A 57,022-nucleotide genomic window follows, 5' to 3' on the forward strand; every position below is an offset into this window, starting at 1 on the left:
CTTACAAATCAGCCTGTGCATCTGCCCGGTATATTTTGCTTCGTTCCTGCAGAACGGGTAGGATTCATCGCCGTAAATTCCCGCGTTGCCCGGCACTCACTCACGGGCAAAGGCACAGAGGAAAATCCCCCATTTTGCAGGACGTTACGTCCGCATTGGGGAGACGACGATTGATGGTCAGGACAAACAGGAATGCTATGAAATCTAAAAAGAAAACCCCAGGTGAGATGCGCGCTGCGAAGCGCCGCTGGCTGAATTCTCACGATGCTGGTTACCAGAAGGCGATGGGTAATCGTCACGTACAGATGATTGCGATCGGCGGTGCTATCGGTACCGGTTTGTTCCTGGGCGCAGGTGGCCGTTTGCAGGCTGCTGGCCCCGCGTTAGCCATCATCTATCTGGTGTGTGGCATCTTCTCCTTCTTTATTCTGCGTGCGCTGGGCGAACTGGTATTACACCGTCCCAGCAGCGGCAGCTTCGTCTCCTACGCCCGTGAATTCCTGGGCGAAAAAGCCTCCTATGTGGCGGGCTGGATGTACTTCGTCAACTGGGCGATGACCGGCATCGTTGATATCACTGCCGTCGCGCTCTACATGCACTACTGGGGCGCGTTTGGTGATGTGCCACAGTGGGTCTTCGCCCTGGGCGCGCTGGCGATTGTCGGCACCATGAACATGATCGGCGTTAAGTGGTTTGCCGAGATGGAGTTCTGGTTCGCGCTGGTAAAAGTGCTGGCGATTGTCATCTTCCTGGTGGTGGGCGTGGTATTCCTTGGCACCGGCAAACCGCTGGATGGCAACAGCACAGGCTTCCATCTGATCACCGATAACGGTGGCCTGTTCCCGCACGGTTTACTGCCTGCGCTGGTGCTGATTCAGGGCGTGGTGTTCGCCTTTGCCTCTATCGAACTGGTGGGTACGGCGGCCGGCGAATGTAAAGACCCGAAAACCATGCTGCCGAAAGCGATCAACAGCGTGATCTGGCGTATCGGTCTCTTCTATGTTGGCTCTGTGGTACTGCTGGTGCTGCTGCTGCCATGGAACGCTTACCAGGCGGGCCAGAGTCCGTTCGTGACCTTCTTCTCGAAGCTGGGCGTGCCTTACGTTGGCAGTATCATGAATATCGTCGTACTGAGTGCGGCGCTTTCCAGCCTGAACTCCGGCCTCTACTCGACCGGGCGTATCCTGCGCTCCATGTCGATGGGGGGCTCTGCACCGAAATTCATGTCGAAAATGAGCAGTCAGCAGGTTCCTTATGCTGGTATTCTGGTGACCATCGCCGTCTATGTGATTGGTGTGGTGCTTAACTACTATGTGCCTTCTCAGGTGTTTGAGATCGTCCTGAACGTTGCTTCGCTGGGCATCATCTCCTCCTGGGCCTTTATCGTGGTTTGCCAGCTGCGTCTGCGCAAAGCGATCAAAGAGGGCAAGGCGGATGATGTCAGCTTCAAGCTGCCAGGCGCACCGTTCACCTCGTGGCTGACGCTGCTGTTCCTGTTCAGCGTGCTGGTGCTGATGGCGTTTGACTACCCGAACGGGACGTACACCATCGCCTCCATTCCGCTGATTGCGGTATTGCTGGTGCTGGGATGGTTTGGCGTGCGTAAGCGCGTTCACGCCGTCGCTCAGACCGAACAGGATCATCACGAAGAAGAGCCTCAGCCGACCCGACTGGCTGACGACACCTCTCGCTGATAAGTTCTGCAGCAATCAGGCCAGCCTCCGGGCTGGCTTTTTTTTGCCCGCAAATCGATACGTTACGACGCGAATTAGGATAGTTTTCCCGCAAGCACCCCTCTATGATGAAAGGCTCCCTTTATGCGGTAGCGGAGTCATCATGTCGTTCAAGATCAACATCATCAAAGATAAACTCCTGTCTGAAAACTGGTTTGTGCTTCGTAACTATACCTATGAAATCACCGATCGCCGTGGCGAGGTTATCCGCCATAAGCGTGAAGTCTACGATCGCGGAAACGGGGCAACCATCCTGCTCTACAACCGTGAAAAGAACAGCGTGGTCCTGACGCGCCAGTTCCGTATTGCGACTTACGTCAACGGTAACGACGACGGCATGTTAATCGAAGCCTGTGCGGGCTTGCTGGACGACGACTCCCCGGAAGATTGCATCCGCAAGGAGGCGATTGAAGAGACCGGTTATGCGGTAGGCGAGGTGGAAAAACTTTATGCCTGCTATATGTCGCCGGGCGGCGTGACTGAGCTTATCCACTTTTTCGCAGCAGTTTATAATGAATCGTTGCGCGACAATGCTGGTGGTGGCGTCGAAGATGAGTCAATCGACGTGCTGGAATTAAGCTTTCCGGATGCGCTGGCGATGGTCGCTGAGGGTCGAATTCGTGACGGCAAAACCATCATGCTGCTTCAGCATGCACAGATTGCGGGCTGGCTGACGCCATAAAACCGTGTTAATAAGCCTGTTGCCGCGTGACAGCGTTGAGAGAGAGTGGTGAGAGTTAATCCACTTTATGCACGCTTTTTAAGCAGTTAACTGCGCTTTTTGCACAGGTTCACAGATTGCGAACCCTGGCAGGCCCGTTGATGCGCTATTCTCTCCACTCTGGCTATTCGGGGATCGATCTTCTTAATGTCGTATTGGATGAAATCGTTTTGGCTGTTGCCGTCTCTGTGGGTTGCCTCTGTTCAGGCGGAACCGTTGCAAAAGTCATTCAACGACTGGCAAATCACCTGCAACAATGAAGCCTTTTGCGTGGCGCGGAATATTCCGGGGGACAAAGGGCTGGTGATGACGATTTCGCGCCATGCGGGCGTCAACGATCGCCCTTTGCTGCGCATCGACTACGGCAGCGCCTACAGTGGTGCGCTGCCGGGTGGCCCGCTACAGGATAACCTGCTGCTCGATCAACGCCGGCTTAAACCCGACCTCAAACACTGGACGGTAGAGCCGCATCATCTCGCCACCAGCAATGCTATCGCCATTGATGAATTTTTTAATCTGGTGATGGAGGCCAAAAACCTGCAGCTCACCTACGACCCCAATGCGCTGATCTCCCTGCGCGGCATGAAGGCCGCGCTGTTGCTGATGGATGACACTCAGGGACGGGTCAACAGCATGAGCGCGTGGATCAAACGTGGCGACAGGGCCAGCTGGGATGTTCCGCCACCACCAGCACTGCCGCCGCTGCCGCCTGCGGTCAGGTCACCCGCTGCACTGACGCGCGATGAGACCAGCGGCTTAATTGACTACGGCACCTGGCGGGTTAATACCGACTCCTGCTCACTCGATCCGCTGCGCCGTGAAGTCAGCGTGGCTCCACTCACCGGCCAGCGTGCGCTGCTGCTGGTGAGTTGTGAAATGGGGGCGTATAACGTGATCGATCTGGCGTTTGAAGTGACGCGCAGTCCGCCCTATGTGGCGCGTGGCATCACCCTGACTCTGCCGTTTACCCCGCCAGGCGCCAGCGATCGCCAGCTTGAGCTGATTAACGCCGAATATGACGCGGCCAGCGGCCAGCTCTACACGTTTGGTAAGGGCCGTGGATTGGGCGACTGCGGCAGGGCGACACGCTGGCAGTTTGATGGCACGCGTTTTGTGTTAGCGGAATATGCGGAAGAGTCGACCTGTGACGCCTGGCACAGCAGTGATGACTGGCCAACCCTGTGGGTCAGCCAGTCTGACGGTGGTGTACAGCAGCGTTAACGAATGACCTGCACCATCATCGGTGAGCCAAGCTGGTTGCCGACCAGCTCGGCCAGCATATCATTCACACCGTCACTCATCGGCGTAAAGCGGGTCAGCGGCGAGCGCGTCACCACCACAAAAACCCCCACATTATGCTGCGGCACCATCGCCATATAGGTGATGAATCCGCCGCCGCCGCCGGTTTTCTGAATGATGCCGGGACGACCATTTTTCGGTCCCATGTAAACCCAGCCCATGCCCAGCGCATCCGCTTTCCCTGGCACATCCATACCTTCAACTTTATTGAGCTGGTCGCGGCGATAGATCAGCGTCTGCAGGCGATCGATCTGTGGTGTACGATGGTTAACCGACGAGTTAAGGAACTGCTGCATCCAGCGGCCCATATCATCCGGCGTTGAGTAAACCCCTCCGCTGCCAATCGCGGCCAGCGTGTTATTACACGGACTGGCCCCTTTTTCAGCCACCATCAGGCGTCCGCACTGTTCAGGCGATGGCGTAAACGTGGTGTCCTTCATGCCGAGCGGGCGGGTAATCAGCTGCTGAAACAGCGCCGGATAGGGTGTTCCGCTGGCACGTGACAGTGCATCGCCCAGCAGATCGTAGCCCAGGTTAGAGTAGGCGGCACTGCTGCCAGGTGCCGCTTTGAGGTTCGCCCGTGACAGCCATGCCCAGCGTTCGCTCTTCGTTGGCCAGACAAATACCGGACGTTGCGCTTTGCCGCCGGGCTGCTCGCGCGGCAGTCCGCTGGTATGGGTCGAGAGATTAATCAGGCGAATCGGCTGGCCATTGTAAGTGGGTACTCGTGCACCCGGAGGCGCATATTTACTCAAGGGGTCGTCAAGGCGAATCTGTCCGCGCTCAGCCATTTTTACCATCACTTCACTGGTCATCAGCTTACTCAGCGAGGCGATCCGAATCAGCGAATCTTTCTGCGGACGAACATTGTTGCCGGGACGGGTTTCACCGAAGCTGGCGAACACCCGCTGATTGCCATCAATCGCCACCAGCGCCATACCGGTTGCGCCGCTGCCATAAAAGATATGTTCCGCATAGCGATCAACAATCTGTGAGGCCAGCAGCGGATCGGGCGCAACCTGCGCCATGCTTTTTAATGGAAGCAGTGAAACCATCAGGGCCAGTAAATAGGGTGTACGCATGTTCAACGGAAGTGGCTTCGCTATAAAAATCGGAGAAAATCTGCCTTCACTCATCAGGATGCATCAGGTCGCAGCCGCGTTATCCCGGCATTATGACAGCAGGAAAAGACGGTCAGCCCGTACACAGGCAGCATTAAGTATGACGGCTCTATAGTAATCAGTTTGCGCGGAGCGGGAAGAGGGGAATGGATATTTTTTTAACGGTGGGGCTGCAAAATAAAATGGCCCTTCCCGATGAAGCCGGGAAGGGCAAATGCATTAAACCGGCTTGAGTAATGCTTCAGCGTGGCTGACGATGTTCTCTACCGTGAAGCCAAACTCCGGGAACAGCTGACTGGCTGGCGCGGATTCACCAAAGGTGGTCATGCCCACAATCGCGCCGTCCAGACCGACATACTTAAACCAGTAATCCGCAATACCGGCTTCAACCGCCACACGCGCTTTCACGCCGCTCGGCAATACGGATTCGCGGTAAGCGGCATCCTGTGCATCAAACAGGTCCGTAGAGGGCAGTGAAACCACCCGCACCTTGTGACCGCCTGACGTGAGCTTATCGGCTGCACCCAGGGTGATCTCAATCTCTGAACCGGTTGCGATAAGAATCACCTCTGGCGTGCCGTCACAATCCTTCAGCACGTAGCCGCCGCGTTTGATGTTTTCAATCTGCTCCGGTGTGCGTTCCGGCTGCATCAGGTTCTGACGTGACAGGATCAGTGCAGTCGGCCCATGATGTCGCTCGACAGCGGCTTTCCACGCCACCGCGGTTTCTACCTGATCGCATGGACGCCATACGCTCATGTTTGGCGTCAGACGCAGGCTGGCGATCTGCTCAACTGGCTGGTGCGTCGGGCCATCTTCGCCCAGACCGATGGAGTCATGGGTGTAGACCAGAATCTGGCGTGCCTTCATCAGCGCTGCCATACGCGCGGCATTACGCGCATATTCGACAAACATCAGGAAGGTTGCGGTGTAAGGCACGAAGCCGCCGTGATGTGCGATACCGTTACCAATTGCCGTCATACCAAATTCACGCACGCCGTAGTGGATGTAGTTACCCGCCGGATCCTCTTTGATCGATTTGGAGCCTGACCAGATCGTGAGATTACTCGGTGCCAGGTCAGCGGAACCGCCAAGGAATTCCGGCAGCATTTTGCCGTAGGCTTCCAGTGAGTTCTGAGACGCTTTACGGCTCGCAATTTTCTGCGGATTAGCCTGCAGCTCCTGGATGAAGCGAGTCGCTTCTGTTTCCCATGTGGCGGGCATCTCGCCATTCATCCGGCGCTCATACTCTTTCGCCAGCTCAGGGTGGGCCTCTTTATAAGCTGCAAACTTCGCATCCCAGGCTTTTTCGCGTTCAGCACCCGCCGCTTTGGCATCCCACTGCTGGTAGATTTCAGCCGGGATTTCAAATGCCGGATAGTTCCAGCCAAGCTGTTTGCGGGTCAGCGCCACTTCGGCCTCGCCCAGCGCTGCGCCATGCGACTCCTCTTTACCGGCTTTGTTCGGCGAACCGAAACCGATAATGGTGCGGCAGATAATCAGTGAAGGCTTATCCGTGACGCTCTGCGCTTCTTTAATCGCCTCGCGGATAGCATCAGCGTCATGGCCGTCGATGTCGCCGATCACATGCCAGTTGTAGGACTCAAAGCGTTTATGCGTATCGTCGGTAAACCAGCCACTGGTTTCGCCATCAATCGAGATGCCGTTGTGGTCATAGAAGCCGATCAGTTTACCCAGACCCAGGGTGCCCGCCAGAGAACACACTTCGTGCGAGATCCCTTCCATCAGACAGCCGTCGCCCATGAATACATAGGTATGGTGGTCGACAATTTCATGGTCCGGACGGTTAAACTGTGCAGCCAGCGTGCGCTCAGCAATCGCCAGGCCTACGGCATTAGCCAGACCCTGACCCAGTGGGCCGGTGGTGGTTTCAACGCCTGGCGTATAACCAATCTCCGGGTGGCCTGGGGTTTTAGAGTGCAGCTGACGGAAATTTTTTAACTCTTCAATCGGCAGGTCATAACCACTGAGGTGCAGCAGGCTATAAAGCAGCATGGAGCCGTGACCGTTGGAGAGGATGAAGCGGTCACGATCAAGCCAGGCGGGATTGGTCGGATTATGCTGGAGGAAGTCGCGCCACAACACTTCGGCGATATCGGCCATACCCATCGGCGCACCGGGGTGGCCTGAATTTGCCTTCTGAACCGCATCCATGCTCAGTGCACGAATCGCGTTTGCCAACTCTCTGCGTGAGGACATAAAGTTCTCCCTTGTTATGCATCAGGGCGGGAAAGTCCCGCCCGACTAAAATAAAGACTACAGGCGTGCGGCGAGCACATCTTCCAGCTTCTGCTGGTCAACCGCGAACTGGCGGATGCCGTCAGAGAGTTTTTCGACTGCCATTGGATCCTGGTTATGTTCCCAGCGGAACTCCGCTTCGGAGAGCGGTGATGGCTGATGGAAGCCTTCGGTAGAGGGTTCCAGCTTGCGCTCCAGCGGCGCGTCGCTGTTCTGCAGCTCTTCCAGCAGGTTCGGCGACAGCGTCAGGCGATCGCAGCCGGCCAGCGCGATAATCTGCTCCACTTTACGGAAGCTGGCACCCATGATGATGGTGCTGTAACGGTGCTTTTTGTAGTAGTCATAAATACGACGCACAGATTTTACGCCTGGATCTTCATCCGCCACGTAGGGTTCCAGTGGCTTGCGTGAGTTATACCAGTCGTAGATACGGCCAACGAACGGGGAGATCAAAAACACGCCCGCTTCGGCACAGGCACGCGCCTGTGCAAAGGAGAACAGCAGCGTCAGGTTACAGTGGATGCCGTTCTTCTCCAGCTCTTCCGCGGCACGGATGCCTTCCCAGGTCGAGGCCAGCTTGATCAGCACGCGTGAGCGATCGATGCCGTGCTCTTCATACATCCGAATCAGTTTTTCTGCTTTGGTGACACACATGCCACGATCGAAGGAGAGGCGCGCATCCACTTCGGTCGAAACACGGCCCGGTATGCTTTTCAGGATTTCCATACCGAGGTTAATCGCCACTTTGTCGCTGGCATTGATAATCTGCGTCTCTTTGCTGCCGCCCTGTTTTTTCGCGTACTCAATCGCGTCATCCATCAGGTGCTTATACCCTTCAAGACCGGACGCTTTCAGAATGAGTGAAGGGTTGGTAGTGGCGTCTTCCGGGTGGTAATGACGAATCGATTCGATATCACCACTGTCCGCCACCACGGTGGTGAACTGTTTTAGGGCTTCTAGCTGGTTCATCTCTAAACTCCTTGAAAAGAAAAAATAAAAGCGAACAGGGTGCACCTCAGGCCTCGCAGCCGGTCTGGGTCATGTTCTGCTACCGGTAACGCGAACCCATAACACTGCAACAGAGACTTTCTGATGAAAATGCGGTTTCTCTGATTGTTGCGCTGCGAGGCGGTGCGAAGGAGCCGTCATGCGGTGTAACCCGAGGGGTGCGCCATATTCCATCCTTAAGCATAGCAGTCAGGACGAATGACGCAGGTAACACTGTAGCAATCTGTGCCCTGTGAAACGGAACGGGCCGATCGGGAGAAAGGTAAGCGCAGCGCGGGTTGCGGGCCGCGCTGCAACGGGATAAGCGATCAGACGGGGAGGTTAAGCCAGTTTTTTACCGGCAGGAAATCGCGATAGAGGGCAGCTTCAGGGGAGTCGGGGTCAGGCTGATAATCATATTCCCAGCGCACCAGCGGTGGCATCGACATCAGAATCGATTCCGTACGGCCACCGGTCTGCAAACCAAACAGCGTGCCGCGGTCCCAAACCAGATTGAATTCCACATAGCGACCACGGCGGTAGAGCTGGAACTGGCGCTCACGGTCGCCCCACGGGTGATCTTTACGGCGCGCGACAATCGGCCGATAGGCATCAATAAAGCCACGGCCTACCGCCTGCATAAAGCTGAAGCTCTGCTCAAAGTCGGGCGTGTTGAGATCGTCAAAAAAGAGGCCGCCAATGCCGCGTTGCTCATCGCGGTGTTTCAGATAGAAATAGTCGTCGCACCACTTTTTATAGCGCGGATAAACGTCGTCGCCAAAAGGCTGACAGAGATTGGCTGCGGTCTGATGCCAGTGAAGCGCATCTTCTTCAAAGCCATAAAATGGCGTCAGGTCAAAACCGCCGCCAAACCACCAGACCGGATCGGCCCCTGGTTTCTCTGCGATAAAAAAGCGCACGTTGGCGTGGCTGGTCGGCACATAAGGGTTATTCGGGTGGATCACCAGCGACACGCCCATCGCTTCAAAGCTGCGACCGGCCAGCTCAGGCCGGTGCGCGGTCGCCGATGCCGGCATCTGATCGCCATGCACATGCGAAAAGTTAACGCCCGCCTGCTCAAACACGGTGCCGTTGCGCAGGACGCGGCTCTGACCGCCGCCGCCGCCAGGGCGCTGCCAGCTATCTTCAGCGAACCGTGCGCCGCCATCTTCAGCCGCCAGCTGGTTACAAATCTCATCCTGCAATGCGAGCAGGAACGCTTTTACGCGGGAAATATCAGCCATCTTTTCGCTTATCGTTTATCAAAGTCTGACGCGATTATACGCAAAAGCGCGCCGCTTGCATGAGCGCGGCGCAAACCGGCCAGACGAATCAGGCATTGCGGCGGTCAAACTCATCGAAGTAGTTGATGATGCCGCTGGCAATAGCCGAAGCAATTTTCTGGCGAAATGCGGTGGTGCCGAGCAACTGCTCTTCACGTGGATTGGTAATAAAAGAGGTTTCGACCAGCACCGAGGGAATCGACGGTGACTTGAGCACCGCGAAGGCCGCCTGCTCGGTGTGTTGGCTGTGCAGATGGTGCACCGGACGGATCTGATCCAGCACATGCTTGCCCAGTGTCAGGCTGTTCTTGATGGTGTCGGTCTGCACCAGGTCGAACAGAATCTGCTGCAGATAGTGATCCTGCTGCTGTGCCTTTACGCCGCCCAGTTTGTCCGCATCGTTCTCCCGCTGTGAGAGATAACGTGCCATCGAGCTGCTGGCTCCACGGTTAGAGAGCGCAAACACCGAGGCGCCACTGGCATCGGGGCTGGTAAAGCCGTCGGCATGGATTGACATAAAGAGATCGGCACCGTGCTGGTGGGCGATTTCTACCCGCTGATAAAGCGGAATGAAGTGATCACTGTCGCGGGTCAGTCGCACTTCAATGCGTGGATGGCTCTGCAGCTGGCGCTGCACGTTACCGGCAATCTCCAGCACGATGTGTTTCTCTTCGGAACCCTCTTCGCCAACGGCACCCGAGTCAATACCACCGTGGCCGGGATCGATCATCACAATACGTTTGCCGTTTTTCGCGGGCGGGGCAGGGCGTGCAAGACGATTTGCCCCGGTAAGGGCAGACGACTCTTTAGCCTGAACCGCACGCGGCGATAAAATGGCCAGAGCCAGCCCGGAAAGCAGTAACTGGCGACGATGGATCAAACGTTTAAGCAGGTGCATGTACGGGTCCGGTAACAGGAATCTTGCCGGTGTTATAGCCTAAGGCTCTGCTGCCTGCGATCACAGAACCATTTCAGGGCATTACTTTGTATTGCAGGTCGCGAACAGAAAATTCGCGCTTTTTTATTTTCCGCCGGCCATCGAGGGTTGCGTGCAGCAGAGAATGCGTGATAATCAGCAAATTGTGCTTATCTGCAGGTAATTAAGATGGAAATCCGCGCCTTTCGCCAGGAAGATTTTGAAGAAGTGATCACCTTATGGGAACGTTGCGATTTGTTACGGCCATGGAACGATCCTGAGCTGGATATCGAACGCAAAATGAATCACGACCCCGATCTCTTTCTGGTCGCTGAAGTGGGCGGCGTGGTCGTTGGCACGCTGATGGGCGGTTACGATGGTCATCGCGGCGCGGCTTACTATCTCGCGGTTCATCCAGACTATCAGGGACGCGGCTTTGCGAATGCCCTGATGAATCGTCTGGAGAAGAAGCTTATCGCGCGCGGCTGTCCGAAACTGCATCTGATGATCCGCGAAGAAAACGATCAGGTGGTGGCGTTCTATGAGAAGCTCGATTATGAACCGGTAGACGCGTTACTGTTTGGTAAACGTCTGATCGAAGATCGTGAATACTAATCCATTGCCTGACTATTCGCCGGACGAGTATGACGCCAGAGGGCAGCTGCGGCTGCCGTTTCTTTTTTGGCTGATCCTGTTACTTCAGGCGCGGACCTGGCTGCTGCTGTTGATGGCCGGGGCGTCACGGCAGCAGGGCAACGACCTGCTGGCACTGTTCTATCCGGATCGTCAGGCGTTCTGGGTCGGTCTGACGCTGGGATTACCGGCACTGGCGGGGCTGCTGCTGACCGGCTATCGCACACGCCTGCCGCGACTGTGGCAATCCTGGCGCAGCGTGCTGGCACTGTCGCTGCTGGTGAACCTGGTCTGGCAGGGCATGCAGTTTATGCAGGGCGATCTGCTCAGTTCGCCGCTGCCGTTGCTGCTGGTGCTGTTTGACCTGCTGGCACTCATCTGGCTGCAATCCAGCCGCCGTTGCCGCGACTGCTTTCTGCCTGAACATCATCTCAACTAAACTTTTTGTCGCTTTGCGACTCCAATCAGTTCCGCCTTCCGGCATCGCATTTACAGGAGTTCTCATGAAAGCTGTTCGTTCCACGCTACTGATCGCCGCCGTTGTACTGAGCGGCTGTGCCAGTTCGGGTTCCGGCGCTGACAGCAGCCAGCAGGCAAGCTGGTGGAATCCACTGACTTATCACTGGTCTTCGGCGCTGCCGTGGAACTGGTTCGGTTCCACGCTGACCGCGACTGAACAGGGTGTGGGTGGGTTAACCGCCTCGACCGCCATGAAAGAGGACGCAATTAAGGACGGACTGAACGGTGACTATACCCTGCGTCAGGGCATGCGCAGCCAGAACGGCCAGGTAGTCTCTTTCTGGCAGGCGCTGGATGACGGCAAAGTTAAGCTGGTGATTTACGGGCAGTCGCAGGTCGAGCGTATTGAGGTTATGGACAGCGCGATTGCCAGCAGTGACGGCAGCAAAGTGGGCGACGCCTTCAGTAATAAGTTCAGCAAAGCCTTCGACAACTGCACACTCGCCAGTGGCACCGATGCGCGTGATGTAGCGTGCCGTGCGCCAGGCAGTCAGCATCTGACCTATGTCTATCAGGGTGACTGGCACGGGCCGGAGGGATTAATGCCGTCAGACGATACCCTGAAAAACTGGAAAATCAGCAAGATTGTCTGGCAGCGTTAATCTTTTTCTTCAGCGCGCCGCTCCCCAGGCGGCCGCTGACGCCTCTTAAAACCCCCGCCAGAACGGGCTGCACGCGGGTCCTCTCTTCCATCGGCTTTTGCTGATTTCTGCATAAACTCTGCCGTCGTCTTATGCTTTTTTCGACTTTGAAATCATCAAACGATATATAAAACCGTTACTGGTTTTCACTGAGTTATAAATAAACTGATGCCTCAGCGGGTAAGATCCGCATCAAACTTTTTCAGGGTGCCAAATGACATTACAAGCGATGAAAAAAATCGTGAGCGGTATCGCGTTGTCGCTGAGCCTGGCCGGCGCAGCCAATGCCACTGAACTTCTTAATAGCTCATACGATGTGTCGCGGGAGCTGTTTGTCGCCCTGAATGCTCCGTTTGTTAAACAGTGGGATGCCAGTCACCCCGCTGATCCCCTGACCATTAAGATGTCGCACGCCGGTTCATCGAAGCAGGCGCTGGCTATCCTGCAGGGACTGCGCGCAGATGTGGTCACGTACAACCAGGTAACAGATGTACAGGTGCTGCATGATAAAGGCAATCTCATTGCGGCTGACTGGAAAAGCCGTCTGCCGAACAACAGCTCGCCTTTCTACTCCACCATGGCGTTTCTGGTGCGCAAAGGGAATCCAAAGCAGATTCATGACTGGTCAGATTTGACCCGCAGTGATGTGAAGCTGATTTTTCCGAACCCGAAAACCTCGGGTAATGGTCGCTACACTTACCTGGCCGCTTGGGGCGCAGCAGATAAAGCGGACGGCGGCGATCAGGCTAAAACCCGTGCCTTTATGACGCAGTTCCTGAAAAACGTGGAAGTGTTCGACACCGGCGGTCGCGGCGCGACCACCACATTTGCTGAACGCGGCCTGGGCGACGTACTGATTAGCTTTGAGTCGGAAGTGAATAACATCCGTAATCAGTACGGTAAAGATGAATACGAAGTAGTGGTGCCGAAAACCAACATTCTGGCGGAGTTTCCGGTGGCATGGGTGGATAAGAACGTCGCGACGAATAAAACCGCTGATGCGGCCAGCGCCTATCTGAACTATCTCTACACGCCAGAAGCGCAGAATATTATTACTCACTACTATTATCGTGTGAACAACCCACAGCTGATGGCAGAGCAGAAAGATCGCTTCCCGCAGACCAGCCTGTTCCGGGTCGAAGATGCCTTTGGCGGCTGGGATAAGGTGATGCAGACGCATTTTGTCAGCGGCGGTGAGCTGGATAAATTGTTAGCGGCGGGGCGCGGATAATGTTTGCAGCCAGCCATAAACGCGTGTTGCCCGGCTTCAGTCTCAGCCTTGGCACCAGCCTGCTCTTTACCTGTCTGATCCTGCTGCTGCCGATTAGCGCGGTGATCATGCAGCTGTCGCAGATGACGCTGCAGCAGTACTGGGATGTCGTGACCAACCCTCAGCTGGTTGCCGCCTACAAGGTGACACTGCTCTCTGCCGGTGTCGCCTCTCTTTTTAACGCGGTGTTCGGCATGCTGATGGCATGGATCCTGACCCGTTATCGTTTTCCAGGCCGGACACTGCTGGATGGCCTGATGGATCTGCCGTTTGCACTGCCGACTGCGGTAGCCGGCCTGACCCTGGCCGGACTCTTTTCGGTTAACGGCTGGTACGGACAGTGGTTCGCCCAGTTCGACATCAAAATTTCTTACACCTGGATTGGTATCGCCATTGCCATGGCCTTTACCAGCATTCCGTTTGTTGTGCGTACCGTGCAGCCAGTGCTGGAAGAGTTAGGCCCGGAGTATGAAGAAGCCGCCGAAACGCTGGGTGCCACGCCGTGGCAGAGCTTCCGCCGCGTCGTGCTGCCGGAAGTCGCGCCTGCGCTGCTGGCCGGTACGGCGCTCTCCTTTACCCGCAGCCTGGGTGAGTTTGGTGCGGTAATCTTTATTGCCGGTAACATCGCCTGGAAGACGGAAGTCACCTCGCTGATGATTTTTGTCCGGCTGCAGGAGTTCGACTATCCGGCAGCCAGCGCTATCGCCTCGGTGATCCTGGCGGCATCGCTGATTCTGTTATTCGCGATTAATACATTGCAGAGCCGCTTTGGCCGTCGTCTGGGAGGTCACTAATGGCCGAGGTTTCACAACTTAATCACACGGCTCATCAGCCTGTGAACTGGGGCAAATGGCTGCTGATCGGTATCGGCGCGCTGATCTCGATTCTGCTGCTGGTCGTTCCGATGGCCTCCATTTTCTGGGAAGCGCTGAATCAGGGGCTGATTGTTGCGCTCAGCAATTTGGCCGATCCGGACATGCTGCACGCTATCTGGCTGACTGTGCTGGTGGCGCTGATTACCGTTCCGGTGAACCTGGTGTTCGGCACGCTGCTCGCGTGGCTGGTAACACGCTTTACCTTTCCGGGCCGTCAGTTGCTGCTGACCCTGTTTGATATTCCTTTTGCCGTGTCGCCCGTCGTAGCCGGTCTGATGTATCTGCTGTTCTGGGGCGTGAATGGCCCGGCAGGCGGCTGGCTGGATGCGCATAATATTCAGATTATGTTTGCCTGGCCTGGCATGGTGCTGGCGACGGTGTTTGTGACCTGCCCGTTTGTCGTGCGCGAACTGGTGCCGGTGATGCTGAGCCAGGGCAGTCATGAAGATGAAGCGGCGGTGCTGCTAGGCGCGTCCGGCTGGCAGATGTTCCGTCGTGTGACGCTGCCGAACATTCGCTGGGCGCTGCTGTATGGCATCGTCCTGACCAATGCCCGTGCGATTGGTGAATTTGGTGCGGTCTCGGTGGTATCGGGATCGATTCGCGGTGAGACCTATACGCTCCCGCTTCAGGTTGAATTATTGCATCAGGACTACAACACCGTTGGCGCGTTTACCGCCGCCGCCCTGTTAACCCTGATGGCAATTGTGACGCTGTTTCTGAAAAGTATTGTGCAGTGGCGTTTAGAGCAACAGCACAAACGCCTGCAACAGGAGGGAAATCATGAGCATTGAGATTAACAAGATCAACAAGTCCTTTGGTCGCACCTCGGTGCTGAACGATATCTCTCTGGATATTGCCTCAGGTGAAATGGTGGCGCTGCTTGGCCCATCAGGCTCGGGTAAAACCACGCTGCTGCGCATTATTGCCGGGCTGGAGCATCAGAACAGCGGTCAGATCCGTTTTCACGGCAACGATGTCAGCCGCCTGCATGCGCGCGATCGTCAGGTCGGCTTTGTCTTCCAGCACTATGCGCTGTTCCGTCACATGACGGTGTTCGACAACATCGCCTTTGGCCTGACCGTACTACCACGCCGTGAACGTCCTTCAGCGGCGGAGATCAAACAGCGTGTAACCCGTCTGCTGGAGATGGTGCAGCTGGCGCATCTGGCGAACCGCTTCCCGGCACAGCTGTCAGGCGGCCAGAAGCAGCGTGTGGCGCTGGCGCGTGCATTAGCGGTTGAACCGCAGATTCTGCTGCTGGATGAACCTTTTGGTGCGCTGGATGCTCAGGTGCGTAAAGAGCTGCGCCGCTGGCTGCGTCAGCTGCATGAAGAGATTAAATTCACCAGCGTGTTCGTGACCCACGACCAGGAAGAGGCGATGGAAGTCGCAGATCGCGTGGTGGTGATGAGCCAGGGCAACATTGAGCAGGTTGGCACGCCAGATGATGTATGGCGCGATCCGGCGACCCGCTTTGTGCTGGAGTTCCTGGGTGAAGTGAATCGCTTTGATGGCGAAATTCAGGGATCGCAGTTCCATGTCGGCGCGCACCACTGGCCGCTGGGTTATACCTCAGCTCATCAGGGCGCGGTTGAGCTGTTCCTGCGTCCGTGGGAAGTCGACGTGTCACGCCGCAGCAGTTTAGAAACGCCGCTGCCGGTGCAGGTGCTGGAAGTCAGCCCGCGTGGACACTTCTGGCAGCTGGTGGTTCAGCCTGCTGGCTGGCAGAGCGAGCCGTTCTCGCTGGTGTTTGAAGGTGAGCAGACAGCCCCGATTCGCGGCGAGCGTCTGTTTGTTGGCTTGCAGCAGGCGCGGCTCTATAAGGGCGACACGCCGCTGCGCGCAGTTGCCTTTGCACAAAGCGCCTGATATTTTCTCATCAACACCCGGGCGGGAGTGTCACTCCCGCCTTTTTTTCGCCTCTCGTTTGTAAGATGCCAGGAACTGCACCGTGACGACTCTTGAACATACCATCGGCAATACCCCGCTGATTAAGCTGCAGCGCCTGACGCCCGCTAACGGCAGTGAGGTCTGGCTCAAGCTGGAAGGCAATAATCCGGCAGGCTCGGTAAAAGATCGTGCGGCCTGGTCAATGATCAATCAGGCGGAGCTGCGCGGTGAAATTTCACCCGGCGATCAGCTGATTGAAGCGACCAGTGGGAATACCGGTATTGCGCTGGCGATGATTGCGGCGATGAAAGGCTACCGACTTCGCCTGCTGATGCCGGACAACATGAGTCAGGAGCGGCAGGATGCGATGCGTGCTTATGGCGCAGAGCTGATTCTGGTGCCGCGCGAGCAGGGCATGGAAGGCGCACGCGATCTGGCACTGGCGATGGCGGCGCGTGGTGAAGGCCGGGTGCTGGATCAGTTTAATAATCCCGATAACCCGCTGGGCCATTATCAGACCACTGGCCCGGAGCTGTGGCAGCAGTCAAACCAGCGGATGACCCATTTTGTCTCCAGCATGGGCACCACCGGCACGATCACCGGCGTGGGACGTTACCTGAAAGAGCACAACACCGGCGTGCAGGTCATTGGCTTACAGCCCAGCGAGGGCAGCAGCATTCCGGGCATTCGCCGCTGGCCGCTGGCCTATCTGCCGGGGATCTACCGCCCCGACTTAGTGGATGATGTGTTGGATATGACGCAGAAAGAAGCGGAAGAGACCATGCGGTCGCTGGCTCGCCGTGAAGGTATTTTCTGTGGCGTCAGTTCAGGCGGCGCGGTTGCGGGTGCACTGCGCATCGCCCAGGCAAATCCGGGAAGCGTGGTGGTGGCGATCGCCTGCGATCGTGGCGATCGTTATCTCTCGACCGGACTCTATCATTAGTAATCTCTGCTGATGGGAAATCAGACCTGTGCGCGCGTTTACCGCCCACAGGTCTTTTTTTTAGCCAGCATCCCCATAACGGATAGACTGAATCTGTAAGGATCGCGTAAATCAGGCTGCGCGAATGCCCGGCACAGGACAAAATAGCGCCAATTCTGTCGAGAGATAACCATGAAAATTTTGCTTGTTGATGATGATGTCGAATTAGGCACGATGTTAAGCCAGTACCTCATTGCCGAAGGATTTGATGCCCAGCTGGTGCTGACCGGCAGCGCCGGGATTCAGGGCGCGCTCTCCGGCGATTTCACTGCCATGATTCTGGATATTATGCTGCCCGACATGAGTGGCATCGATGTGTTACGTCAGGTGCGCCAGAACAGCCGGATACCGGTGATCATGCTGACTGCCAAAGGCGATAATATTGATCGCGTGATCGGCCTGGAGATGGGGGCGGATGACTATATGCCTAAACCCTGTTATCCCCGTGAACTGGTCGCCCGTCTGCGCGCGGTACTGCGCCGTTTCGAGGAGCAGGTACCGCAGCCGGATGCTAAAGAGCCGCTGCGCTGGGGAGACCTGACGCTTAATCCTGCCACCCGAATGAGTGAATGGCAGGGTAAAACGTTCGATCTGACTGCATCAGAATTTAATCTGCTGGATTTGCTGCTGCGCGCGCCGGACAGGGTCGTGTCAAAAGATGAACTCTCTGAAAAGGGGCTGGGTCGTCCGCGTGAAGCCTATGATCGCAGCGTTGATGTGCACATCAGCAACATCCGCCAGAAACTCAGCGCACTGACCGCTGACAGCATCATTATCGAAACCGTACGCAGCATCGGTTACCGCATTCGATGAAACAGAGTTACCGTGGACGCATGTTCTGGAAGATCTTTATCGGCTTCTGGGTCGTTTTTGTCATCATGAGCCAGCTTATCTGGCTCGGTTTTTCGCTCTCCGGTAAACGGCATGAACCGCCTGAAATTATGGCTATCCGTCGCATTATTGATCTGCAGATGACTTCTGCTGCGTCGGTGCTGGAGCGGGGCGGGCCTGATGAGCTGAATGCGATGCTGTCGGACTGGGATGAAACTGACCGTCAGTTCTTTCACGTCACGCAGCAGATTAAATCGCCACAATCACAGGACAGCGGCAACCTGGATTTCAGGGGCCCTCTTCCTGAAGAGGTGGTGCGCTGGGTACAGGGTGCGGATGGCAAAGAATATCAGCTGCGCTACGACCTGAATGGCATGCGCATCAACAGCAAACAGAACATGATGCCGCGAAAATTTCTGAATATCCCCGAGCCGATGTTTGTCTTCGCCGGGTCGGTGGGGTTGCTGTTCAGTCTGCTGCTGGCCTGGAATCTGACGCGGCCCATGCGTCAGTTGCGGGAGGGATTTTCCCGCGTCGCCGAGGGTGATTTAAGCGTGCGTCTGTTCCCGATTATGCGTAAGCGGCACGACGAGATTTCAAATGTCGCTGAAGCGTTTGATGCCATGGTTGAGCGGCTTGATACCCTGGTGCGCGCTCGTGAAGAGCTGCTGCACGATATCTCACATGAGCTTCGTTCACCGCTGGCCCGACTGCAGCTGGCGACCGGACTCGCCAGACAGACGCCAGAAAGCGTAAACAGTTCGCTTGATCGCATTGACGAAGAGGCGCATCGCCTGGACAAAATGATTGGTGAACTGCTGACGCTGTCGCGGGCTGAACATGAAAGCATCCCGGATGAGCAATATTTTGACCTAACCGGTTTGCTGGAGGCGGTCATTACCGATGTCCGCTATGAAGCACAGATCCCCGGTGTGCAGGTAGATTTTCAGGTTGACGAGCGGGGCGATTACACAGTGCGGGGTAATGCGGAGCTGATACGGCGCGGGGTCGAGAACGTCTTACGCAATGCGCTACGCTTCTCTTTGCCAGGGCAGCGGATTGAGGTCGACTTACGCGTTGAGCAGCAGTGGCTGACGATTCAGGTGCGCGATCAGGGGCCGGGTGTCAATGAGGAGAAAATCTCCAGCATTTTCGACCCGTTTGTGCGGGTGAATTCGCCGCTGATGGGCAAAGGTTATGGTCTGGGACTGGCTATCGTGCGTAAAGTTGTGCTGGCGCATCATGGTGAAGTTGAGGCGCGGAACCGGCCAGAGGGTGGACTTGAACTGACGCTGCGCCTGCCACACTGGCAGGGTTAAAACGTCATCCGGCAGAAACGATAACGGCACCCGCAGGTGCCGTTATGTTATATCCGAATGCTTACTTTTTGATGCGAATCACCGGCGTTTCGCCGACGGTGACCTGACCAGACAGCTTAATCAATTCCTTGATTTCATCCATGTTGGAGATGACAACCGGTGTCAGGGTTGATTTTGCTTTCTCTTCCAGCAACGGCAGATCGAACTCAATAACCACGTCGCCTTTTTTGACCTTCTGGCCTTCTTCAGCGATGCGTTTGAAGCCTTCACCTTTCAGTTCAACCGTATCGATACCAAAGTGGACGAACAGTTCGATGCCGTTGTCTGATTCGATCGAAAAAGCGTGATTGGTTTCAAAAATCTTGCCGATAGTGCCATCAACCGGCGCAACCATTTTGTTGCCGCTGGGTTTAATCGCAATACCGTCGCCCACGATTTTTTCTGCAAACACTACATCTGGTACGTCTTCAATGTTCACGATTTCGCCTGACAGAGGCGCTACAATGTCGATTGTCCCAGCGCTATCCGTTTTTTCGCCAAAAAGTTTAGAAAACAAACCCATGATCTTCTCCTAAGCAGTAATTTGGGGCCAGCATCATGCAGGTTAGCAGAGCGTTTTTTCTTTAATGAACTTGTTAACAAGGTTCATTAAGTCTTCCGCTGTCGGTTGAGCCAGTGCCTGCTCTGCCAATGCCTTCGCATCTTCAAAATTAGTATTACGAATGATTTTCTTGATGCCAGGGATAGAAATGGCACTCATACTGAACTCGTCCAGCCCCATTCCCAGTAACAGTAGTGTAGCACGTTCATCACCTGCCAGCTCACCACACATGCCGGTCCATTTACCTTCAGCGTGAGATGCATCAATGACTTGCTTGATTAAGTTAAGCACAGACGGCGTCATTGGGTTGTACAGGTGCGAGATCAAATCATTACCACGATCGACCGCCAGAGTATACTGCGTCAGATCGTTTGTCCCAATACTGAAGAAGTCGACCTCTTTCGCCAGATGATGGGCAATGACGGCTGAAGCCGGGGTCTCTACCATGATGCCGACTTCGATGCTTTCATCAAAGGCTTTACCTTCTTCACGCAACTGCGCTTTCAGCAGTTCCAGTTCCGCTTTCAGGCTGCGTACTTCTTCAACCGAAATGATCATCGGGAACATGATGCGCAGTTTACCGAAAGAGGAGGCGCGCAGGATGGCACGCAGCTGTGCATGAAGAATCTCTTTGCGATCCATCGCGATACGGATAGCACGCCAGCCGAGGAACGGGTTCTCTTCTTTTGGCAGATTCATGTAAGGCAGATCTTTGTCACCGCCGATATCCATGGTACGTACGATAACCGCCTGGGAACCCATCGCTTCAGCGACCGCTTTGTACGCCTGGAACTGCTCTTCTTCGGTCGGCAGCGCATCACGGTCCATGAACAGGAATTCGGTGCGGTAGAGACCGACGCCTTCCGCGCCGTTGCGCTCAGCACCGGCGATATCGCGTACAGTACCGATGTTGGCACAGACTTCAACCTGATGACCATCCAGCGTCACGGCTGGCAGATCTTTCAGCTTGGCTAATTCATGTTTTTCCGACAGATACTGGTTCTGTACGGCTTTAAGCTCTTCCTGAACTGCTTCTGAAGGATTGACGTGAATGGCATTGTTAACGCCATCCAGAATCAGGAAATCGCCATTTTTAATCGTGACGGTCACATTGCCGGTGCCGACAATGGCCGGGATCTCCAGCGAGCGCGCCATGATTGAGGTATGTGAGGTACGGCCACCCAGATCGGTGATAAAGCCCAGCACCTTTTTCAGGTTTAGCTGTGCGGTTTCTGACGGCGTTAAATCTTTGGCCACCAGAATGGATTCGTCCTGAATAGCGCTCAGGTCAACGATGTGCAGACCAAGGATGTTTTGCAGCAGACGTTTACCGATGTCACGCACGTCAGCCGCACGCTCTTTCAGATATTCGTCATCTAATTCTTCCAGTGCTTTCGCCTGGCCATCAATGACCGAGTAAGCAGCAGCATCGGCAGTCGCGTGATCTTTTTTGATCAGGTCGATGATTTCCTGCTCCAGCTCTTCATCTTCCAGCAACATGATGTGGCCTTCGAAGATGGCTGCTTTCTCTTCACCGAGGGTTTCACCCGCTTTGACGCGAATCGCTTCCAGTTGTAATGCCGCTTTGCTGCGGCCATCGAGGAAGCGCTGAACTTCCTGCTCAACCTGGTCATCAGAAATTTTCTTGCGGTTGATGACGATCTCGTCTTCTTTCAGCAGCAGTGCTTTGCCGAAAGCGATACCTGGTGATGCTAAAATGCCTGAAATCATAACGCTACCTTTTAATCACGATGGCTGATGGGACTCTTTGCGGTGCCATTGTCGCGGGACACGTACTTTACGAAAGCAATAACGCGGACAGGTTGTCCGCGATCAAGATGTTTGCACTCAATGGCGCAGAGGAGTCGATTGGCTGGAGAGCTGAGCGGAGATTACTCCAGTTCAGCCATCAGTTTGACCAGATGCTCAACTGCTTTCTGCTCATCTTCACCTTCCGCGGAAAGGGTGACAACCGTTCCCTGGGTTAAACCCAGCGTCTGCAGTTTGAACAGGCTTTTCGCGCTCGCTGATTTGCCGTTAGAGGTCACGGTGATTTCTGACTGGAAAGCTTTGGCTTCTTTAACGAATTGCGCAGCTGGGCGAGTATGCAGACCGTTTGGTGCAGTAATGGTAACTTCTTGCTGGAACATTCTATTTCCCCAACGTTATCAGGATGAGTATTATGGATCTAAAGTCTAGCCTGGAGCCTTCACTTTAGCCTGTGTAGGTGCGCGGGTATAGCTTCATGCTGACCAAAGACGCGCATGCGTCAAATCTGCAATCCGTTGCGTCTCAAAACCGATTCTACACGTCACCGGTTAATTATGCCGTGATTCGCCGTTTCACTGAATCCGTAAATCGATTCAGCTTGATCCACTTCAAGCGCGGATTAATTTCAGGCATCGAAATAATTGGCAGTCTGAATACCAGATCGGCATCACTGAAATCAATCTGCCGGGTGATGAAAGTGAGATCTGCACCACAAAAAAGCACCCGGATGGGTGCTTTTTTCGACATTTTCAGACTATCGGCTCCAGCTACTGCAGCTCTTTTTCCGTAAAGAGATCGGCGAACAGCGCGGTACTCAGATAGCGTTCGCCAGAGGAGGGCAGAATCACCACGATGTTTTTGTTCGCGAAGGTTTCGTCTTCCTGCAGCTTCAGCGCGGCGGCGACAGCAGCACCGGATGAGATACCGGCCAGGATACCTTCTTCTTCCATCAGCCTGCGCGCCGTGCTGATCGCTTCTTCATTGGTAATGGCCACCACGCGGTCAACCAGGTTCAGTTCCAGATTGCCCGGAATAAAGCCTGCACCAATACCCTGAATTTTGTGCGGGCCGGGTTTGATCTCTTCACCCGCCAGCGCCTGTGCAATCACTGGCGAATCGGTCGGCTCAACCGCGACGGTAATCAGATCTTTTTTGCCTTTGGTGTTTTTGATGTAGCGACTCACGCCGGTCAGCGTCCCGCCTGTGCCGACACCCGCAATAAAGACATCCACTTCGCCATCGGTATCTTCCCAGATTTCCGGGCCGGTGGTCTTTTCATGGATTTCCGGGTTAGCCGGGTTGCTGAACTGCTGCAGCAGCACATATTTGTCCGGGTCGCTGGCGACAATCTCTTCTGCTTTGCCGATGGCACCTTTCATGCCTTTGGCACCTTCGGTCAGAACCAGCTTCGCACCCAGCGCTTTCAGCAGCTTACGACGTTCCACCGACATGGTTTCCGGCATGGTCAGCGTAAGCTTATAACCGCGCGCAGCGGCAACGTAGGCCAGCGCGATGCCGGTGTTACCACTGGTCGGTTCAACCAACTCAATACCGGGTTTCAGAATACCGCGTTTCTCTGCGTCCCAAATCATGTTGGCACCGATACGGCATTTAATGCTGAAGCTCGGGTTACGGGATTCAACTTTCGCAAGAATGCGGCCGTTACCGATGCGGTTCAGTCGAACCAGTGGCGTATGACCAATTGTCAAAGAGTTGTCTTCATAGATCTTACTCATAGCCTGCCCTTAACTGTATGAATTATTGGGAACCCTATGAGCATACCTGTTCTGCCTGGGGGCGGAAGGAAAGAAATCGTATATCTATATGTCCCCCGGCAATAAGCCCTGCGAAAAAGAGCATAAGGCGCGCTGATGAGTCTAGCGCACCTCATTACGTGCCAGCTGCGGTCGGTAGCGATCGACCCACATGGCGGTGGCACCGCAAACAGCAACGGGCATAATCACCAGATTCAGAACTGGAATCATAGTGAACAGGCTGGTGAGTGCGCCAAACTGCATATTGGCTGTTTTGTGCCGATGCAGGGCGTTTCGCATCTGCTGAAACGGCACTTTGTGGTTGTCGAACGGATAGTCGCAATACTGGATGGATAACATCCAGGCACTGAACAGGAACCACAGCACCGGGGCAACCGTCTGACCAAAACCAGGAATAAAGTAAAGCAGCAACAGTCCCAGCGCGCGGGGCAGGTAATAGCCCAGTTTTTGCATCTCGCGCTTCATAATACGCGGCACATCTTTAATCATTCCTGCCCAGCCGCTATCGGGCAGAAGCTTACCGGTCAGGCGTCCTTCGAGCTGCTCGGCCAGCAGGCCGCAGAAAGGGGCCGCTATCAGATTTGCCAGCGTCGAGAAAAAGTAGCTAAACACCAGCACAATCGCAATCACAGACAACGGCCACAACAGATAGCTCAGCCATTGCAGCCAGTCCGGAATATGGGTCATCAGGCGCGGGATCCAGTCACCGAGACGATAGAACAGCCAGACGAATGCGCCACCGAGCATGATAATGTTAATCAGCAGTGGCATCACCACAAAGCGGCGAATGCCAGGCAGACGGACCAGTTTCCAGCCCTGGCTAAAGTAGTGCATGCCGTTAAAATCTGAGACCGAATTCTCAAAGGCCATAAAGCCATTTCTCCTGGAAGTGTTAAGGCGCGCCCACTATAACCTGGCTTTTTCTCCAGGCCAGGTGCCGTTTGGATAAAAAAACAGCGAAAAAGCGTGGGTTGCCTATCTTATTTGTCAGAAAATAGTGCACAGACTTGCACTTGTGTAGCAGGGCAAATACAGTTAGAGGATAAAGTTTGCCGCGGTGGCAAGGTATTGGAACAACAGAGAATACAATGATGCAGGATTTGCGTCTGATATTAATCGTTGTTGGCGCGATCGCCATTATAGCGCTCCTTCTTCACGGGCTGTGGACCAGCCGTAAAGAGCGTTCGTCAGTGTTCCGTGATCGCCCGCACAAACGTCTGAAACAACGTAAAGAACATGATGAGCAGGATCTGATTGACGACGAAGATGACGGCGTCGGCGAGGTTCGCATTCGTTCTGAACGCAGCACACACCAGGAACCGCGTTTCGATGAGATTCGTGAGCCACAGTCAGAAGCGCCGCGTAAGCAAGCGCCTGCTGAGCCTGTGCGTCAGCCTGCGCCACGACCCGCACCGCAACCTGAACCAGAAAACGATCCGCTTTTTAACACGGCACCGAAGCCTGCTCCGCAGCCGCGCCCTGAACCGGCTCGTCAGCAGCCCGCGCCGACTTTTGTCGCGCCGCCAGTCCAGGCCGACCCGCTGCTGGATCTCGATCCGCTGGAATCTGTCCAGCCCGCTCCGCAGTACCAGGCAGAACCTGAGCCTGAGCCTGAAGTAACACCGGATCCCGCGCCTGCACAGCCTGCAGCGAAAGCGCCAGTGGAAAAACCGAAAGAAGCGGTACTGGTACTACATGTTGCAGCCCATTCGGGCGGTGAGCTGAACGGTGAGGCATTACTGCAGGGTATACTGCAGGCGGGCTTCCAGTTTGGTGAAATGAACATTTTCCATCGTCATCTGAGTCCGGCAGGCAGCGGTCCGGTCCTGTTCAGTCTGGCTAACATGGTTAAGCCGGGTTCGTTCAACCCTGATCTGATGACTGATTTCAGCACGCCAGGCATCTCTATCTTTATGATGGTGCCTTCTTATGGTGATGCGAATCAGAACTTCAAGCTGATGCTGCAGTCGGCACAGCGTATCGCTGATGACGTTGGCGGTGTCGTGCTGGATGATGAGCGTCGTATGATGACGCCGCAGAAGCTGGAAACCTACAAGGCGCGTATTCGCGATGTGGTTGGCGTCTGAGACCTGCGCTGACCGCTATCTTAATTGTTAAAATAAACCCCCGCCTGTCGGGGGTTTTTTATCTGATGGGGCTATATGAAATCCGTCCAGGATCACATCACTGAACTGCGCACCACACTGCGCCATCACGAATATCTTTATCACGTCATGGATGCACCGGAAGTGCCGGATGCCGAATACGATCGTCTGATGGGCGAACTGCGTCAGCTGGAAGAGGAACACCCCGATCTCATTACGCCGGACTCGCCGACGCAGCGTGTAGGTGCTGCACCGCTGACGGTATTCGAGCAGGTTCGCCATGAAGTCCCGATGCTGTCGCTGGATAATGCCTTTGATGAAGCCACGTTTATGGCCTTCAACAAGCGGGTGCAGGATCGGCTGAAAAGCAGTGACGACATTACCTACTGCTGTGAACTCAAGCTTGATGGCGCTGCGGTCAGCCTGATGTATGAAAATGGCCTGCTGGTCCGGGCCGCAACGCGCGGTGACGGCACGACCGGCGAGAACATTACTGCTAACGTTCGTACCATTCGCGCTATCCCGCTGCGGCTAAAAGGCGACAACATTCCGGCCCGGCTGGAAGTACGCGGCGAAATATTTATGACGCAGCGCGGCTTCGAAAAGCTGAATGAGGAAGCGCGACGCACTGACGGCAAAGTCTTTGCTAACCCGCGCAACGCAGCGGCAGGTTCGCTGCGTCAGCTTGATCCGCGTATCACCGCTAAACGTCCATTAACTTTCTTCTGCTACGGTTTTGGCCTGCTGGAAGGCGGGGAGATGCCGCACAGTCACATGGGGCGTCTGCAGCAGTTCAAAGCCTGGGGTCTCCCGGTCAGCGACCGCATTAAGCTGGTGCATAATGCGGAAGAGGCGCTGGCTTTTTATCACGACGTTGAGCAACAGCGTCCGAACCTCGGCTTTGATATTGATGGTGTCGTAATCAAAGTCGATTCACAGGCACTGCAGGAACAACTGGGCTTTGTGGCGCGCGCACCGCGCTGGGCGATTGCCTTCAAATTCCCGGCGCAGGAACAACTGACCTGGGTACGGGATGTCGAATTTCAGGTGGGTCGTACGGGTGCTATCACGCCGGTGGCTCGTCTTGAGCCGGTTCAGGTAGCGGGCGTGATTGTCAGCAACGCCACGCTGCACAACGCTGATGAAATCGCGCGGCTGGGACTGCGCATTGGCGACCGGGTTGTGATTCGCCGTGCAGGCGATGTGATCCCGCAGGTTGTGAATGTGGTCACCGCTGAACGTCCTGAAGAGACGCGTGAAGTGGTGTTTCCTGCCCATTGCCCGGTTTGTGGTTCTGAGGTGGAACGGGTCGAAGGCGAATCGGTCACGCGCTGCACCGGCGGTCTGATTTGCGGCGCGCAACGCAAAGAGGCACTAAAGCATTTTGTCTCGCGCCGTGCGCTCGATGTTGATGGTATGGGCGATAAGATTATCGACCAGCTGGTGGAGAAAGAGTATGTCTCGACCCCAGCCGATCTCTTTCGTCTCACGGCGGGCAAGCTGACAGGGCTGGATCGCATGGGGCCAAAATCGGCGCAAAACGTGGTCGATGCGCTGGAAAAAGCAAAGTCGACCACGCTGGCACGTTTCCTCTATGCGCTGGGGATCCGCGAAGTGGGTGAAGCTACCGCCGCCAATCTGGCTAACCATTTTGGTGAGCTGCAGAAAGTGATGGATGCCGACCTTGAGGCGCTGATTGCCGTGCCGGATGTGGGTAAAGTCGTTGCCGCGCACGTGCGCAACTTTATGGAAGAGGAGAGCAACCGCGAGGTCATCCGCCAGCTGACGGACGACATCGGCATTCATTGGCCGGCCGTTGTGGTGGTGAAAGCCGAAGAGATCGACAGTCCGTTCGCCGGTAAAACCGTGGTTCTGACCGGCTCGCTGTCGCAGATGAACCGCGATGATGCCAAAGCGCAGCTAATCGCGCTGGGCGCAAAAGTCAGCGGCAGCGTATCGAAGAAAACCGATCTGCTGATTGCCGGTGAAGCGGCGGGTTCCAAGCTGGCGAAAGCGCAGGAGCTGGGCATTGAGGTGATCGATGAAGCTGAAATGATTCGTCTGCTGGGTGCCTGAGATGGATGAACATCAGCTGGTGGCGATTGCCAATACGCCTATGCCGTTTGGCAAATATAAGGGGCGGATGCTGATCGATCTGCCTGAGCCTTATCTGCTGTGGTTTGCCCGTAGTGGCGACTTCCCGTCCGGGTTGCTGGGGGATTTGATGCAGCTGACCCTGACGATAAAAATAGAAGGTCTGGAGGGATTAGTTAAACCGCTCCAGACCCGCAAGTAAAAGTGCCCGCGCAGGCGGGCAGCTGTTTTACTTCTGTGACTCCATTACCGAATCTTTCACCTGCAGAGCCTGCTGTTTCTCATTGGTCCTTTTGTAACGTCCGGCGATAAACGAGCAGACCATCAGCTGTACCTGATGGAAAATCATCAGCGGCAGCACAATGATTCCCACGGTACTTGCCGGAAACAGAATGTTCGCCATCGGCACGCCATTCGCCAGGCTCTTCTTTGAGCCACAAAACAGCACCACAATCTCATCTGCGCGCTTAAAGCGGAACAGACGTGAGGCCAGCAGGTTGATAATTAGCACGGCGGTAAGCAGGATGACAGAACCCGCCACAATCCACAGCAGCGTAATCAGGCCAACACGATGCCAGATACCATTCACCACGGCTTCACTGAAAGCGGAATAGACCACCAGCAGAATTGAAGTCTGGTCAGTTTTGCCAATCAGGCTACGGTGTTTCTCAACCCAGCCACCGATCCAGCGACGTGAAAGGTGACCCAGAATGAAAGGCACCATCAGTTGCAACATAATCTTGCCGATCTGCTCCAGACCATCGCTGGGCGCACTGCTGTGGATATCCATCACCAGATTCACCAGCAACGGTGAAATGAAGACACCCAGCAGGCTTGATGCCGAGGCGCTGCACACCGCTGCGGCAACGTTACCGCCTGCCATTGAGGTAAAGGCGATAGCAGACTGCACCGTCGCAGGCAGGATGCAAAGGTAGATAAAGCCGGTATAAATCTCCGGGCCGACATCAACCGGATGCCACCAGACCAGCAGCAGACCCAGCGCCGGAAACAGCACAAAGGTGCTGAACATAATCCAAAGATGCAGCTGCCAGTGACTGCTGCCTGCGATGATCTTTTCACGCGAGAGCTTGGCACCGTGCATAAAGAACAGCAGTGCTATTGCTGCTGTCGCAAGGTAGCTGAAGATATCGACATAGATCCCTTTCGCTGGCAGGAAAGAGGCCAGCAGCACGGTGATGATGAGTTTAACCATCATCGGATCGAGTTTTAAAAAGCCCATTGTTAAAATCCGGTAAATTTTTCAATAGCACGATTGTGCGACAAGTAGTTTTAGAAATAAAATTGATTTATTGAATCAATCTATGAGAAAAATCGATGAATTATACGCTGCGTCAGCTACGGACGTTTATTGCGGTGGCCCACTATGGCGGCTTCAGTCAGGCGGGGCAGGCGATAGGTCTGAGTCAGTCGGCGGTGAGCCACAGTATCAAAGAGCTTGAAGCGGAAACCGGCGTGCGGTTGCTGGATCGTACTACGCGTGAGGTGATGCTGACCGAGGCAGGCAAACAGCTGGCATCACGCATGGAGCGCCTGCTGGAGGAGATTCATACCACCTTGCTGGATATCCGCAGTTTTGGCGAGCAGCGCAGTGGCACCGTCAGAGTCGCCGCCAGCCAGACTATTTCCGCGCATCTGATGCCGCAATGTCTTGCCGCCAGTCAGCACCATTTTCCCGATATTAAAGTCATCCTGCACGATCGCGCCCAGCAATGGGTGCTGCAAAGTGTGCGTAATGCCGAAGTCGATTTCGGGATCGTGATTGGGCCACTCAGCGACAGCGATTTCGACAGCATCGCGATTCTGGATGAGCCTTTCCTGCTGTTATGTCGCGAGGATGATCCGCTGGCGATGGTGGAAAGAGCTGAATGGGCGATGCTGGAGGGCCGAACCATGGTCTTGCAGGATTACGCGTCCGGCAGTCGGGTTTTGATTGATGCGGCAATGCAGCAGCAGAATATCAGGGCAGAAGTGGTGCAGGAGATTGGTCATCCCGCCACGCTGTTTCCGATGGTGCAGGTAGGGATTGGTATCAGTATTCTGCCCGCGCTGGCCTTACCGCTACCGGCGGATCGCGTTCTCAAGGTGCGGCGTCTCTATCCGGAAATCAATCGCAGCCTGACGCTAATCAAACGGAAAAACCGCTCGCTGACGCCTGCCGCAGAAGCGATATGGCAGGAAGTGCGCCAGCAGGCGGCGCTGCTGGCGCAACAACGCACGCTTAAACCGGCGTTTTAGATATAGACATCGACATTATTTTTGTCAGTTGGGCGGTTAATACCGTTCGCCTGGCTTTCACTGACCGGATTAACACTGTCGTTTTTGTGCTGCGCCTTCTCGGCCTGCTCAGCCTGTTTCTTTTGCAGATGAGCAATCTGCGCCCATAGCATGGTGAGTTGCGACTGGTACATCTGCGCTATTTTAAATTTCTGTTCTTCGTCGAGATCGTGGTTGTCGGCCAGCTCTTTGATTTTTTTCATCACGCTCTGAATCTGTTTATTCAGTGCGGCGATCTGCGAGGCGATACTGCCGCTGTCACCACCCCCCGGCATAACTTTCAAAACTCCGGCTATTGAGGACATCATTTTCTCCCTGTAGTTCGTCTATAAAGTTATCGGCGCAGGCGAAAATAACTAAAGTGTCAAAAAGAGCAGGGGAGTAAAAAAGCAGATTCTTCTCCTGAATGTCCTTTCTGAGGGGACTCGTCATTCAGGCTTAGCCTGGCGCAGTAAAATAAACGTGGCACTCAGGCAGCATAAATGGAGTGGGATTCTGAACGCGTAAGCGGCTAAAGCGCAGAAACGAAAAAAGCGCCCAAAAGGCGCTTTTCTCGGAATGGGAGGGTCGTGCAGGATAGCCTCGGCCCATCCGGGTGATGCTGTCGCATCAGCCTGAATCGCCAGGCGATTCAGTCGAACCTGCAGCAGGTTCTCATCCTGCACGGTAAAGTCCGTACCTCGGAAACGAAAAAAGCGCCTTAAAGGCGCTTTTTTCTGAATTGGTGGGTCGTGCAGGATAGCCTCGGCCCATTCCGGGCCTCGCCCTGCGGGTGATGCTGTCGCATCAGCCTGAATCGCCGGGCGATTCAGTCGAACCTGCAGCAGGTTCTCATCCTGCACGGCATAGTCCGTGCTCCGGAAACGAAAAAAGCGCCCAAAAGGCGCTTTTTTCTGAATTGGTGGGTCGTGCAGGATTCGAACCTGCGACCAATTGATTAAAAGTCAACTGCTCTACCAACTGAGCTAACGACCCGAAGTGGTGGGTGATGACGGGTTCGAACCGCCGACCCCCTCCTTGTAAGGGAGATGCTCTACCAACTGAGCTAATCACCCACTTCGTACTTCGATACTACTAACAGGCAAGATATGGTGGGTGATGACGGGTTCGAACCGCCGACCCCCTCCTTGTAAGGGAGATGCTCTACCAACTGAGCTAATCACCCATATCTTCATACCTGTTCACTGCGGGCACCCTGTTAAGAGTGGTGGGTGATGACGGGTTCGAACCGCCGACCCCCTCCTTGTAAGGGAGATGCTCTACCAACTGAGCTAATCACCCCCGCTGTGTGGAGTCGCATTATAGGGATAGTTGATTTTGAGTCAACGCTTTTTAAAACATAAATGTGCGTTCGGTTTATTTTTAAACATCCTGTTGCGCTTTTAGTCAATGTGCTGGTTTTACTGGCAGAAAAGCGCCTTTTCCCTGAGGGCAACCCGCGGGCATGCATTGAGGATTCACCGTCAGATGCTAGAATGTGCCCACTGTTTTTTCGCGTCTAACCTGTTTTTTGTCATCCAGACAGAGAACCCGCGCATCTAAGGCAATACTCAATGAAAATCAAAACACGCTTCGCGCCCAGCCCAACCGGCTACCTGCATGTTGGTGGCGCCCGTACCGCACTTTACTCCTGGCTCTTTGCGCGTCATAACCAGGGCGAGTTCGTGCTGCGCATTGAAGATACCGATCTGGAGCGCTCCACGCCGGAAGCTATCGAAGCCATCATGGATGGCATGAACTGGCTCAGTCTGGACTGGAATGAAGGCCCTTACTACCAGACTAAGCGTTTTGATCGCTACAACGCGGTCATTGATGAAATGCTGGAAGCGGGCACGGCATACAAATGCTACTGCTCCAAAGAGCGTCTGGAAGCTCTGCGTGAAGAGCAGATGGCCAACAACGAAAAGCCGCGTTACGACGGCCGTTGTCGTGACAGCCATGAACATCATGCCGATGATGAGCCGTGCGTGGTACGTTTCCGCAATCCACAGGATGGTTCGGTCATCTTTGACGATCAGATCCGCGGCCCGATCGAGTTCAGCAACCAGGAACTCGACGATCTGATTATCCGCCGCACCGATGGTTCCCCCACCTATAACTTCTGCGTCGTTGTGGATGACTGGGATATGGGCATCACGCACGTTATTCGCGGTGAAGACCACATCAACAACACACCACGTCAGATCAACATCCTTAAAGCGATTGGCGCGCAGGTTCCGGTCTATGCCCACGTTTCAATGATCCTGGGCGACGATGGCAAAAAGCTCTCTAAGCGTCATGGCGCAGTAGGGGTGATGCAGTATCGGGATGATGGCTACCTGCCGGAAGCGCTGCTCAACTACCTGGTTCGTCTGGGCTGGTCACATGGCGATCAGGAAATTTTCAGCGTGCCTGAAATGACCGAGCTGTTTACGCTGGACGCCGTCAGTAAGTCTGCCAGTGCGTTCAACACAGAGAAACTGCAGTGGCTGAACCATCACTACATCAATACGCTGCCGCCAGAATATGTGGCGACGCATCTGCAGTGGCATATTGAAGAGCAGAAAATTGATACCCGTACCGGGCCGGAACTGGCGAAACTGGTTAGCCTGCTGGGTGAGCGCTGCAAAACGCTGAAAGAGATGGCGGCGTCCTGTCGCTACTTCTATGAAGACTTTGCAGAGTTTGATGCCGATGCCGCGAAGAAACATCTTCGTCCGGTGGCGCGTCAGCCGCTGGAAGTCGTGCGCGATAAGCTGGCCGCAATCACCGAGTGGAACGCTGAAAACATCCATCAGGCGATTCAGAGCACTGCAGATGAGCTGGAAGTGGGAATGGGTAAAGTCGGCATGCCGCTGCGTGTGGCGGTGACCGGTGCCGGTCAGTCACCGGGTCTGGATGTCACTGTTGAAGCGATTGGCCGCAGCCGCAGTGTGGCACGTATTGAGCAGGCTCTGGCCTTTATCAGTGAGCGTGAAGCACAGGCTTAATCAACACAGCCGGAAGCATCACGCTTCCGGTTTCTTTACTCTTCACCAATTCCCAGACGCTGCATTACGCCCTTAATCCCTTCACGTAAGATTAACGCGGTGAACTGATCCTGTTCATCCTGACTCATTTGCTGGATGGAACTTATCAATAACGCAGGTAAAGAATTAGCCACTGCACCATAGGTCGCTGCGGGCTCGTTAAGATTGCGTGTCGACTGAATAAAACTTTTTACGCGTTCATCAATATGAATCAGACGTGCCTTGCCGCCTTGTACACCGGGCTTTGGCGTGGTTGTCCAGTTCTCTCGTTTGATCCATTTATTCACCGTTTGCCGACTGTAACCCGTTTCTGCAGCCAGCTCTTCGGGAGTAAGCCATTCCTTTTTCACGATGCTATCCCTGTTAAATACATTAGCGGTACATATTACAGCAAAATGTAACGGGGGAAAGTAACTGAAGCTGAAATTGCCTTTTGTCTTTTGACAAAAGGCAAAACAGGATTACTGCGGGTTGCTGGCAGGTTCTGCGGCAGGGCGGAAGGCAAGGAAGTAGGCCAGGCCAACGAAGACGGCACCGCCCACGGCATTGCCCAGGAAGATGGCAACAAAGTTAGGGAGATACTCTGCCCAGGTCATCTGACCGGCAAAAATGGCGGCCGGAATGATAAACATGTTGGCGACAACGTGCTGGAAACCAATAGCAACAAACGCCATAACCGGGAACCACATGCCGAAGATCTTGCCGACCACATCTTTACTGGCAAACGCCAGCCACACCGCCAGACACACCAGCCAGTTACAGCCAATGCCTGAAATAAAGGCGTGCAGGAAATCGGCATGGACTTTTGCAGAGGCAATCGCAACGGTCTTTTTCAGGTAATCGCCTTCGGTCATGCCCAGCATATGGCCAAAGAACCAGGCGACAGCCACGCTGCCGAGGAAATTCGCCAGGGTCACCCAGAACCAGTTCCGCGCTACGCTCATAAAGCTGATGCGGCGGGCGAACCAGGCTACCGGCAGGGTCATCATATTACCGGTCAGCAGCTCACCCCCTGCCAGCACGGTCATGATGATACCCACAGGGAAGACAGCTGCACCTAACAGGCCACCAAATGAGCCCCACTCAGCCGGCAGAGTGTTAATCACGTGAAGATCCAGCAGGAAGCCGGTCGCAATAAATGCGCCCGCCATAAAGCCGAGAATAAGGAGGATGCTGACAGGCGCACGGCTTTTGGCCACGCCTGACTGGATCGCCAGTTGTGCGATTTCTTTAGGTGTATGCAGCGACATAGTATCTCAATAGTTTTTTTATGATTAATGGGACGATAACGCCTGGTGGACGCGTGGTGTGCGGGAGAGGATCCCGGTGACCACTAAGTTAGCGGGCTAAGTTTTGCACGCGAAAAAGACGAAGACAAGAAAATTCCTATAACATATTTAACCGGGAATTAACCTGACGGCAGACTGAATAACAGTTAAAAAACGGCCCTGCCGGAACAGACACGATTTTCAGCTGCGGCATGCTGCTGAAACTTCGCAGGTTGCCGCCTTTTTCAGCGATCAAACAGAGAATGTCATTTTGCCGTTGACACCCTGGAGGCGGTTTCATATTATGCCGTCCGTCGCTTAACGCGACAGTTTTTCGGTTCGGGGCTATAGCTCAGCTGGGAGAGCGCCTGCATGGCATGCAGGAGGTCAGCGGTTCGATCCCGCTTAGCTCCACCAAACTTCGTCTCAAAAGTTTGGCACTGAAAAACGATTCCAGATGTGGGGGTATAGCTCAGCTGGGAGAGCGCTTGCATGGCATGCAAGAGGTCAGCGGTTCGATCCCGCTTATCTCCACCATTTTCTGACACGTCGCTGTCAACATCCTTCCTGCTATCCCCTTCATTCGCCTTTTCGTGCGGATAAAAACCTTATTGCTTTATTATGCACGTCACGCTGAGACGTTTTAGCCGGCATGACCTTCGGAACGCGGTGCTGCCTCACGCGCACGGGTTAACTGCAGATGTGAATTTGTTGTGTAATGTGAGAAGCGACGCTTTATGGGCGAATCAACGGGAAGCAGAGCAGGAATGCCGCGGAAAGAGAAGGGCGAGACCCGCTCGCCCTTTATTGCTTAGAACCGTATCAGAACGCCAGAACCAGACCGGCGATAGCGGCGGAGAGCACGCTGACCAGCGTAGAGCCGTACAGCAGCTTCAGGCCGAAGCGGGAAACCACGTTACCCTGTTCTTCGTTCAGACCTTTAATCGCACCCGCTACGATGCCGATTGAAGAGAAGTTGGCGAACGACACCAGGAACACGGACAGAATACCTTCTGAATTTGGCGACAGCTGACCCGCGATTTTCTGCAGATCCATCATGGCGACAAACTCATTCGATACCAGCTTGGTCGCCATAATGCTGCCGACCTGCAACGCTTCGCCAGAAGGCACACCCATCATCCAGGCAAAGGGATAGAAGACAAAGCCGAGAACGCCCTGGAAGCTGATGCCGAAGATCAGATCAAACAGCGCATTCAGGCCTGAAATCAGCGCGATAAAGCCAATCAGCATGGCGGCTACGATAATCGCGACGCGGAAGCCAGCCAGGATATATTCGCCCAGCATCTCGAAGAAGCTTTGACCTTTATGCAGATCCTGCAGTTGCAGATCTTCTTCGTTCTCAACGCGGTACGGGTTGATCAGCGACAGCACGATAAAGGTACTGAACATGTTGAGTACCAGTGCAGCGACCACATATTTTGGCTGCAGCATCGTCATATAGGCTCCGACGATAGACATTGATACCGTCGACATTGCGGTCGCAGCCATGGTGTACATGCGGCGCTGTGACATCTTGCCGAGAATATCTTTATAGGCGATGAAGTTTTCTGACTGTCCCAGTATCAGAGAACTCACGGCGTTGAAAGATTCCAGTTTTCCCATGCCATTGACTTTCGACAGCACGGTACCAATACCGCGGATAACCCATGGCAGGATACGGAAATGCTGCAGAATACCGATCAGTGCAGAGATAAAGACGATTGGGCACAGTACGTTAAGGAAGAAGAAGGCCAGGCCTTTATCACTCATGTTGCCGAAGACAAAGTTGGTTCCCTGAGCCGCATACTTCAGCAGATGGTCAAAGAAGCCCGCGAAGCCTTTGACGAAACCCAGCCCCGCTTCTGAGTTCAGGAAGAACCAGGCGAGCACAATTTCAATCACCAGTAGCTGTATAATGTAGCGAATGCGAATGCTTTTACGATCGTGACTGACCAGCAAGGAGAGTATTCCGACCACCACCAGTGCTAAAAGAAATTGCAAAATATGGGACATGGTTGCTCCAAATTTGAGGAGGGTTGTATTTTGTTGCGTATTCTATGTAACGCGTTACTTAAAAACGAGATCTGAACCACAATATAAGTATTCACTATCGCTATATTTTCCAGAAAAGTTCCAGAGATCACGTCCTGTTTACAAATCATTCACTCCAGATAACCACATATTTATTGTCTATATTTTACACGAGGCGTAGAGTGACACTATTGCTCACATTTTTAGCAATCACCTCCTTTACTGTAATGTATAGCAATGGCTATACTTTATAGCAGCATCTATTACACCGATTACAATAAACGAATTTCACTTGCACATGCTAACCCCTAAGCTGCCGGGGCAGGCAAATGTTCAGACAGGGTACCGGATATGTTTGAAAGTCGTACCGCCGAGCGCGCCGCTCGCGGAGTCAGAAAAGTCAAACTCGCACTGCTGGGCCCCGCCTTTATTGCCGCTATCGGCTATATCGATCCGGGCAACTTTGCGACCAACATTCAGGCGGGCGCTGCTTACGGCTACAAATTGCTGTGGGTAGTGGTATGGGCCAACATCATGGCCATGCTTATCCAGCTGATGTCCGCCAAGCTGGGTATCGCCACCGGCAAAAATCTCGCTGAACACATCCGCGATCGCTTTCCACGTCCGGCCGTCTGGTTTTACTGGGTGCAGGCAGAAATTATTGCGATGGCCACCGACCTCGCGGAGTTTATCGGCGCGGCGCTGGGCTTCAAACTCTTGCTCGGCATCTCGATGATGCAGGGCGCGGTGCTGACCGGCATCGCCACGTTCCTGATATTGATGTTACAGAGCCGCGGTCAGAAACCGCTGGAGAGGGTGATTGGCGGACTGCTGCTGTTTGTGGCGGCGGCCTATATCGTCGAACTCTTCTTTTCTCAGCCCAACGTCAAAGAGCTGGTAGTCGGCATGGCGCTGCCCGCGCTACCGACGTCGGATGCCGTCTTCCTGGCAGCCGGTGTGCTGGGTGCGACCATTATGCCGCACGTAATCTATCTGCACTCCGCACTGACGCAGGGCAAAAGCGAGGACAGCAAAAGCCAGCGTTACTCTTCAACCAAGCTGGACGTTGCGATTGCGATGACCATCGCCGGATTTGTTAATCTGGCGATGATGGCGACCGCGGCAGCGGCCTTCCACTTCAGCGGCCACAGCAAAATCGCTGAGCTTGACCAGGCCTATCTGACGCTGCAACCGTTGTTAGGTCAGGCGGCGGCAACAGTATTTGGTCTGAGCCTGGTGGCTGCTGGCCTCTCCTCAACGGTGGTCGGCACGCTGGCGGGACAGGTAGTCATGCAGGGCTTTATCCGTTTCCATATTCCGCTCTGGGTGAGGCGAACTGTCACCATGCTGCCTTCCTTTATTGTTATCTGGGCAGGATGGGATCCGACACGTGTTCTGGTGATGAGTCAGGTGCTGCTGAGCTTCGGTATCGCGCTGGCGCTGATTCCGCTGCTCTCCTTTACCGGCAACCGCGAGCTGATGGGCGAAGATATGGTGAACTCGCGCCTGATGCAGAACACCGGACGACTGATCGTGCTGCTGGTCATTGCGCTGAATCTTTATCTGCTGGTGGGCGAAGCGCTGGGGCTATAAGGGGCGGGGGAAAAAACGCCCGGCATAGCCGGGCGTTTTTTGTTCAGGCGGTCTGGCCTGCATCGCTTTAAGACAGTACCTGCGCGTTGAGTTTATCCGTTGCGGTCAGATTCATCCTGTCGGGCGTTTTTATTAGTGACGATCGTGGCCATGCGGGCCGGGTCCACCGGGTCCATGAGGGCCAAAACCACGCGGGCCAGGACCACCACGGTCATGACGATCCCAGTCACGATCGCGGCGATGCTGATGTTCCCAGCGGCGCTCACGGTCGCGCTCATGCCAGCGGCGTTCACGCTCCCATTGCTTCTGACGACGCCACTCTTCGTGTCGCCACCAGCGGCGTTCGTTATAGGTATAACGATCTTTCCACCAGCGTGGTTCACGCCAGCGACCGCCATCCCAGTAATAACCACGATTGTCGCGATCGCCCAGATTCAGCGTAACGCCGGGGGCCAGAGTAATAGAGGCACTGGAGGCCTCAGCTGTGTGGTTTGCCAGCGGCGACAACACCGCCAGCAGGGCAGCAAAAATAAGTGCTCTTTTCATTATATTCTCCTCATCAACAGTCTGATGCTGTTGCGGCGCAGTGATTATGCCTGCGTAATGCTGTCGTTACCGCATCATTGTGTCGGAAGATTGTGAGGAAATTGGGGAGAGAAAGGGGATTGAGACTATTCTGGTGAGAAAACACCCGGCCTGCGCCGGGCGGGGAAAAATTACAGCAGGGCCGTGTCAATCGCCGTTAACTCCGCGTCGCTGAACTGACGTCGGGCGAGCATTGCCACCGCGTCATCAATCTGAGCCGTTTTACTGGCACCAATCAGCACCGAGGTGACGCGATCGTCGCGCAACACCCACGCCAGCGCCATCTGCGCCAGCTTCTGTTCACGTTGCTGCGCAATCACATTCAGCCTGCGGACCCTCTCCATCTTCTCTTCGGTCAGTTGGCTTTCACTCAGGAACTTGCTGCCGCTTGCCGCACGCGAATCTTCCGGGATGCCCTGCAGGTAGCGATCGGTGAGCACGCCGCCTGCCAGCGGCGAGAAGGCGATACAGCCGACACCCGCATCACCCAGCGTCTGAATCAATCCCTGTTCAGGCGTACGTTCAAACATCGAATAGCGCGGCTGGTGGATCAGACAAGGGGTGCCGAGATCGCGCAGGATAGCGATCGCCTTGGCAGCAAGATCGGCCGGATAGTTAGACAGGGCAGCGTAAAGCGCTTTGCCCTGGCGCACCACATGATCCAGCGCACGCATGGTCTCTTCCAGCGGCGTTTCCGGATCGGGGCGGTGATGATAAAAAATATCCACATACTCCAGTCCCATGCGCTTCAGGCTCTGATCCAGGCTGGCGACCAGATACTTACGCGAACCCCAGTCGCCATACGGTCCCTGCCACATGGTATAGCCCGCTTTGGTAGAGATAATCAGCTCATCACGATGGGCGCGAAAATCTTCCCGCAGAATACGACCAAAATTCTCTTCTGCTGAGCCCGGCGGCGGACCGTAGTTATTCGCTAAGTCGAAGTGGGTGATGCCGAGGTCAAACGCATGGCGCAGCAGCTCACGGCTGTTATCGACCCGGGTACTGTCACCAAAGTTGTGCCACAGTCCCAGCGAAATGGCGGGCAGTTTAATGCCGCTGCGGCCGCTGCGACGGTATTCCATCTGTTGATAGCGTTCGGGACGGGGGAAAGAGGACATTCAGCGCTCCTGAGTAAAAACGGGGATATGTGCCAAAAGTCTATCAGTGTATACGGTTACACTCAGTGACAGCGCGCAGCAGTTCGCGTTTTTACAGAATATTCTGCCAGCGTAACGCCGCCTTTCCAGCCATTGTGGCTGGCGAAAAGCGTGGCACTCCTCGCTAATTTCATCGGCTGTCAGATACTTAACCCAACTCTTCCCTGAAAGGATTGCGCAATGTGCACATTCACTGTTGGAGACTACCTGCTGACCCGTCTGCAGGAGATAGGTATTAAGCATCTGTTTGGCGTGCCGGGCGACTATAACCTGCAGTTTCTTGACTGCGTTATCGACCATCCGGAAATCAGCTGGGTGGGCTGTGCCAATGAGCTTAATGCCGCCTATGCGGCGGACGGCTATGCACGCTGTAAGGGGGCTGGGGCGCTGTTAACCACCTTTGGTGTTGGCGAACTCAGCGCGATTAACGGCATTGCAGGCAGTTATGCTGAGTATCTGCCGGTGATCCATATCGTTGGCGCGCCAGCGACTTCAGCACAATTACAGGGTGACTGTGTCCACCATTCTCTGGGCGATGGCGATTTCCGGCATTTCATACGCATGGCCGCCGAAGTTAGTGCGGCAACGGCCCAGCTTACGGCCGATAATGCCACTGCTGAGATTGACAGGGTAATAGAGCACGCATTACGGGCCCGTCGTCCCGGCTATCTGTCGCTGGCCGTTGACGTGGCAGCCATCGAGGTGCAGCCACCTGTTCAGCCCCTGAACCCTCATCAATCCTCTTCGCCCGATGCGCGCCGCGCTTTCCGCGAGGCGGCGGAACGGTTGCTGGCACCGGCAGAGCGCGTTTCACTGCTGGCCGATTTTCTCGCACTGCGCTGGCAGCAGCAGTCCGCTCTGGCCGCGCTGCGTGAACAGAGTGCGATTCCCTGCGCCAGCCTGCTGATGGGCAAAGGCGTACTGGATGAGCAGCAGCCGGGGTATGTGGGGACTTATGCCGGTGAAGCCAGCGCCGGTCAGGTGTGCGGGCAGATTGAGCAGGTGGATGTGGCCATCTGCGTCGGGGTGCGTTTCACCGACACCATTACTGCAGGCTTCACGCAACAGTTTGCGCCTGAGCGACTGATCGATCTGCAACCCTTCAGTGCCAGCGTGGGCAGGGAACATTTTGCACCGTTGTCGATGGCGGATGCGCTTAGCGAGCTGCAACCACTGTTTGAACACTACGGCCAGCAGTGGCAGCCCGCCATAGCACCGTCTGCCGTGCAGCCGGCGGAACCGGCCGCCATGATCAGTCAGCAGGCTTTCTGGCAGGCGATGCAGAAATTTCTGCAACCCGGCGACCTGATTCTGGCGGAGCAGGGGACAGCCGCTTTTGGTGCCGCTGCGTTGCGACTGCCCTCGCAGGCACAGCTGGTGGTTCAGCCATTATGGGGATCAATCGGCTATACTCTTCCGGCAGCGTTTGGCGCGCAGACCGCTGATCCTGATCGCCGGGTTATCCTGATTATCGGCGACGGTTCGGCGCAGCTGACGATTCAGGAACTGGGTTCAATGCTGCGGGATGAGCAGCGACTGACACTCTTTTTGCTGAATAATGAAGGCTATACCGTCGAACGGGCCATTCATGGCGCAACACAGCGTTATAATGATATTGCTCAGTGGAACTGGACAGCTTTACCGCACGCACTGAGTCTGCAGGGCCAGGCGCAGAACTGGCGCATCAGTGAAACGGTGCAGTTAGACGAGGTGATGGCGCGACTTTCCGCGCCTCAATGGCTGTCGCTGGTTGAGGTGGTCATGCAGAAAGAGGATTTGCCGCCACTGCTACGAAAAGTCACCGCCTGCCTGAATCAACGCAACGGCGGCTAAGATTCAGATAGTTGCCGCTGTGCAGGGTGGACTATCGCGGTTAGGCTGTAGCGCACCTGAGTAAGACGCTCACCAATCGCACCGGTGAGCGTTGTTGTTTTATGGGCAGAAATTTATAGTGTCCTCCAACTCTTAAGACCCCAAGCGGAGCAACAGAAGAATGACAACCTATGCCTTGGTCGGCGATGTCGGCGGTACTAACGCACGCCTCGCCCTGTGTGAGGTGGAAAGCGGCAGCATCACCCAGGCCAAAACATTCTCAACATCAGAATACGACAGCCTCGAAGCCGTCATCCGCCACTATCTTGATGAACAACAGCAGGATGTTAAAGATGGCTGTATCGCTATCGCCTGCCCGATTACCGATGACTGGGTTGAAATGACCAACCATGACTGGGCGTTTTCGACGCGCAAGCTCAAAGAGAACATCGGTTTTGAACACCTGGAAATCATTAACGACTTTACTGCGGTATCCATGGCGATTCCGATGCTGACCGCCGACAACGTGATTCAGTTTGGCGGCACAGCCCCGGTTAAAGACAAACCTATCGCGATTTATGGTGCCGGAACCGGATTAGGCGTCAGCCATCTGGTGCACGTGGACAAACGCTGGGTCAGCCTGCCTGGCGAGGGCGGTCATGTCGATTTTGCCGCCAACAGCGAAGAAGAAGATCAGATTCTGGAAGTGCTGCGTGAAGAGCTGGGCCATGTTTCAGCAGAACGTATCCTGTCGGGTGCCGGTCTGGTTAACCTCTATCGTGCGATCGTTAAAGTCGATAATCGTGTGCCGGAAAACCTGAAGCCTAAAGATGTCAGCCAGCGTGCGCTGGATGACAGCTGCATCGACTGCCGTCGGGCGCTGTCGATGTTCTGCGTCATCATGGGCCGTTTCGGTGGCAATCTGGCATTGAACCTCGGCACCTTTGGTGGCGTCTATATTGCGGGTGGCATCGTGCCACGTTTCCTGGAGTTCTTTAAGGCGTCAGGTTTCCGTGCCGCTTTCGAAGATAAAGGCCGCTTCCGCGACTATGTTGCCAGCATCCCTGTCTATATGATCACGCACGATCAGCCTGGGCTTCTGGGCGCGGGCGCGCATCTGCGTCAGACGCTGGGTCGCATTATCTGATTCAGTGACACCTCGCGCGCACGGCCACTTTGCGCGCGTTCGATTTTCCTGGCCTGCCTGCTTCAGCAGGGCAGGTTCGGGAAATCATCCTCTGCTTCACCACACGTTCTCCTGAAATATTCACCACTCCAGCGCTACAGGCGCATCAGCTGCCGAAACTGCTTCACCTTGCTGCGGCTCACCGGCACCTGAAACTCCAGATCGCGCAGCTTCAGCAGATAGGTGTTGTTAAACCACGGCTCAATTTCTCGGATCTTGCTAAGGCTGACGCAGTAAGAGCGGTGGCAGCGGAAGAACTGCTGTTCCGGCAGACGTGAACAGAATTCGGTAATATTCATCGACATCACATAAGACTCGCGCCGCGTGTACACAAACGTCAGCTTTTCATGGGCCTCTACGTAGTAAATGTCGTTCACGTCCGTGACGATAATGCGCTCATCTTTGATCAGGTTGACTGTCTGCGGCGCTGGCGTGGCGCTGAGATGGCTGACCGCCTGCTGCGCCTGTGCAGTGGCTTCCAGCTTGTTCAGCATGGTGACAATCCGCGACTCCTGATAAGGCTTGAGAATGTAGTCAAACGCCTCCAGCTCAAACGCCTCCACCGCGTGCTCTTTCCACGCGGTGATAAAGACAATCAGCGGCTTATGCGCAAACTGATGGATATTCTGTGCCAGCAGCATGCCATCCAGCGAAGGAATGTTGATGTCGAGAAAAATCACATCAACCCGATGCTGTTGCAAATACTTCAGCACATCGAGGCCATCGTCGAAGCAGGCTTCAATCTCGATTTTGCTGTGATGCTGAATCATCCAGCTCAGCTCCTGCTGCGCCAGGAATTCATCTTCCACAATAATGGCTTTCATAACAGATTCTCCGCCAGGCGCTGGCCATTCTTACTCAGCGTAAAGGAAATCTCGGTTCCCGGCTGGTGCCGTACGATGTTCAGTCCCTGACCTGAAAGAAGTTTTACCCGATGATGCACATTGAGCAGGCCGATTTTATTTCCGGGCATCTCATTGCGCGCCACTCTTGCCACGACTTCGTCACTGATGCCCTGGCCGGTGTCCCGCACCGAGATGCGCACGCTATCGCCCCGATCCCGGACGCTCAGTGTCACCACGCCTTTACCTTTACAGGGCTGGATACCGTGGACAATCGCATTCTCCACCAGCGGCTGGATCAGCAGACTGGGCAGCAGAAAATGAAGATCTTCGTCGACGTCATAGATCATCGTCAGCTTGTCGCCAAACCGCGCCTGCTCAATGGCGATGTAATCTTTGACCTGCCACAGCTCCTTACGAATATCAATCAGCTCATCATCATTCAGCTCCAGGTTGTAGCGCAGGTAGCGTGACAGGTTAATCACCAGCTGGCGGGCGGTATCGGGATTGAGACGGATAGAAGAGGAGATGGCATTAAGGGCGTTGAACAGGAAATGGGGATTTATTTTACTTTGCAGCGCCCGTAGTTCCGCTTTATTGGCCATCTCACGTAGCTGCTCGGCACGTGACACTTCAAGCTGGGTAGAGATGATTTGTGACAGGCCGATGGCCATCTCTTTCAGCGAGCCGGTAATACGGTGCGCACGGCGATAGTAGATTTTCAGCGTGCCGGTGACTTTGCCTTTTTCCCATAGAGGAATGACGATCATCGAATGGATATCTTTAGTGCGGTGCGCTTCATCGTTGTTTTTAATAATAATTTTGCCACTGGCAATCGACTGCGCCGTGGTGGGACTGATGCCATCATCCCCATGTTGATAGTTGTGTTCGCCATAGCCGACGTAGGCCAGTATCTGCTTTTTATCGGTCATCGCCACCGCATCGGCTTTGATCTCCCGTCGGATAATGTCACAGATGTTGCGCAGCGAGTCGCTGTTCACCTGACGAAACAGCGGCAGGGTTTTGTTGGCGATCTCCAGTGCCAGTTTGGCCTGACGGGCGGCAATCGCCTCTTTCTCTCCTTCGACGCTCTGCACCAGCAACACAATGATACCGATACTGGAGGCACCGAGGATCATCGGCAGGGCAATCTCTGACACAATCGCCAGCCCGAGTGAGGTTGGGCGCGCCCACAGCACGATCAGCAACATCGTCAGGGCTTCACACAGCATGCCGCCGACGATACCGGCGCGCCAGCGATGCTCTTTCAGCACCCGGCGATTAATGCCGCCCGAGACGACACCGGCAATGATGCTGGTGATCAGGCAGGGTACGGAGGTTACGCCGTGAATATCGATCAGAAAACGGTGCAGGCCCGCAATCATCCCGGTGGCGATGCCGACCCAGGGACCAAACAGAATGCCGCCTGCCATCACGGCAATCACCCGCACATTCAGCAGCGAACCGTCGACATTGACCCCAGACCAGGTACTGAACAGCGCAAACAGGGAAAAGATGGCGGTTACCGCTATTTTTTCTGCGCGCGTGTGTTCATCTTTTTGCAGCAGCTGACGAAAAGGGCGGGTGCGCGTCAGGAAGAACAGGCAGATCAACATCAGGGCGGCGCGGTCAAATACTGCCAGTAACATCGTGAAGTGGGAGGACACAGGCGGCTCGTCGGCAAGGGAAAGTGTCTCTATGATAAAAAATGTGATCGCGAACCGCTAGCGCCCCGCACAATCACGCCGGGACTTCGTGTTTCAGATCAATTTTTAAGGCCTGTGCATAAAAAGGGGAAAGGTTGAGTGCAATAAAGGGGAACGGTTTTTCATCCTGTCAGCGCTGGTCGCTGTGATGCCGTTTTGCTATGTTGCGCGATGACGCGCGCCAGCGACTGCTGGAAAACCACGCCCATCGGGAGCAGCAGATGCAACTTGTCACCGCCAGATTAACCCTGAATAAATTACAGCCAGAAGACTGGCAACTGTTTCGTGCCGTCCATGAAGATCGCGACACCATGACGTGGGTGAGCGAAATCCCCGATGAAGCGGATATCCGTCAGCGCTTCAACACGCGTCTGGCACCCTGGCAGCCGGGCAGTTTTCATATGCTCTGCCTGGTGGCACGACGCCGCGACAGCGGTGAGCCGATTGGCCTGTTTGGCTGCAGCCCCGAATGGGAGCCACATCGTCAGGCTGAAGTAGGCTATATGCTGCTTCATCGCCACTGCGGCCAGGGCTATGGCAGTGAGGCACTGGCGGCGCTGTGTCAGTTTCTGCTTGAAGCCGATTTCCACAAACTCAAGGCAATGGTGGTTGAAGGTAACTGGGCGTCACGCCGGATTCTGGAGAAAAACGGCTTCCAGCTGGAGGGCACGCTACGGGATAATTATCTGCTGAACGGCTGCTGGGTGAACGATTGGCTGCTGGGACGACTGAATCCGCAAAAATAAAAATATTTTCTGCCCCCTCGACAAAATGATCTTCACCGCGTTATGTTCGTAACGGGTCACCGCAGTGACCCGCGTCGCTCGGACGGTCCGGGCGCTTACGTAATCCAGAGGACATCATGGCTGATAACAGCACACCCCGTCGTTTCTCACGTATTGAACGTTTACCCCCTTACGTTTTCAACATCACCGCTGAACTGAAGATGGCTGCGCGCCGGCGCGGCGAAGATATCATCGACTTTTCAATGGGCAACCCTGATGGCCCGACCCCGCCGCACATCGTCGAAAAGTTATGCCAGGTAGCGCAGCGCGACGACACCCACGGTTATTCCACCTCACGCGGCATTCCGCGCCTGCGGCGGGCGATCTCGCGCTGGTACGCCGAGCGATATCAGGTGGAGATCGATCCTGAATCTGAGGCGATTGTTACCATCGGTTCCAAAGAGGGACTGGCGCATCTGATGCTGGCGACGCTGGATCATGGGGATACCGTGCTGGTGCCCAATCCCAGCTATCCGATTCATATTTACGGTGCAGTGATTGCCGGAGCGCAGGTGCGCTCGGTGCCGCTGGTGGCAGGTGTCGACTTCTTCAATGAGCTGGAACGCGCCATTCGTGAGAGCTATCCCAAGCCAAAAATGATGATCCTTGGCTTCCCGTCAAACCCCACCTCACAGTGTGTGGAGCTCGACTTTTTCGAGCGGGTGATTGCGCTGGCAAAACAATATAACGTGCTGGTGATCCACGATCTGGCTTATGCCGACATCGTCTACGATGGCTGGAAAGCGCCGTCCATTATGCAGGTGCCGGGTGCACGTGACGTTGCCGTCGAGTTTTTCACCCTGTCAAAAAGCTACAACATGGCGGGCTGGCGCATCGGTTTTATGGTGGGCAACAAAGAGCTGGTCGCCGCGCTGGCACGCATTAAAAGTTACCATGACTACGGCACCTTTACGCCGCTGCAGGTGGCGGCGATTGCGGCGCTGGAAGGGGACCAACAGTGTGTTCGCGACATCGCAGAGCAGTACAAACGGCGTCGTGATGTGCTGGTCAAGGGATTGCATGAAGCGGGCTGGATGGTCGATAACCCGAAAGCCTCGATGTATGTCTGGGCAAAAATTCCGGACCACTATGCGCATCAGGGCTCCCTGGAGTTTGCCAAACATATGCTGCAGGAGGCGAAAGTCTGTGTTTCGCCCGGTATCGGGTTTGGCGACTATGGTGATACGCACGTGCGTTTTGCACTGATTGAAAACAGCGATCGCATTCGTCAGGCGGTACGGGGAATTAAAGCGATGTTTCGTGCCGATGGCGTTTTGCCTGGCAGCATGAAAACGGAAGAAGAGCACTGACAGCCAGCAGGGGCGACGCAATGGTCGCCCCGTGGCGGCACTGTCACGCCATTACTTCAGCAGCAGAACAAAGGTTCCGAACCAAAGTAATGCGAAAAAAGATATTCCCATCAAGGCATATTTCACAAAGCAACTCCTCTGAGCGGTTACGATGATGGCGATCCCAAACCAGTGCAACGCGAACAGCTGTAGAAAAGAGATCGCCATTTCAATAATGGTCTGCTCATTTCCGGGTCGATCTGAATAACTCAGAACAGGATCAGGCGCTAATTTACGCGTAATCCCGCCTAAATGAAATAGGTCCGTTCTGAGATATTGCTCACAATTTTACGGCACCTGAATTTCCGGGATCGCCGACATGCCGACACGTAACTGAGCCAGATGCTGTTGGTCACTATCCAGCACAATTTTAACCGGCAGACGTTGAACGACTTTAGTGTAGTTGCCGGTGGCGTTATCGGGGGCGATCGCGGAAAAAGTTGCGCCGGTGGCCGGCGCGATGCTATCCACGTGACCGGTGAAGGTCTTGCCTGGCAGGGCATCGATACGAATCTGAACCCGCTGACCCGGACGTACATCGCTTAACTGCGTTTCAAGGTAGTTAGCGGTAATGTAGGTTTGCTGCAGGGGTACCACCGCCAGCAGACGGGTTCCGGCTGACACGTAAGCGCCAGTCCGCACCGAGCGCTGACCCACCATCCCGTCAACAGGTGCCGTAATACGCGTGTAGGAGAGGTTCAGTCTGGCCTGATCGACGCTGGCTTTAGCCGCTGCGACATCCGCTTCCGCTGAACGCACCGCAGCCTGTAATACGCCGACCTGTTTCACTGCCGACACTAACGCAGCCTGACTCTGATGCACGGCTGCCAGGGCTGAACGTTGGTTCGAGCTGGCTTTCTGCTGATCGTCGGCGGCTACGGTACCGCTTTTATAGAGTCGGTTGTAGCGATCGGCACTCTGACCGGCATACTGCGCGGACGCCTGGCTGGCCGCAACGCTGGCTTTCTGCTGATCAATCACCGACTGCTGCTGTTCAAGCTGGGCCTGGCTGCTCAGCAGTTTCGCCTGACTCACCTGCAGGTCAGCCTCGGCACTCTCCAGCGCCACACGATAGTCACGGTCGTCCAGTGTTGCCAGCAGCTGACCGGCTTTGACCTGCTGATTATCCTGCACCTGCACATTGCTGATGTAGCCGGAGACTTTTGGTGCCACCAGAGTGTAATCCGCATTGACGTAGGCGTCGTTGGTGCGGTGATCGTTGCCGCTCATCATTGACCAGACTCCAAAAGCGATGGCCAGTAACACCAGCAGCAGCAGTGTGAGCACCAGAGTTCTTTTCATTTCGAAAGCACGCATATTCAGTTATTCCGGGAGGGGTTTTGAAGCAAAGTTTGAGGCGGCCAGACCCGTTTTGGCAGGATGGCGGTAAGCAGTAACAGGCAGGCGGCAAAACCGGTGAGCATCAGCCAGCTGTCGCTCAGGCTCAGCACCGTGGCCTGATGCCGGACCAGCGTGGCGAATCCGCTGAGATTATCGCTGGCGCTGATGCTGCCATCCGGCAACAATGGCAAACTGCCGCTGGCCTGATCGGCCGTCGGCGCGGTCATCAGCCAGCTGCGACTGGCGGCCTGATCAATCAGAACACTGGAGTGAAACTGCTCACGATGGGAGAGGAACACCTCAACCAGCGTGGAGGCGGCGATGCTGGAGAAGCCGCGTACTGTATTAAACATCGCCGAGGCAAACGGGCCTTCAGGGGGAGCCACCACGCTGGTGGCGCTCATCAGTATCGGCAGAATTATCATCGGTTGGCCGAACGCCTGCAGAATCTGCAGCAGCCAGAAATTCTGGCGCGCCCAGTCACTGGTAATTTGCGAGCCCAGCAGACAGGACGTTACCAGCAGGCCGACGCCCGCCGTCAGCATCCAGCGGCAGTCAATCCAGCGAATATTCAGCAGTGCCGCAATTAGCGGTGCGATCAGCAGTTGCGGCAGGCCGACCGCCAGCGCCAGCGGGGCAAACTCCAGGGTGCGAAAACCGCTGACCTGCGCAAAATAGGCCGAAGGCAGAGCGGAGCCAGACAGACCAAGGATGAGCACGCAGGCCAGTCCCAGCAAGCCGTGCGCCAGATTGGGCCGCCGCAGCATCTGCAATTTAAACAGGGGCAGCGGGTGAAACCACTCATTAATCAGGAAAACCAGCAGCAGCGGCAGCGCCGTCAGCAGCATACCGGCGATCAATGGCGAGTTCAGCCAGTCGAGACGCTCACCCTGAGTCAGCACCAGAACCAGCAGCGCAACCGCGCTGCAGCCGGTCACCATGCCAGACAGATCGATCTGCTGAAAGCGTTCCGGACGCAGCGGGTCCTGCGGTATCCCCCAGCTAATCAGCACCATGGCAATGAGCATTAATGGCACGACCTGCCAGAACACCATCATCCAGCTGACATGATCGGTCCATAACGACGCCAGTGAGGCCGCCATATTGGGGCCAAATGTCGCGGTCAGGGCATAGCCCGCCAGGCCAAACAGCTTAAAGGGCGGCGGCAGAAAGCGCAGGGCGACGGTCATCAGCATCGGCGGCAGTGCGCCACCAAACAGGCCCTGCAGCACGCGCAGGCTGATAAACAGCGTTGGGTCAGGCACCAGCGGCAGCAGAATACCGGTCAGCATAAATCCTGCCGATACGCCAAGGGTGAAACGCCGCAGCGACAGCGTGACGGCAAACCAGGGCGCGATCATCATGGCGGCGACTTCGGCGGCCTGATAACCAGAAATGATCCAGCTACCCTGATCGTAACCGATGCCAATGGCAGCCCGGATATCGGCCAGTGCGATATCACTGACGCGATCGTTCAGCCCGGAGGTCAGGGCAGCAATGAGTACGCCGACCAGGCCAAGCGCCAGTCGCAGTGTAAAAGGATGAGGGGCCGGCGCGGTGGCAGGCTTAGCGTTCATTGCAGGCGATCTCGTTATTATGATGCAGTGTACTGCGATGTGATACAGGGCGTAATATTACATCCCGGTATGCTGTATTGCAATGTGGTACAGGCTGTAAAAAGTGCGGCATTCGCGCTACAGTAAGGCAGCTCAAACAGGACGACGCTATGGCACATCAACCCTCCAGCCGTGAGGATGAAAAAACGGGCGGTATTCAGGTCATCGCCCGTGCGGCAAAAATTCTTAATGCGCTGGGCGAACAGCCGGGCGGCATGAGCCTCGGCGAGATTGCTCAGGCAGTAGAACTGCCCCGTTCAACGGTGCAGCGTATCGTTGCCGCGCTCGACAGCGCCGAGCTGGTGCGCAGCAGCGGGGCAGGCGGATTGCGGCTGGGGCCGGCACTGTTAAAACTGATCTCCAGCGTCCACACCGATGTGGTCGACCTGGTCAGTCCGCTGCTGGAAAAACTCTCTTCCGACACCAATGAAACCGTCTCGCTGGCGCGCGCCAGCGGCAGCCAGCTGGCAATTATTCACCACGTGGTCGCGTCGCGGGAGCTGCGGGTCGTTCCGCATATGGGACTCAATCTGCCGCTCTACAGCACCTCCGGTGGACGGGCACTGCTGGCGCTGGAGTGTGAAAAAGATGTGCGGACGATCGTCGGTGACGCCTGGCAGGAGTTAACCGATATGACGGTGAAAACACTGCCGCAGTTACTGCAACTTATCAGGGAAGTGCGCGAAACCGGTATCGCTGTGGATCGCGGTGAAACGCTGGAAGGTATCTCTACCATGGCGTTTGCACTGGATACGCTGTTTGGTCGCTTTTCTGTCTCTTTGCTGGTGCCCTCTGCACGTTTTCTGCGTCACGAAGCCCGTTTTCGTGACGAGATGCTGAAGTGCAAAGAGGCGCTGGTGCGTGAAATCGGCAAAGTCGCCGCGATAGAAGGATAAGCATCTGATGAAAACCCTGCTGATGGCTATTGATCACTCTCCGGTCGCGGAGAAAGTGGTTGCCTTAACCATTGAAGAAGCGCTGGCGCATCGCGCCGATGTGGTGGTGCTGTGCTGTGTTGATCCTGCTTACTCCTCCTGCAATCAGCCAATGGAAATCGATGCTGGTGAAGATCCCGCCGATTTTGTGGCGGCGCAGGATGAGCAGAATACAGCAGAAATGGTGGTGCGCCATGCGCTGGCACCGTTATTGCGCGCGGGCATTAATGCGCGTGGCATGATTCTGGCGGGTGACGCAGCAGACACCATCGTTGCCCAGTCGCAACAGCTTAAAGCCAGCATGATTATCATGGGACGTCGCCATCTCTCTTCTTTTAATCGGCTGTTAAAAGGCTCGGTCAGCGCATCAGTTATTGAGCGTGCTCACTGTCCTGTGCTGATCGATGTGCGTAAGGATTAATCCCGCAGCATGAATTCTCTGCTTTTTATTACGCTGGCCGCGTTTGCGCTGCTGGCGCTGATTGTCATTGTGCTCATCAGAACCACCCGGCTGCGTTTGTGGCAGGGGCTGATCCTCTTTCTGCTGCCACTGATAGTGGCAAATCTGCTCTGGTTCAGCTGGGTCGCGCCGCATCAGCAGCAGACTGCTCAGCATGAGCAGGCGGTGAATCAACTGGCAAAGATGCCTGGCTATCGGGTATTGCAGACGCAGGAACCGGCATTATGGCTGTTACTGACTCAGGAACTCACCAGGCGGATCCGTGCGGGCGAGCAGCCTGACAGGGCGACGGGTGAACTGCGTGGCTGGCTGATTGAGGTGATTAATCAGCGACTGATGCGCGGAACAGATGCGGCGGTCGTTAACTATATCAGCGTCTCGGTTGAAGAGATGCGGGCACTGAACCAAATCGATCCGGGCCTCTGCTTCCGTTATCTCTATCCGCAGGTGAGTGGTGGCATCAATTTGCAGACCACACTCTCAGCGTCGCTGAATCAGAAAGAGGCTGATGCCATGGAGCTGTTGCTGCTCAATAGCTCGCCACCCGAACAGCCCCTTAAAAAGATCCAGGCGCAGGATGATCTGCAAAAGATTGTCGGTCGGCTTTATCTGAAGTGGGGCGACAAGCTGCAGCAGCTGAATATGCCTGCCGACACGGCGGTGGATCGCTCTTCGCTGTGTGCCATGTCGATTGATCTCTACAGTGCCATTCTGGCATTACCTGACAAGCGCGCCGCTAATCTGTTACGTAGAATGGTTGCTATGACAGGCCAGTAAATCAGCGTACAGCGGGCGAAAAAAAGCCCGCTAAGCGCGGGCAGGGAAGAGAGAGGAACAGATTTCTTATTTTTGACATTTCCTGGTGTGGTGCAGTCTTCGTTTGGTCTGATTACATCCTGTCACGTTTAGAATGATAGTGATAGCCGTTTAATCGTATTACATTAATCGGTAAAATCTTATCAAGTTTTGATTTTTCGCGCATTAATCCTATGGATGCGCGGCATGCTGCGTCATACACTGCGTGGCAACGTGAGGATAACTAAATGAAAAAATTAATTACCGGCGCACTGGCGCTGATTCTGCTGAGTGGATGTACTGCCAGCAAACCCGGGGCATTTGAACGCGTTGATGAAGATCCCAGCTCGAATACCGTGCAATACCGTTATGACCCGGTAAAGGTTAATCGTGATGCGATGGATATCGATCTGGCGAATTACTGCAGCAATAAAGGATTTGATAAAGTTGAGGCGCTGCCTGCCCAGGAAAGTCATATTCCGGGGCTGAAGAAAGTCTGGTTTCAGTGTAATTATGCGCTGAAAAGCTGAATAAAACGGGCGGGATAATTATCCCGCCCTTAAAGTTTAATGCTTTTATTTTATGCTGTGTGACATCTTTGCCCGTTAGTGGCGATGGTGACCGCCGTGATACCCACCGTGATAACCTCCATAGTAGCCTCCATGATATCCGCCGCCACCCCCGCGGTGCCAGCCATTGTCGTGTCTGGGGCTGATGATACAACCGCTTAATAATGTCATCAGCACAATCACCGAAGCGACTTTAATTGATCTTTTCATCGGAAGCCTCTCCTCTTTTCCAATGACTACGACACTACGCTGGAAAAGTGGAGTGAAGATGCAGGCTTTGTAGAGTTATTTAAGAAGATATGACGGAATATTTCAGAGTGATCTATTTTTCCGCGGCGGTAAATAAGAAAATCGGAATGAGCTGAATATTAAATACTATCAAAGAGAATAGTCTTAAAATCAAGAGAAAATAATTCTCATTTGAAAGTTTTTACCACTACATTATTAGCATGTCATTTTAATGGGAGAGAAACATGGCGCATAACGTAAAAAATATTCTGGCGTTACAGGCTGAACTGGGGGAATGCCCGCTCTGGTCAGTAGAAGAACAGGTACTCTATTGCGTCGATATTCTGGCTCCGGCCATTCACCGTTTTGATCCGGTCAGCAGTGAATTGCAGACCTTCCCGCAGGCGGAAGAGGTAGGATGCATCGGTCTGCGTGAACAGGGCGGGCTGATAGCCGCATTGCGCAATGGTGTCTGGCTGCTGGATGCGCAGGGTAAACCAGAGAAAAAGATTGCAGAGAATCCCGGTGTGGCGGCACAAAGTCGCTTTAATGATGGCCGTGTGGATCCATGGGGTAACTTCTGGTGCGGCAGCCTGTGGGAACCGCAGGACAAAAACGGCGGGCTGCTGTGCCGCGTAACGCCTGACCTGAAACTGGAAGTGAAGGCGCAGGACATTAAAATTTCCAACGGGCTGGCATTTTCTCCGGACCGGCAATGGATGTATCACAGCGATACACCGAATGAGTCGCTCTATCGCTATCCGTTAAACGAGCAGGGCGAACCGGGTGAACGCACGCTGTTCCGTCGTTTTGACGCGAAAGGGGGATTACCGGATGGTGCCGCGGTGGATAGCGAAGGTTTCTACTGGTCTGCACAGTTTGATGGCGGACGCGTGGTGCGTATCGATCCGCAGAGCAGCGAAATCGTTGATGAGATCCTGCTGCCGGTGAAGTGGCCAACCATGGTGGCCTTTGGCGGTGCCGATCTTAAAACCCTGTTTATCACCAGTTCACGGGAAGATCGCACTGAAGAGGAACTGGCACGCTATCCGCAGTCAGGCGATATCTTTGCCGTGGACGTCGCGGTGGCGGGAATAGCAGAGCCGCGATTCCGCGGCTAAAGGTTAACGGGCCGCGCAATGGCGGCCCGTTAACGTTGCCCGTAAAGTTAGTGGCGTTGTAACACCGGTTCTGCTGTTACGGAACTCTGCGGCAGTCGGATGGTGAGCGACAGGAACAGGGAGATGACCAGCAGCGTCATAATCAGGCTGAAGGTAACGGTGAAACCACCAAACAGCGAGGCGACCAGCGAGCCCAGCACGCTTCCGATACCAAAGCCCAGATAGAGCAAGCCATAGTTTTTTGTCAGGTTGTTGAGGCCGAAAAAGTCACTGACCAGTGATGGGAACACCGTGATGGTCCCGCCAAAGCTAAAGGCCACACAGGCGAGTGACAGGAAGAAGGTCATCTCATTCATTCGGGTGAACAGCAGCACGCTCATCCCGATCAGTGACACAATTTGCGCCAGCGAAATGACCCGGATACGCAGCATTTTGTCAGAAAGCACGCCCAGCACCAGACGACCACTCAGATTAGCAATCGCTATCACCGTAACTGCGCTGGCAGCAGTCTGTGTGGAGAGATGCACCAGACCTTCGCCGATATCTTTGGCAACCCCTATTACATAGAGTCCACTCATACAGGCGGTCAGGAACATCAGCGCCAGCATCCAGTACTGCGGCAGACGCACTGACTGTGCCAGCGTGTAATCCCGCGCATGTTGCTGACCTGGGGTGATGGTCCGGGTCTGCTGCAGTGGCGCTTCACGCATCAGCAGCGCACCAGTAATAATCATCGACATGGCAAGCACGCCCCAGATCATAAAGGTCTGCTCCAGACCGACCGTAGCCAGCAGTACTCCGCAGATAAACTTGAATCCCAGACTGCCAAGGCCGTAAGCGCCAATCGCACAGGCAGAGATCATCCCTTTACGCTCCGGGAACCATTTCACGCAGTTTGACAGCGTCATCAGGTAACCGGCACCATCGGCCAGACCGACCAGCAGCCCGGCACTGAAGTAGAGCATCATCAGGTTATTCGCGTGTGCGGTGAGCCAGAAGCCCAGCGCCATCAGTACACCCGCGCCGATAGTGACGCGGCGTACGCCAAAACGTTCCTGTAATTTTCCAGCCAGTGAAGAGGCGATAGCCAGCCCTAAGCTCAGCAGGCCAAAGGAAAATGCGACCTGACTGATCGGTGCATCCAGCTTCTGTGATAGCTGACCGTTGAACAAACTCCATGTATAAACTGACCCCAGCGCAAACTGAGTGATTACCGTTCCGAACAATGTAAGCCAGCGGGAACGCTGGTAAAAAGCCTGTTGAGTCTGGTTCATAATTTATCTCTCCCGTCCGGGAATCTGGAAACTGCGGTCAGAATAAAGCAGTGATTCGCGCGCGTGAGCAGCAAAGGTATGAACGGAACGTATCAGGGAATGAAATGCCATTCAGGCGGTATGAATGACACAACGCAAGTGTGCAGCGATAATGCAACATTGCGTTAAAAGTAACCAAAGCGGCAGCTTAATAAATAAGCGTAACCACCCGTAATAGAATGTTTCAGCGAGCCGGTTATGTGAGCAGGCTTGGGGATCTTTTGCCAGGCTGATAGTTCACTTATCAGGAGGAAATATGAAAGACCGGACATATGAATCCACCACCAGTGAGGACGAAGTTTGCTGCATCATCGGTCAGGCGGTGATTGAACTCAGTACAGAACAACAGCCTGTGACCAAATCGACGCTGGCATTGAAGCTTTTGTCGATGGCCGATCGTGATAGTGACGATGAGCGTGTTCTGCTCTACTGGATTGCGCGTAAAGCGATTAATCAACCACAGAAACTCCTTCAGCAGCAGTGGGCTTAATGCTCATCCGGACGCGGGCCTGAGCCCGCCTCCGCGTCAGATGATTACCTGGCGACGGCTTGTCGGCCAGCGGGCAAACATCACAATATTGCCCAGTAGAATCATGACAAGGCCAGGGATGGCGCTGACATGCCACTCATAACCCTCAAAACGGGTCGAGAGTGCCAGCGCAACCAGCGGAAACAGAACCGTTGTGTAGGCAGCCCGACTGGCTCCGATACGTCCCACCAGCGTAAAGTAGGCCCCGAAACCCATTACTGATCCGACGATAGCCAGATAGGTTAATGCGCTAATCCACTGGACATTCCATGTTGGCTGTAGTGATACACCCTGTAGCAGTGAGACCAATCCCATTATCAGCGCACCGTATAACATGCCGTAACTGTTCGTTGTCAGCACGTCGCGTTGCAGACGCTGATGCCGCTGACTGATCATATTGCCGAATGAAAATCCCAGCGTGCCCAGCGCACTCAAACCAATGCCCCACATCAGCCCGGCAGAGGCCTGCGTGCTGCGCAGATCGTGCCAGAACAGCGCAACGATGCCTGCCATGCCCAGCACGATCGCCGGAATCAGACGAGGGGAAGGGCGTTGACGGAAAAATATCCAGCTGTTAATGGCGTTATACATGACCGCCATAGAGAAAATAACCGACTCCAGTCCGCTGCTGATATAGCCTGAGGCGTAATAGAAACAGACAAAGTTGAAGCCAAAGACGCAGCAGCCCTGAAGCATGCAGAAGAGATGATCGCGCAGCGTCAGCCTGTGCAGCCGTTTTATCAGCTTAAGCAGCAGTAACATGACCAGTGAAGCCAGTAAAAATCGCCAGAACACTGCAACAGTCACGGCCCCCATGCCAGCAGACTGTTGCGCATAGATCGCAATCCAGGTTGTGCCCCAGATGAGT

Annotated in this window: 53 protein-coding genes, 6 tRNA genes and 1 other RNA gene (1 of these 60 only partly in view); 31 read left to right on the forward strand and 29 right to left on the reverse strand. The window is 54.9% G+C overall.

Features of this window, described 5'->3' with window-relative positions; all coding sequences use genetic code 11:
• Positions 1–197 precede the first annotated feature (197 nt).
• The 3 genes from ansP (at position 198) to F3I44_RS00520 (ending at position 3,675) form a co-directional block, all read left to right on the forward strand.
• Positions 198–1,694 (forward strand): L-asparagine permease, encoded by a 1,497-nt coding sequence (ansP, locus tag F3I44_RS00510; RefSeq protein WP_150012521.1) that lies wholly within the window; start codon positions 198–200, stop codon positions 1,692–1,694.
• Between the two features lie 142 nt (positions 1,695–1,836).
• Positions 1,837–2,415: a GDP-mannose pyrophosphatase NudK gene (gene nudK, locus F3I44_RS00515; protein ID WP_150012519.1), complete on the forward strand. Its 579-nt coding sequence runs from the start codon at positions 1,837–1,839 to the stop codon at positions 2,413–2,415.
• A gap of 186 nt (positions 2,416–2,601) precedes the next feature.
• Complete coding sequence (locus F3I44_RS00520) at positions 2,602–3,675, forward strand: DUF1176 domain-containing protein (RefSeq protein ID WP_150012517.1); 1,074 nt, start codon at positions 2,602–2,604, stop codon at positions 3,673–3,675.
• Here the strand turns inward: F3I44_RS00520 and ampH are convergent.
• The 5 genes from ampH to amiA all read right to left on the reverse strand — a co-directional run bounded on the left by ampH (position 3,672) and on the right by amiA (position 10,301).
• A complete protein-coding gene (ampH, locus tag F3I44_RS00525; protein ID WP_190285903.1) occupies positions 3,672–4,835 on the reverse strand; it encodes a D-alanyl-D-alanine-carboxypeptidase/endopeptidase AmpH in 1,164 nt (387 codons plus the stop codon). The two genes, F3I44_RS00520 and ampH, sit on opposite strands and share 4 nt — an antisense overlap.
• A gap of 258 nt (positions 4,836–5,093) precedes the next feature.
• Positions 5,094–7,094, reverse strand: a complete 2,001-nt coding sequence (gene tkt, locus F3I44_RS00530) for a transketolase (RefSeq protein WP_150012513.1) — start codon at positions 7,092–7,094, stop codon at positions 5,094–5,096.
• Positions 7,095–7,151: 57 nt separating this feature from the next.
• Positions 7,152–8,102 carry a transaldolase gene (gene tal / locus F3I44_RS00535; protein ID WP_150012511.1) on the reverse strand — a complete coding sequence of 317 codons (951 nt, stop codon included), beginning with the start codon at positions 8,100–8,102 and terminating at the stop codon, positions 7,152–7,154.
• Between the two features lie 347 nt (positions 8,103–8,449).
• The gene (gene hemF, locus F3I44_RS00540; protein ID WP_150012509.1) at positions 8,450–9,364 is read right to left on the reverse strand and encodes an oxygen-dependent coproporphyrinogen oxidase; all 915 of its coding nucleotides are present in this window, start codon (positions 9,362–9,364) and stop codon (positions 8,450–8,452) included.
• A gap of 88 nt (positions 9,365–9,452) precedes the next feature.
• The gene (gene amiA / locus F3I44_RS00545) at positions 9,453–10,301 is read right to left on the reverse strand and encodes an N-acetylmuramoyl-L-alanine amidase AmiA (protein WP_150012507.1); all 849 of its coding nucleotides are present in this window, start codon (positions 10,299–10,301) and stop codon (positions 9,453–9,455) included.
• A 207-nt stretch (positions 10,302–10,508) separates the two neighbouring features.
• Here amiA and F3I44_RS00550 point away from each other — a divergent pair, with 207 nt between their 5' ends.
• From F3I44_RS00550 to F3I44_RS00595, 10 genes are all read left to right on the forward strand, one after another.
• Positions 10,509–10,934, forward strand: coding sequence for a GNAT family acetyltransferase (locus F3I44_RS00550; protein WP_003848834.1), 426 nt, complete (start codon positions 10,509–10,511; stop codon positions 10,932–10,934).
• The gene (locus F3I44_RS00555) at positions 10,924–11,391 is read left to right on the forward strand and encodes a DUF2919 domain-containing protein (protein ID WP_150012505.1); all 468 of its coding nucleotides are present in this window, start codon (positions 10,924–10,926) and stop codon (positions 11,389–11,391) included. Before F3I44_RS00550 ends, F3I44_RS00555 begins: the two co-directional genes overlap by 11 nt.
• Before the next feature lie 64 nt (positions 11,392–11,455).
• Entirely contained in the window at positions 11,456–12,073 is a 618-nt protein-coding gene (locus F3I44_RS00560) for an RpoE-regulated lipoprotein (RefSeq protein ID WP_150012503.1), read from the forward strand.
• Between the two features lie 253 nt (positions 12,074–12,326).
• The gene (locus F3I44_RS00565; RefSeq protein WP_033733464.1) at positions 12,327–13,343 is read left to right on the forward strand and encodes a sulfate ABC transporter substrate-binding protein; all 1,017 of its coding nucleotides are present in this window, start codon (positions 12,327–12,329) and stop codon (positions 13,341–13,343) included.
• Positions 13,343–14,176, forward strand: coding sequence for a sulfate/thiosulfate ABC transporter permease CysT (gene cysT, locus F3I44_RS00570; protein ID WP_150012501.1), 834 nt, complete (start codon positions 13,343–13,345; stop codon positions 14,174–14,176). The genes F3I44_RS00565 and cysT overlap by 1 nt, the downstream gene beginning before the upstream one ends.
• Positions 14,176–15,051, forward strand: a complete 876-nt coding sequence (gene cysW, locus F3I44_RS00575; protein ID WP_150012499.1) for a sulfate/thiosulfate ABC transporter permease CysW — start codon at positions 14,176–14,178, stop codon at positions 15,049–15,051. The genes cysT and cysW overlap by 1 nt, the downstream gene beginning before the upstream one ends.
• The gene (cysA, locus tag F3I44_RS00580) at positions 15,041–16,129 is read left to right on the forward strand and encodes a sulfate/thiosulfate ABC transporter ATP-binding protein CysA (protein ID WP_013358663.1); all 1,089 of its coding nucleotides are present in this window, start codon (positions 15,041–15,043) and stop codon (positions 16,127–16,129) included. Before cysW ends, cysA begins: the two co-directional genes overlap by 11 nt.
• Before the next feature lie 82 nt (positions 16,130–16,211).
• Positions 16,212–17,093 (forward strand): cysteine synthase CysM, encoded by an 882-nt coding sequence (gene cysM, locus F3I44_RS00585; RefSeq protein WP_150012497.1) that lies wholly within the window; start codon positions 16,212–16,214, stop codon positions 17,091–17,093.
• Between the two features lie 171 nt (positions 17,094–17,264).
• Positions 17,265–17,945, forward strand: a complete 681-nt coding sequence (locus tag F3I44_RS00590; RefSeq protein WP_150012495.1) for a response regulator transcription factor — start codon at positions 17,265–17,267, stop codon at positions 17,943–17,945.
• Positions 17,942–19,282 (forward strand): ATP-binding protein, encoded by a 1,341-nt coding sequence (locus F3I44_RS00595; protein ID WP_150012493.1) that lies wholly within the window; start codon positions 17,942–17,944, stop codon positions 19,280–19,282. The genes F3I44_RS00590 and F3I44_RS00595 overlap by 4 nt, the downstream gene beginning before the upstream one ends.
• Before the next feature lie 61 nt (positions 19,283–19,343).
• Here the strand turns inward: F3I44_RS00595 and crr are convergent, their stop codons facing one another.
• The 5 genes from crr to cysZ all read right to left on the reverse strand — a co-directional run bounded on the left by crr (position 19,344) and on the right by cysZ (position 24,298).
• On the reverse strand, positions 19,344–19,844 hold the full coding sequence (crr, locus tag F3I44_RS00600; RefSeq protein ID WP_069728735.1) for a PTS glucose transporter subunit IIA: 501 nt from the start codon (positions 19,842–19,844) through the stop codon (positions 19,344–19,346).
• Between the two features lie 42 nt (positions 19,845–19,886).
• Positions 19,887–21,614, reverse strand: a complete 1,728-nt coding sequence (gene ptsI / locus F3I44_RS00605; RefSeq protein ID WP_150012491.1) for a phosphoenolpyruvate-protein phosphotransferase PtsI — start codon at positions 21,612–21,614, stop codon at positions 19,887–19,889.
• A 161-nt stretch (positions 21,615–21,775) separates the two neighbouring features.
• Positions 21,776–22,033: a phosphocarrier protein Hpr gene (ptsH, locus tag F3I44_RS00610; RefSeq protein WP_003848868.1), complete on the reverse strand. Its 258-nt coding sequence runs from the start codon at positions 22,031–22,033 to the stop codon at positions 21,776–21,778.
• A 387-nt stretch (positions 22,034–22,420) separates the two neighbouring features.
• Positions 22,421–23,389, reverse strand: coding sequence for a cysteine synthase A (cysK, locus tag F3I44_RS00620; RefSeq protein WP_033733457.1), 969 nt, complete (start codon positions 23,387–23,389; stop codon positions 22,421–22,423).
• Between the two features lie 141 nt (positions 23,390–23,530).
• Positions 23,531–24,298 (reverse strand): sulfate transporter CysZ, encoded by a 768-nt coding sequence (gene cysZ, locus F3I44_RS00625; RefSeq protein WP_150012487.1) that lies wholly within the window; start codon positions 24,296–24,298, stop codon positions 23,531–23,533.
• Positions 24,299–24,516: 218 nt separating this feature from the next.
• On the opposite strand from cysZ, the gene zipA reads away from it, so the two are divergent.
• The 3 genes from zipA to F3I44_RS00640 all read left to right on the forward strand — a co-directional run bounded on the left by zipA (position 24,517) and on the right by F3I44_RS00640 (position 27,829).
• Positions 24,517–25,515, forward strand: a complete 999-nt coding sequence (zipA, locus tag F3I44_RS00630; RefSeq protein ID WP_150012485.1) for a cell division protein ZipA — start codon at positions 24,517–24,519, stop codon at positions 25,513–25,515.
• 75 nt (positions 25,516–25,590) lie between these two features.
• Positions 25,591–27,609: an NAD-dependent DNA ligase LigA gene (gene ligA / locus F3I44_RS00635; protein WP_150012483.1), complete on the forward strand. Its 2,019-nt coding sequence runs from the start codon at positions 25,591–25,593 to the stop codon at positions 27,607–27,609.
• A 1-nt stretch (position 27,610) separates the two neighbouring features.
• Entirely contained in the window at positions 27,611–27,829 is a 219-nt protein-coding gene (locus F3I44_RS00640; RefSeq protein WP_003848878.1) for a DUF3820 family protein, read from the forward strand.
• Between the two features lie 27 nt (positions 27,830–27,856).
• Here F3I44_RS00640 and F3I44_RS00645 read toward each other — a convergent pair whose 3' ends face one another.
• A complete protein-coding gene (locus F3I44_RS00645; protein ID WP_150012481.1) occupies positions 27,857–28,867 on the reverse strand; it encodes a bile acid:sodium symporter family protein in 1,011 nt (336 codons plus the stop codon).
• 95 nt (positions 28,868–28,962) lie between these two features.
• Here F3I44_RS00645 and F3I44_RS00650 point away from each other — a divergent pair, with 95 nt between their 5' ends.
• Entirely contained in the window at positions 28,963–29,883 is a 921-nt protein-coding gene (locus tag F3I44_RS00650) for a LysR family transcriptional regulator (RefSeq protein WP_150019161.1), read from the forward strand.
• On the opposite strand, the gene F3I44_RS00655 is transcribed toward F3I44_RS00650, so the two are convergent.
• From F3I44_RS00655 to F3I44_RS00680, 6 genes are all read right to left on the reverse strand, one after another.
• The gene (locus F3I44_RS00655; RefSeq protein ID WP_223814457.1) at positions 29,880–30,197 is read right to left on the reverse strand and encodes a FlxA-like family protein; all 318 of its coding nucleotides are present in this window, start codon (positions 30,195–30,197) and stop codon (positions 29,880–29,882) included. The two genes, F3I44_RS00650 and F3I44_RS00655, sit on opposite strands and share 4 nt — an antisense overlap.
• Before the next feature lie 447 nt (positions 30,198–30,644).
• Positions 30,645–30,778: non-coding RNA, RtT sRNA (locus F3I44_RS00660), on the reverse strand.
• A 43-nt stretch (positions 30,779–30,821) separates the two neighbouring features.
• Positions 30,822–30,897: transfer RNA gene (locus F3I44_RS00665), tRNA-Lys, on the reverse strand.
• 4 nt (positions 30,898–30,901) lie between these two features.
• Positions 30,902–30,977, reverse strand: a tRNA-Val gene (locus F3I44_RS00670).
• 34 nt (positions 30,978–31,011) lie between these two features.
• Positions 31,012–31,087: transfer RNA gene (locus F3I44_RS00675), tRNA-Val, on the reverse strand.
• Between the two features lie 40 nt (positions 31,088–31,127).
• A tRNA-Val gene (locus F3I44_RS00680) sits at positions 31,128–31,203 on the reverse strand.
• A gap of 272 nt (positions 31,204–31,475) precedes the next feature.
• Here F3I44_RS00680 and gltX point away from each other — a divergent pair.
• Positions 31,476–32,891, forward strand: coding sequence for a glutamate--tRNA ligase (gene gltX / locus F3I44_RS00685; RefSeq protein ID WP_150012477.1), 1,416 nt, complete (start codon positions 31,476–31,478; stop codon positions 32,889–32,891).
• Positions 32,892–32,926: 35 nt separating this feature from the next.
• Here the strand turns inward: gltX and F3I44_RS00690 are convergent, their stop codons facing one another.
• Together F3I44_RS00690 and F3I44_RS00695 are read right to left on the reverse strand one after the other, a co-directional pair.
• Positions 32,927–33,280, reverse strand: coding sequence for a YfeC-like transcriptional regulator (locus F3I44_RS00690; RefSeq protein WP_013358648.1), 354 nt, complete (start codon positions 33,278–33,280; stop codon positions 32,927–32,929).
• Positions 33,281–33,391: 111 nt separating this feature from the next.
• Complete coding sequence (locus F3I44_RS00695) at positions 33,392–34,180, reverse strand: formate/nitrite transporter family protein (RefSeq protein ID WP_150019162.1); 789 nt, start codon at positions 34,178–34,180, stop codon at positions 33,392–33,394.
• A gap of 359 nt (positions 34,181–34,539) precedes the next feature.
• Between F3I44_RS00695 and F3I44_RS00700 the strand changes: the two genes are divergently transcribed.
• Positions 34,540–34,615 (forward strand) — tRNA-Ala (locus F3I44_RS00700).
• A 44-nt stretch (positions 34,616–34,659) separates the two neighbouring features.
• A tRNA-Ala gene (locus F3I44_RS00705) sits at positions 34,660–34,735 on the forward strand.
• A 285-nt stretch (positions 34,736–35,020) separates the two neighbouring features.
• On the opposite strand, the gene F3I44_RS00710 is transcribed toward F3I44_RS00705, so the two are convergent.
• Positions 35,021–36,211, reverse strand: a complete 1,191-nt coding sequence (locus tag F3I44_RS00710) for a NupC/NupG family nucleoside CNT transporter (protein ID WP_013358646.1) — start codon at positions 36,209–36,211, stop codon at positions 35,021–35,023.
• Between the two features lie 369 nt (positions 36,212–36,580).
• On the opposite strand from F3I44_RS00710, the gene F3I44_RS00715 reads away from it, so the two are divergent.
• On the forward strand, positions 36,581–37,822 hold the full coding sequence (locus F3I44_RS00715) for an Nramp family divalent metal transporter (protein WP_150012473.1): 1,242 nt from the start codon (positions 36,581–36,583) through the stop codon (positions 37,820–37,822).
• Positions 37,823–37,954: 132 nt separating this feature from the next.
• On the opposite strand, the gene F3I44_RS00720 is transcribed toward F3I44_RS00715, so the two are convergent.
• Positions 37,955–38,368, reverse strand: a complete 414-nt coding sequence (locus F3I44_RS00720; protein ID WP_150012471.1) for a DUF2502 domain-containing protein — start codon at positions 38,366–38,368, stop codon at positions 37,955–37,957.
• A 170-nt stretch (positions 38,369–38,538) separates the two neighbouring features.
• Entirely contained in the window at positions 38,539–39,528 is a 990-nt protein-coding gene (gene mgrA / locus F3I44_RS00725) for an L-glyceraldehyde 3-phosphate reductase (RefSeq protein WP_150012469.1), read from the reverse strand.
• Between the two features lie 219 nt (positions 39,529–39,747).
• On the opposite strand from mgrA, the gene ipdC reads away from it, so the two are divergent.
• Both ipdC and glk read left to right on the forward strand, forming a co-directional pair.
• Positions 39,748–41,400, forward strand: a complete 1,653-nt coding sequence (ipdC, locus tag F3I44_RS00730) for an indolepyruvate decarboxylase (RefSeq protein ID WP_150012467.1) — start codon at positions 39,748–39,750, stop codon at positions 41,398–41,400.
• 160 nt (positions 41,401–41,560) lie between these two features.
• Entirely contained in the window at positions 41,561–42,526 is a 966-nt protein-coding gene (glk, locus tag F3I44_RS00735) for a glucokinase (protein WP_013358641.1), read from the forward strand.
• Positions 42,527–42,660: 134 nt separating this feature from the next.
• Here glk and F3I44_RS00740 read toward each other — a convergent pair whose 3' ends face one another.
• Both F3I44_RS00740 and F3I44_RS00745 read right to left on the reverse strand, forming a co-directional pair.
• Positions 42,661–43,389 (reverse strand): LytTR family DNA-binding domain-containing protein, encoded by a 729-nt coding sequence (locus tag F3I44_RS00740; RefSeq protein ID WP_003848909.1) that lies wholly within the window; start codon positions 43,387–43,389, stop codon positions 42,661–42,663.
• Positions 43,386–45,056, reverse strand: a complete 1,671-nt coding sequence (locus F3I44_RS00745; protein ID WP_150012665.1) for a sensor histidine kinase — start codon at positions 45,054–45,056, stop codon at positions 43,386–43,388. The genes F3I44_RS00740 and F3I44_RS00745 overlap by 4 nt, the downstream gene beginning before the upstream one ends.
• A 278-nt stretch (positions 45,057–45,334) precedes the next feature.
• On the opposite strand from F3I44_RS00745, the gene F3I44_RS00750 reads away from it, so the two are divergent.
• Together F3I44_RS00750 and alaC are read left to right on the forward strand one after the other, a co-directional pair.
• Complete coding sequence (locus tag F3I44_RS00750) at positions 45,335–45,859, forward strand: GNAT family N-acetyltransferase (RefSeq protein ID WP_150012663.1); 525 nt, start codon at positions 45,335–45,337, stop codon at positions 45,857–45,859.
• A 116-nt stretch (positions 45,860–45,975) separates the two neighbouring features.
• The gene (gene alaC / locus F3I44_RS00755) at positions 45,976–47,208 is read left to right on the forward strand and encodes an alanine transaminase (RefSeq protein ID WP_150012465.1); all 1,233 of its coding nucleotides are present in this window, start codon (positions 45,976–45,978) and stop codon (positions 47,206–47,208) included.
• 51 nt (positions 47,209–47,259) lie between these two features.
• Here the strand turns inward: alaC and ypdK are convergent, their stop codons facing one another.
• The 3 genes from ypdK to F3I44_RS00770 form a co-directional block, all read right to left on the reverse strand.
• The gene (gene ypdK / locus F3I44_RS00760; RefSeq protein WP_099257831.1) at positions 47,260–47,334 is read right to left on the reverse strand and encodes a membrane protein YpdK; all 75 of its coding nucleotides are present in this window, start codon (positions 47,332–47,334) and stop codon (positions 47,260–47,262) included.
• A gap of 201 nt (positions 47,335–47,535) precedes the next feature.
• Complete coding sequence (locus F3I44_RS00765; protein ID WP_150012463.1) at positions 47,536–48,564, reverse strand: HlyD family secretion protein; 1,029 nt, start codon at positions 48,562–48,564, stop codon at positions 47,536–47,538.
• 2 nt (positions 48,565–48,566) lie between these two features.
• Positions 48,567–50,165 carry an MFS transporter gene (locus F3I44_RS00770; protein ID WP_150012461.1) on the reverse strand — a complete coding sequence of 533 codons (1,599 nt, stop codon included), beginning with the start codon at positions 50,163–50,165 and terminating at the stop codon, positions 48,567–48,569.
• A gap of 149 nt (positions 50,166–50,314) precedes the next feature.
• Between F3I44_RS00770 and F3I44_RS00775 the strand changes: the two genes are divergently transcribed.
• The 5 genes from F3I44_RS00775 (at position 50,315) to F3I44_RS00795 (ending at position 54,312) form a co-directional block, all read left to right on the forward strand.
• Positions 50,315–51,100, forward strand: a complete 786-nt coding sequence (locus tag F3I44_RS00775; protein ID WP_010257875.1) for an IclR family transcriptional regulator — start codon at positions 50,315–50,317, stop codon at positions 51,098–51,100.
• A 7-nt stretch (positions 51,101–51,107) separates the two neighbouring features.
• Positions 51,108–51,560, forward strand: a complete 453-nt coding sequence (locus F3I44_RS00780; RefSeq protein ID WP_013358635.1) for a universal stress protein — start codon at positions 51,108–51,110, stop codon at positions 51,558–51,560.
• A gap of 9 nt (positions 51,561–51,569) precedes the next feature.
• A complete protein-coding gene (locus F3I44_RS00785) occupies positions 51,570–52,376 on the forward strand; it encodes a hypothetical protein (protein WP_150012459.1) in 807 nt (268 codons plus the stop codon).
• Between the two features lie 266 nt (positions 52,377–52,642).
• Entirely contained in the window at positions 52,643–52,924 is a 282-nt protein-coding gene (locus F3I44_RS00790; protein WP_150012457.1) for a lipoprotein, read from the forward strand.
• Positions 52,925–53,436: 512 nt separating this feature from the next.
• A complete protein-coding gene (locus tag F3I44_RS00795; protein ID WP_150019163.1) occupies positions 53,437–54,312 on the forward strand; it encodes an SMP-30/gluconolactonase/LRE family protein in 876 nt (291 codons plus the stop codon).
• 47 nt (positions 54,313–54,359) lie between these two features.
• Here the strand turns inward: F3I44_RS00795 and F3I44_RS00800 are convergent, their stop codons facing one another.
• Positions 54,360–55,586 carry an MFS transporter gene (locus F3I44_RS00800; RefSeq protein ID WP_150019164.1) on the reverse strand — a complete coding sequence of 409 codons (1,227 nt, stop codon included), beginning with the start codon at positions 55,584–55,586 and terminating at the stop codon, positions 54,360–54,362.
• Between the two features lie 295 nt (positions 55,587–55,881).
• Here F3I44_RS00800 and F3I44_RS00805 point away from each other — a divergent pair, with 295 nt between their 5' ends.
• Positions 55,882–56,115, forward strand: a complete 234-nt coding sequence (locus F3I44_RS00805; RefSeq protein ID WP_033733431.1) for a hypothetical protein — start codon at positions 55,882–55,884, stop codon at positions 56,113–56,115.
• A 36-nt stretch (positions 56,116–56,151) separates the two neighbouring features.
• Here F3I44_RS00805 and F3I44_RS00810 read toward each other — a convergent pair whose 3' ends face one another.
• Positions 56,152–57,022 carry the 3' portion of a DMT family transporter gene (locus F3I44_RS00810; RefSeq protein WP_150012661.1) on the reverse strand. It continues 29 nt past the right edge of the window, so only the last 871 of its 900 coding nucleotides appear in the window; its start codon lies off the right edge, out of view — the gene reads right to left on this strand; its stop codon occupies positions 56,152–56,154.

Source organism: Pantoea sp. F_5 (assembly GCF_008631595.1).
GTDB lineage: Bacteria > Pseudomonadota > Gammaproteobacteria > Enterobacterales > Enterobacteriaceae > Pantoea > Pantoea gossypiicola.

Coding starts and splice junctions, on each gene's coding strand:
- F3I44_RS00770 (WP_150012461.1), bottom strand. CDS start 50,165: ATGAACGCTAAGCCTGCCACCGCGCCGGCCCCTCATCCTTTTACACTG.
- glk (WP_013358641.1), top strand. CDS start 41,561: ATGACAACCTATGCCTTGGTCGGCGATGTCGGCGGTACTAACGCACGC.
- cysK (WP_033733457.1), bottom strand. CDS start 23,389: ATGAGTAAGATCTATGAAGACAACTCTTTGACAATTGGTCATACGCCA.
- F3I44_RS00765 (WP_150012463.1), bottom strand. CDS start 48,564: ATGCGTGCTTTCGAAATGAAAAGAACTCTGGTGCTCACACTGCTGCTG.
- F3I44_RS00520 (WP_150012517.1), top strand. CDS start 2,602: ATGTCGTATTGGATGAAATCGTTTTGGCTGTTGCCGTCTCTGTGGGTT.
- crr (WP_069728735.1), bottom strand. CDS start 19,844: ATGGGTTTGTTTTCTAAACTTTTTGGCGAAAAAACGGATAGCGCTGGG.
- F3I44_RS00550 (WP_003848834.1), top strand. CDS start 10,509: ATGGAAATCCGCGCCTTTCGCCAGGAAGATTTTGAAGAAGTGATCACC.
- cysA (WP_013358663.1), top strand. CDS start 15,041: ATGAGCATTGAGATTAACAAGATCAACAAGTCCTTTGGTCGCACCTCG.
- F3I44_RS00790 (WP_150012457.1), top strand. CDS start 52,643: ATGAAAAAATTAATTACCGGCGCACTGGCGCTGATTCTGCTGAGTGGA.
- F3I44_RS00800 (WP_150019164.1), bottom strand. CDS start 55,586: ATGAACCAGACTCAACAGGCTTTTTACCAGCGTTCCCGCTGGCTTACA.
- F3I44_RS00640 (WP_003848878.1), top strand. CDS start 27,611: ATGGATGAACATCAGCTGGTGGCGATTGCCAATACGCCTATGCCGTTT.
- F3I44_RS00595 (WP_150012493.1), top strand. CDS start 17,942: ATGAAACAGAGTTACCGTGGACGCATGTTCTGGAAGATCTTTATCGGC.
- ligA (WP_150012483.1), top strand. CDS start 25,591: ATGAAATCCGTCCAGGATCACATCACTGAACTGCGCACCACACTGCGC.
- F3I44_RS00715 (WP_150012473.1), top strand. CDS start 36,581: ATGTTTGAAAGTCGTACCGCCGAGCGCGCCGCTCGCGGAGTCAGAAAA.
- F3I44_RS00710 (WP_013358646.1), bottom strand. CDS start 36,211: ATGTCCCATATTTTGCAATTTCTTTTAGCACTGGTGGTGGTCGGAATA.
- tal (WP_150012511.1), bottom strand. CDS start 8,102: ATGAACCAGCTAGAAGCCCTAAAACAGTTCACCACCGTGGTGGCGGAC.
- F3I44_RS00590 (WP_150012495.1), top strand. CDS start 17,265: ATGAAAATTTTGCTTGTTGATGATGATGTCGAATTAGGCACGATGTTA.
- F3I44_RS00775 (WP_010257875.1), top strand. CDS start 50,315: ATGGCACATCAACCCTCCAGCCGTGAGGATGAAAAAACGGGCGGTATT.
- F3I44_RS00750 (WP_150012663.1), top strand. CDS start 45,335: ATGCAACTTGTCACCGCCAGATTAACCCTGAATAAATTACAGCCAGAA.
- ansP (WP_150012521.1), top strand. CDS start 198: ATGAAATCTAAAAAGAAAACCCCAGGTGAGATGCGCGCTGCGAAGCGC.
- F3I44_RS00805 (WP_033733431.1), top strand. CDS start 55,882: ATGAAAGACCGGACATATGAATCCACCACCAGTGAGGACGAAGTTTGC.
- F3I44_RS00780 (WP_013358635.1), top strand. CDS start 51,108: ATGAAAACCCTGCTGATGGCTATTGATCACTCTCCGGTCGCGGAGAAA.
- ptsH (WP_003848868.1), bottom strand. CDS start 22,033: ATGTTCCAGCAAGAAGTTACCATTACTGCACCAAACGGTCTGCATACT.
- F3I44_RS00795 (WP_150019163.1), top strand. CDS start 53,437: ATGGCGCATAACGTAAAAAATATTCTGGCGTTACAGGCTGAACTGGGG.
- F3I44_RS00785 (WP_150012459.1), top strand. CDS start 51,570: ATGAATTCTCTGCTTTTTATTACGCTGGCCGCGTTTGCGCTGCTGGCG.
- zipA (WP_150012485.1), top strand. CDS start 24,517: ATGATGCAGGATTTGCGTCTGATATTAATCGTTGTTGGCGCGATCGCC.
- F3I44_RS00745 (WP_150012665.1), bottom strand. CDS start 45,056: ATGTTACTGGCAGTATTTGACCGCGCCGCCCTGATGTTGATCTGCCTG.
- F3I44_RS00720 (WP_150012471.1), bottom strand. CDS start 38,368: ATGAAAAGAGCACTTATTTTTGCTGCCCTGCTGGCGGTGTTGTCGCCG.
- ipdC (WP_150012467.1), top strand. CDS start 39,748: ATGTGCACATTCACTGTTGGAGACTACCTGCTGACCCGTCTGCAGGAG.
- amiA (WP_150012507.1), bottom strand. CDS start 10,301: ATGCACCTGCTTAAACGTTTGATCCATCGTCGCCAGTTACTGCTTTCC.
- gltX (WP_150012477.1), top strand. CDS start 31,476: ATGAAAATCAAAACACGCTTCGCGCCCAGCCCAACCGGCTACCTGCAT.
- ampH (WP_190285903.1), bottom strand. CDS start 4,835: ATGCGTACACCCTATTTACTGGCCCTGATGGTTTCACTGCTTCCATTA.
- tkt (WP_150012513.1), bottom strand. CDS start 7,094: ATGTCCTCACGCAGAGAGTTGGCAAACGCGATTCGTGCACTGAGCATG.
- ptsI (WP_150012491.1), bottom strand. CDS start 21,614: ATGATTTCAGGCATTTTAGCATCACCAGGTATCGCTTTCGGCAAAGCA.
- cysW (WP_150012499.1), top strand. CDS start 14,176: ATGGCCGAGGTTTCACAACTTAATCACACGGCTCATCAGCCTGTGAAC.
- cysZ (WP_150012487.1), bottom strand. CDS start 24,298: ATGGCCTTTGAGAATTCGGTCTCAGATTTTAACGGCATGCACTACTTT.
- hemF (WP_150012509.1), bottom strand. CDS start 9,364: ATGGCTGATATTTCCCGCGTAAAAGCGTTCCTGCTCGCATTGCAGGAT.
- F3I44_RS00740 (WP_003848909.1), bottom strand. CDS start 43,389: ATGAAAGCCATTATTGTGGAAGATGAATTCCTGGCGCAGCAGGAGCTG.
- nudK (WP_150012519.1), top strand. CDS start 1,837: ATGTCGTTCAAGATCAACATCATCAAAGATAAACTCCTGTCTGAAAAC.
- F3I44_RS00655 (WP_223814457.1), bottom strand. CDS start 30,197: ATGCCGGGGGGTGGTGACAGCGGCAGTATCGCCTCGCAGATCGCCGCA.
- F3I44_RS00650 (WP_150019161.1), top strand. CDS start 28,963: ATGAATTATACGCTGCGTCAGCTACGGACGTTTATTGCGGTGGCCCAC.
- mgrA (WP_150012469.1), bottom strand. CDS start 39,528: ATGTCCTCTTTCCCCCGTCCCGAACGCTATCAACAGATGGAATACCGT.
- F3I44_RS00565 (WP_033733464.1), top strand. CDS start 12,327: ATGACATTACAAGCGATGAAAAAAATCGTGAGCGGTATCGCGTTGTCG.
- F3I44_RS00695 (WP_150019162.1), bottom strand. CDS start 34,180: ATGTCGCTGCATACACCTAAAGAAATCGCACAACTGGCGATCCAGTCA.
- F3I44_RS00560 (WP_150012503.1), top strand. CDS start 11,456: ATGAAAGCTGTTCGTTCCACGCTACTGATCGCCGCCGTTGTACTGAGC.
- alaC (WP_150012465.1), top strand. CDS start 45,976: ATGGCTGATAACAGCACACCCCGTCGTTTCTCACGTATTGAACGTTTA.
- cysT (WP_150012501.1), top strand. CDS start 13,343: ATGTTTGCAGCCAGCCATAAACGCGTGTTGCCCGGCTTCAGTCTCAGC.
- F3I44_RS00645 (WP_150012481.1), bottom strand. CDS start 28,867: ATGGGCTTTTTAAAACTCGATCCGATGATGGTTAAACTCATCATCACC.